Origin of the sequence: Moorena sp. SIO4G3 (assembly GCF_010692305.1) — a bacterium.
Classification (GTDB): Bacteria; Cyanobacteriota; Cyanobacteriia; order Cyanobacteriales; family Coleofasciculaceae; genus Moorena; species Moorena producens_A.
In genome coordinates, this window is sequence record NZ_JAAHIG010000041.1 from 1 (window position 1) to 46,920 (window position 46,920).

Genomic DNA, 46,920 nt, shown 5'->3' on the forward strand with positions numbered 1-46,920 from the left:
TGCCGCCGCTCAGATGATTAGATGGCGAGGATTGGAATTAGTACCCGTGGACAATTCGGGGAACGGAAACCGCTTGTCAAGTCGATCTGTCGGGGGAGAAATCCTAGATAAGTGGCGCAAAGGTGTTCAATCATCTGGGGCAGGAATACCCATTTGTGAGGATGGGAAGCCTACACTATACCGAAGGTTAGTGTAGGAGGATGTCACTGGAAATCCGAGCTATCTTACGGGAATCTTGAGAAAGAGGAATGCTGAAGAACCATGACAGAGTTAAGCAACGCCTAAAAAAGAGCCCGAAAAACTGGTCTATACCCAAAGTCCCTAAACCAGTGCGGAAAAAGGTAGAACTGTTAATTAACGTTGGAGCTTGTCAGGATTTTCTGGGTCTACCAAATTGGCGATGTAAAACTGTCAGGAAATAATTAATCTAATCTTGATTGGGCGGGAGTTTTAGTGTTTGAGAGAAAGATTTTTTATAAATCTCCTGCCCAATCATACTTAGTGGGCTCATACTTAGTGGGCAATAAGCACGGTTTTCTGCATACTAGGTTCCCTAGAGCCGTTTTTATCTACTCCATCCGAAATGCTTGAGCCGAAATCCTTCCAAAATAACTAGGATTTTTGACTTTTTAAACACGAAATTACCTTGGAATAACCATGACACTATCACAACCGGAAAAACAATATCCTCTCTCAAAAGACGAAGCTTTGATTTACGATTGGCGCATCCATAGTATTCGCCAAGCACTGAAACAAAAAGGAAAAGCCACAGGTCCTTTGGAAATTGAAGATTTGCTAGAATTGGATCACTTAGACCAATACCACTACTTTGGCACCAAAGCTTGCGATCGCGCTATCGATCGTTTGGCACTATCCCCCAACTCGCGAGTTTTGGACATTGGCAGCGGTATTGGTGGGCCTGCTCGATACATTAGTTATAAAACGGAATGTCACATCCAATGTGTGGAATTAAGAAAGAGTTTTAACGAAATTGCCCAAGAACTTACCCAACGAGTGGGACTTGACGAACGCATCCAATACCTCACAGGCAATATTCTAAGTCCCCAAGTGATTGACGCCCTGTTGCCAAGCTCATTTGACAGCATCATTTCTTTTCTGTCTTTTTTACACATTGAAAATCGGGATAAAATACTGGAAATTTGTTTTCGCTCTTTGAAGGAAAATGGCCTGATCTATATCGAAGATTACGTGGCCAATGGCACTCTGACACCAGACGTTAAAACCACTCTAGAAGAAGTGGTTCAATCCTCTTATTTACCAACCCGCGAAACCTACCGAAATCACCTCGAACGTGTAGGATTTGCTGACATTTGTTTCATTGATTTAACAACAGGATGGAAAGGTTGGGTAAAAGAACGTTATCAAAAATTCCTGCAATCAAAGGACGAATCAATCAAACTAGTCGGTGAAAACGTTTATGAACACCGTCGTCAATTTTATCAAACCATTAGCGACTTGTTTCAAAGCGGCAAGATTGGTGGCTCCTCAATTGTTGCAAAAAAACCTTGTGTTCCAAAAATTCACCAAGTACCTGATACATATTTCGCCTCTACAACCTCTGTCTATAGTGAACAATACCATTTCTTTCTCGAAGATGGTTCTCTACTTGCTCTAAGATATTTCAAAACTGGAACAATCGACCATTACTCAGCCTGGTGGAGCGACACCAAGGGCTACTCCCTGGAACTTATCAATACCTCCGAACACCAACGCTCAAATCAACACATCTCTATCAAAAACAACGATGGAACCGGAAGCATTTGTTTGCCAGAAGCTAATATAGAAATTCAATTCCAAGTTGCCGCCGAATTCACTTGGGCGGTTCCAGCTGAAAAAAATCATCGCGCCGTCATTCACCAACCAAAACTCCTGTGCACAGTGTACACAGGCGATCGCACTCAAAAAGCTATAGGTTATTGCAAAATTTATCAGGGAGATTACCCCAAGTTTTGGGGCTACCACTTTGTTCACGCCTTTTTCCCTGATTACGGAATCATTTGGAGTGCTGAAGCCACATTCGGCCAAGAAAAATACAATTATTTCAAGCTCCTCAACACCTCCGAAACAGAAAAGCAAATATTGTTAAACGGAGAAGATTCTTACCATCGCCAAACCAGTGCCCACGCCCGCATCCAAAACAAAATATATCACTTGAAATTCGACACAAAAACTTTCGCAACTTGGTCGAGCATCCTGCGAAATCAACCATTGACTATGGAAAGTAAGCTATGCTTGGAATACAGACCCGCCATTCTAGAAATAGACGACCAAGAAGTTGCCAAAGGAATTTGTTTAAAAGAATTTTGTTTCGGCACAATTACCTAAATTGATGTTAAATTATTTGAAGGCTATCCTATCGATAAAAAAAACAGCTGATGACTATAAAATTACAGATAAGCGATGGTGAAAGCTTCTGTTTTTTAGGCGTTGCTGAATTAAGGAATGAATGCGCGATCATTTGGTTTTATCAAAGCCCCCGTTGGTCCCCCAATTCTGGGGGACTTGTCTTGATGCAGTCGCTCATGGGGGAAACCACGCCAGTTGCTCATGGGGGGAACCCCCAAGACCGCACTGGCTCCCCAAGACCGCGCTGCATCGCTTGATAGTTTTGTTCCCCCCAGAATTGGGGGGCTAGGGGGGCAAAACCATACCCATAATCAGCAACGCCGTTTTTTAAGCAGGAGATTAAACCGAACGAGCCGTTTATGCTAGACATATTTATGTGTCCTGTCTATAGTAAAATGATTCTTACAGAGAGAGGTTAACAGCAGATTAACAATAGTAGTGAAGTGATGGATAAGTCTACTTTCTCTAATTGGGATACAGAGGCAGACGTGGTAGTTGTTGGTAGTGGAGTTGCTGGACTAGCGGCTGCGGTTGAAGCCAAAAATGCTGGTGCATCGGTAGTTGTTCTAGAAAAGCGTAGCGCCTGTGGCGGAAATTCCATCATGAGTGATGGAGGGATAGCGGTTGCGGGGACTGATTTTCAGAAACAATACGGTATTCTAGACTCTTGGGAACTCATGTATGAGGATATGTTGAGAGCTGGCTTGAATATGAATGATGCATCTCTGGCTAAGATAGTTGCTCAACAGTCTAATTCTGTACTAGAGTGGCTTACTGAATATTTAGCTGTCAAATTTCAACATAAGCCCATAATCTTTGGCGGCCATTCTGTTCCTCGTATCCATCTGCTACACAATTTTTCTGGAACAGCAATTGTGAAACCTCTTCTTTCAAAGGTAAAGGAGTTGGGCATTGAGATCAAAACCAATATTTGCCTCACAAAGTTCGGAAAGGATGTTCGAGAGATTGAAGTTTATGACAAAAAGCAAAACCAAGCCAGAGCAGTCTATGCAAATACTGGTGTCGTTTTAGCTACTGGTGGTTTTGGCGGAGATGTTGCTTTCCGAATGCTTCATGATGCTCGTCTAACCAGCACCGTAGGTAATACTAATCGTTTGGATACTACAGCAGAAGGAATGCTAGAGGCGATCAAGATTGGTGCTAATTCTGTGCATTTAGAATATATTCAGTTATCACCTTGGAGTTCTCCTGACGAGAAAGGTGGTAAAGTTGCTACCGAATTTTTTTATACAGTTTTTCCCTATGGGATAGTGGTTCATCCCTTAACAGGAAAGCGTTTTTTTAATGAATTAGCGGACAGAAAAATTAGAGCAGATTCAATTTTAGACGTTGGTCAACCCAGCATTGGTATTGCTGATTTGGAAGGTATAAACATTTCTGGTCACAGTATGGATCGGTACTTAAGCAGGAATATTGTGAAAAGGTTTGAAGACTTGGAGGAACTTGCTGCAGCATATTCTCTGCCTTATCAAGCTTTAAAAGAAACTCTCGATCTCTACAACAAGTATGTCGAGAATAAGAAAGATGAGAGTTGGCAAAAGCCTATTCCATTAGAGGCAAAACCTCTCCATGCTCCATATTATGCTATGCGATTGTGGCCTAAGGTACATTACACTATCGGAGGCGTTACCATCAACCCTAAAGCTCAAGTTATTGATAATAATGGCCAGCCTATTCAAGGCTTGTATGCTGCAGGAGAAGTGACAGGCGGTATTCATGGTGCCTCTCGCCTGGGGGGTTCTTCTATAACTGAATGCGTGGTGTTTGGTAGAATCGCCGGTAGAAATGCTGCTTTACAAAAATTTACATCAATTTCCTAGACTTATTCTAGTAAGTTATGGAAAACTTTAAATTGTGGTTGCTAAATAATAATTTGTAATTTGTGTTGTTGACTGACATGCTGGAATATCCCGATGTACATACAATAGGCAAATTGCAACATGGCTAGCTTTGTATACTGAAGGGTATCAACCAAATCAGTATTGATTTAGCAATAACAACTTTAGCTATTTTATCAATGGGTGTCTAGCTCCCACAACTAACAATGAACAAAATCGTTTTAGAACCTCTCAACCAACATATTATTGATGGTGAATCTATTGGTTTAGAGGAAGCTTTAGATGAAGCCTTAAAAGACTATTCCCCCCGACAGATTATTAACACTTGCCTCTTAGAGGCTATGAGGACTGTCGGCGAATTATATGGTTCAAGAGAAATTCCGTTACCGTCCGTTATCAAATCGGCGGAGACTAAAAAAGCGGCGGTAGCGTATTTAGAAACCCATATGGATAAGGAAGAAGCTGAGGATATTACTCAGGGTAAATGTCTAATTGCGACGGTAGAAGGTGACCTCCACGATCTTGGGAAAAATCTAGTTGATATTATCCTTTCTAGCAATGGTTACAAGGTAATTAATTTAGGCATTAACCAACCAATCGATAACATTCTCAAAGCCTACGAATAAAATCAACCAGACTGCATTGCCATGAGTGGCTTGTTGATCAAGACTATGGCAGTTATGAAGCATAATTTAGAAATTTTTAATGAAAAAGGCATTACCGTTCCTGTTATCTTAGGTGGCGCTGCATTAACTCCTAAGTTTGTGGAAAAGGATTGCAAAAATACCTATAAAGGTCAAGTTGTCTATGGGAAAAATGCTTTTGTTGATTGGCATTTTATGGATAAACTAATGTCAGCAAAAGCTGAAAATAATTGGGACGACCTGAAAGGATTTTTAGATGAAGAAGCTTCACCTCCCCCCCCACTAACCTTAGAAGAGATGGGGCAAATACCATTTGCGGAAGCAAATCAATATAAACTTTATATAAATGACTCATTTGTTTATACTGAAGAATCTTTGGCAAAAGAATCATCGGTAAAAAAATCTGTGGTAATTGATACTAAGCGTTCCCATGTAGTAACTTTAGATGTAGAACGCCCTACTCCTCCTTTTTGGGGAACTCAAGTATTAAAAGATGGAGACATATCAATTGAAGACATTTTCCCTTATGTAGATGTACAGCTTTTATACGTGGGGCGATGGAGGTTCCGTAAGCTAAAAGATCAATCACAACAAGATTATAATGAGTTTTTAGCCACAAAAGCTTATGGAATTTTAGAAGAATGGAAAGAAAGAGTTATTGCCGATGACCTAATACATCCGGCAGCAATTTATGGCTATTTCCCCTGTAACGCTGAAGGGAATACAGTGTATGTCTACGATCCACAAGATCACAATAAACTGCTAACAACCTTTGAATTCCCCCGTCAACGGGGAGGAAAACGTCTTTGTATTGCGGATTTCTATGCCACTAAAGAATCAGGTCAAATCGATGTCTTCCCCATGCAAATTGTAACAGCAGGTGAAATAGGAACCACCCATGCACAGAAGCTATTTGAAGCGGATAATTATCTTGACTACCACTATTATCATGGTGTGGCGATGCAGATGGCAGACGCCATAGCGGACTGGTTACACGCTAGAATCCGTAAGGAGTTAGGCTTTGGGTCAGAAGAGCCTGATAATATAACCGATATAATGCGCCAACGCTATCGAGGATCTCGTTATAGTTTCGGTTATCCTGCTTGTCCTAATATGGCAGATCAATTCAAACAAATGGATTTACTTGATACCTCTCGCATTGATGTGTACATGAATGAAAGTGAGCATCTACTTCCTGAACAGTCTACCACGGCGTTTGTTGCTCATCATCCTGTAGCAAAATACTTTAATACTTAGTTGATTAGATAAATAAGCCGATGATGGTGGGTTAATTACAACCTTTTTTTGTCTCGCCTAGAGACGGAAAGTTGGTAGATAAATTTTCGACAATAAATAATATATATATAGCGGTTTTCATTTGAATGGAATACCAATTCATGTGATAAAATTCTGGGGCACAGGGATGTCCATTTTACTCATCTTGTATTGAGTTAAAGTGAAAACCGCTATAGCATCAAAAATGATAATTTACAAAGACTTAATTTGTGTATGCAAAATTTGCTAAGCTTACCTAAACTCTTCAAATTACAAGCACAAAAAACGCCAGAATAAATTGCGATTGTAGATCAGACAAATTCAATTACCTATCAAAAATTAGATCGGTTGACAGATAACTTAGCGGGTTACCTTCACAAACAAGGGGTTACCTTAAATCAACCTGTTGGAGTTTTACTGGAAAAATCCCAAGACTTTATTATTGCTTCTCTAGCTATTATGAAAGCTGGGGGAGTATTTATGCCCCTAGAATTAAAATATCCCGATGCTTTGCTTGCCAAAATGGTAGCAGATGCTAAACCTAGTTTAATTATTACCAAGAGCCAATATTCCTCAAGAATAAATAGTGAACTTTCTATACAAATTTTACCTATAGATCGAGAAAATAACTGGAACTCACCCCCCACATTAAATTTAGAACTACCGTCAATAGCTCCTGAAAATATCGCTAATATAATCTACACATCGGGCAGTACAGGAGAACCAAAAGGCATAATATTAAGTCATCAGGCAATTATTGCTGGGGAATTGAGACGAGAGCAAGTAAGTCTCAGTAAATCAGGATATCCTATAGCCTATGTATTATTTCAGTGGGAAATATACAGACCTTGGATTAAAGGTTCAACCACATACATTATCCCTGACGAAATAATTTATGATCACCAGCTATTTTTAGATTTCATATATCAAAATAAAATCAAGGAAATTACCATATCTCCTTCCTTAATACAAAGTATATTTAATACAGTTGTAGTTGATTGTATTATCTCAAAATTATCAGGATTGGAAGTTATTTGGGTAACCGGAGAAGCACTAACAAAACAACTAAAGTCTAAATTGATAGATAGACTACCATCTACTCGCTTACTAAATTTTTATGGAATAAATGAATGCTTTACTATTGCTATTGATAATTTGCGAGAAATCGAAGATTTACCATCAGGATTCTGTGCTGTTGGGATTCCTTTTGAAGACGATGAAATAATTTTATTAGATCAGAATGGGCAGCAAGTTACTCCAGGAAACGAAGGGGAAATGTATATCCGTAGTCCCTGTATGTTTCGAGAATATTTGAATAAACCCAAGCTGACTGCTGATAGTTTTGTTGACATTAACGGCAATCGCTTTTTCAGAACAGGAGATTTAGCAGCTATTTTACCCAACGGCAAACTATAAATTAGGGGTCGTTGTAATTATATGGTCAATCTGCGGGGATATAATGTATCCTTAGCTGGGATTGAAAACACCTTATTAGAACATCCTGAAATAAAAAGCTGTGTAGTTATTATTCAAGGAAAAGAAGAAGCAGAAAAGAAACTGATAGCCTATTTCGTACCTCAGAAACAAAGCACTGAACCCCAGCAGATTAGGGAGCTAAAATTAAGGTTACGTCATCATTTACAAGACCATTTACCTGCTCACATGATTCCATCGGTATTTGTGGTAATCGATAAAATTTCCATGACACCGATGGGTAAGTTGGATCGTCGCCAACTACCAAGTATAGACCATTCTCGCCCAGAATTGGCAGTACCTTTAGTCAAATCCCAATCCGATACAGAGAAACGTATTGCTCAGATTTGGCAAGAAGTACTTCAGTTAGAGGAAGTAGGAATTAATGATAATTTCTTCGATTTAGGTGGTAATTCTTTACTGCTGATCCGGGTTCACAAAAACCTGAGCAAAATCTTGGCAATACATCTACCTGTAACAACACTGTTTGAACACCCAACTATTGCTACTCTGGCTCAATATTTGGAACAAGAACAGGTAGGAAAAACAGCCGTTAAGCGGTACGAAAAAAGAAAGAAATCCATCCAGGATGGTTGTGATATAGCCATAATTGGGATGTCTTGTCGGTTTCCTGGGGCAAACAATACCGATGCTTTCTGGAACAATTTACGAGATGGGGTAGAATCAATTTCCTTCTTTAGCGATCGCGAAATTGAGCTAGAAGCTCCAAACTGGATCGAACACCCCAATTATGTTAAAGCCAGTCCTATCTTGCCAGATATTGACCTATTTGATGCTGAGTTCTTCGGCTACAGCGATAAAGAAGCTGAACTAATGGACCCCCAACATCGGCTTTTCCTGGAATGTGCTTGGGAAGCGCTGGAAATTGCTGGTTATAATCCTGGAAATTATCCAGGTTCGGTGGGAGTTTATGGGGGTTCGAGTCCCAGTACCTATCTAATTAACAATATATCTCATAGCTTAGGCTCTTCTCGGACAAGTCCTTTGCTTACCCATTGTCTATTTAGGGGCACTAAAGATGTGCATACCGACCTAGGCAATGGGGGAGATTACTTACCCATGCGGGTCTCCTACAAATTGAACCTAAAAGGGCCTAGTGTTAATGTTCAAACTGCCTGTTCCACCTCACTAGTTGCGGTTCACTTAGCTTGTCAGAGTTTACGCAGTGGTGAATCTGACTTAGCACTAGCTGGGGGGGTTTCGATCTTCGTTCCTCACAAGACTGGTTATTTATACCAAGAAGGCATGATGTTGTCTCCCGATGGTCACTGTCGTGCTTTTGATGCTGAAGGTCAAGGAACTTTATTTGGTAGTGGAGTTGGCATAGTTGTCTTGAAGCGATTAGAGGAAGCGATCGCTGATGGAGACCATGTATATGCCACGATCAAAGGGTCAGCAATTAATAATGATGGGGCGGTTAAAGTTAGCTACACAGCTCCTAGCATAGAAGGACAGATAGCAGCTATTTCCGAAGCACTGGCTATGGCTAACATAGATCCTAGGACGGTGAGTTATGTCGAAACCCATGGAACTGGCACACCCCTGGGAGATCCAATTGAGATTGCAGCACTGACAAAAGCGTTTCGACAAAGTACAAACAGCCAGGACAATAATTTTTGCGCGATTGGATCGGTTAAAACTAATATCGGGCATCTCGATGTCACCGCAGGGATAGCAGGTCTAATTAAAACAGTGCTGGCACTGCATAACAAAGCCATTCCGCCAAGCTTGCACTTTAAAGAACCCAATCCCAACATAGATTTCCCCAATAGTCCCTTTTACGTTAATACAGCCCTCACCCCATGGGAACCAAAGGTCACCCCTCTCCGTGCTGGAGTAAGTTCCTTTGGTATGGGTGGAACCAATGCCCATGTTGTTCTAGAGGAAGCCCCGAAACAAGTTGAAAGTCGATCCCCCCTAACCCCCCTTAATAAGGGGGGCATAAGCGAAGTATCCCATGGCTTCCCCCCCCTTAATCAGGGGGGCAACAGCGAAGCCTCCTATGGCTTCCCCCTTGCTAAGGGGGGCATAAGCGAAGCCTCCTATGGCTTCCCCCTTGCTAAGGGGGGCAACAGCGAAGCATCCCATGGCTTCCCCCTTAATCAGGGGGGCAACAGCGAAGCCTCCTATGGCTTCCCCCTTGCTAAGGGGGGCAACAGCGAAGCCTCCTATGGCTTCCCCCTTAATCAGGGGGGCAACAGCGAAGCCTCCCATGGCTTCCCCCTTGCTAAGGGGGACGGGAGGGGGATCGAAAAAAGTAAGTCAAAAGGCAAAACTGAACGTTCTCTGCATATTTTGACTCTATCAGGGCAAACAGAGCAAGCTGTGGCAGAGTCGGTACAGAATTATATAACTTATCTGGAGTCTCATCGGGAAGGGGAGATTGCCGATATCTGTTTTACTGCCAATGGTGGACGTCAGCATTTTAACCATCGTTTGGCTGTTATTGCTGGCTCCACTCAAGACCTTCTGGAGCAGTTGCAAAGGTTTGGAAAGCCTGTTGATATCAACGATAGTTCCGAACCCCCAACAATTCACTCCCTCAAAGCAGACTCTACCAAGCAGATTGCCTTTGTGTTTACCGGACAAGGTTCTCAGTATATTGGTATGGGTCGTCAACTCTACGAAACTCAGCCCACTTTCCGCAAAAATTTAGACGAATGCGATCGCATCCTCCGTTCCTACTTAGATATTCCCTTGTTGGAAGTTCTCTACCCAGATTTAGATAACAATAAACCGGAAACAGAACCTGACTCACCCATTCACCAAACAAGCTATACCCAACCTGCCATCTTTGCCATTGAATATGCCCTGGCCGGGTTGTGGAAATCCTGGGGTATCGAACCGGATGTAGTAATGGGTCATAGCATTGGGGAGTATGTGGCGGCTTGTGTTGCTGGGGTTTTTAGCCTAGAAGACGGACTGAAACTAATTGCCCAACGGGGTAGGTTGATGCAATCCTTACCCCAAGACGGAGAAATGCTAGCGTTGTTAGCTTCAGTTGCAGAAGCAGCAGAAGCAATTAAACCCTATGGCCGGGATGTGTCTTTGGCTGCGATTAATGGACCCCAGAGTGTGGTAATTTCGGGAAAAAGAGCCGCGATTAACACAATTGAGCGCAATCTTGCCGCAAAGGGAGTCAAAACCAAGAAATTAACTGTTTCCCATGCTTTCCACTCTCCTTTGATGGAGCCAATGTTGGCAGAGTTTGAGCAGGTAGTGGCACAGGTGCGGTTTAATCTACCACAGTTAAAACTGATCAGCAATGTTACGGGAGAACTAGCCACAGAAGAAATAACCACTAGCAAATATTGGTGCGATCATCTCCGGCAGCCTGTGCAATTTATGGCTAGTATGTCAACCTTGGAACAGCTTGGGATAGATGTATTGGTAGAGATTGGAGCCAAACCAATTTTATTAGGAATGGGTCGTCAGTGTCTCCCCGAACATCAAGGGTTATGGTTACCTAGTCTGCGTCCTGGACAAGAAGATTGGCAACAAATATTAACCAGTTTGGCAGAACTGTATTTGCATGGTGTGCCAGTCAATTGGCTCGGTTTTGACCAAGATTTTGCTCGTCATCGCATTCCCTTACCCACTTATCCTTTTCAAAGGCAACGTTATTGGGTGAGTCCAGAGGATAGTTTAATGGGAATAACTGCCCCTTCAACATCCTCTGGAGCGATTGGCGCGGTAGCGTCAGCGCTAAAAGCGATCGCACCAAAAGATATAGGTAAAAAGCCGGATATTGCTGACTGGTTTTATATTCCATCTTGGAAACGGTCTATTCCCCCTGCTTATCAACCAGGTGAAAAGCTGCTTGAGTCTGACACTCTAGTATTTATCGATCAGTGCGGACTCGGAGAAAAACTAGCAGAAAAACTGGCAATACAGGGGAGTGACGTTGTAAGGGTGAGTCCCGGTTCGGAGTTTGCTAAGCACAGCGATCGCTTCTACACCATTAATCCGACCCAAGCTGATGACTACCATACCCTACTCCAAGAACTGAAACAACTGAATAAAAACCCCAGTAGCATTATTCATCTGTGGAGTGTCACTCCAACTAACCACACAGAATTAGGAATAGAATCTTTTGAAGCGTCCCAGGATTTGGGTTTATACAGCCTGATATTTCTTGTCCAAGCCCTTGAAAAACTGAATTTTATCAATTCACTCCAACTTACAGTTGTATCAAACAACCTGCAGGAAGTGAGCGGAGAGGAAGTCTTATCTCCAGAGAAAGCAACCCTGCTGGCAGCCTGTAAAGTTATTGGACAAGAATATCCAAATATAAACTGTCGCAGTATCGATCTTGTTCTTCCCCCATCCCAAAAGCAAAAGCAGGAAAAACTTGTAACCCAACTACTGGGGGAAATAACAGCACACTCAGAAGATTTAACCATCGCTTACCGGGGTAAACATCGCTGGGTGCAAAAGTTTGAAGCTGTGGGATTAGAAACACCTGGAGCAGAGACATTACCTCTGACAAAAGAAGGGGTTTATCTCATTATCGGTGGACTAGGGGCGATTGGTCTGTCCCTAGGGTTACACTTGGCAAAAACTGTACGGGCCAAACTGATCTTAACGGGACGTTCCTTATTTCCTGCCAGGGATGATTGGTCTCAATGGCTAGCCACCCACGATGCAGAAGATCGGATTAGTCGCAAAATTCAGAAATTGCAGGCTATGGAGGCTATGGGAGCCGAGGTTATGGTACTCAATGCTGATGTAGCCCATGGACAACAAATGGAAGCAGCGATCGCACAAGCAGAAGCTCGGTTTGGTAACATCAATGGAGTCATCCACAGTGTTATGTTTACTGGAGACAAAGCATTGTGTTCCATCAAGGAAATAACTAAAACTGATATTTGGCAGCACTTTCACGGAAAAGTACAGGGAACGATCGTCTTATCAAAGGTTTTGCAGAACAAAAACCTTGACTTTTGTATTTTAATGTCCTCTATAGCATCATTACTGGGAGGTTTGGGGGACGTTGCTTACTCGGCAGCCAATCTGTTTATGGATGTTTTCGTTCACCAGCAAAACCGAAGTAATTCGATTCCTTGGTTGAGTGTAAACTGGGAGACTTGGGAATTCCCAAAACAAGATCGAAATTATGACATTGCAGCAGGGCTGGCTGAATTTGCCATAACTCCAGAAGAGGGTATCCAAGCCTTTGAAAAGGTTTTATCCACTCCAGAACTCGATCAAATTATTGTATCTAGTGGAGATTTACAAGCTCGTATCGATCGATGGGTCAAACTTAAATCTGTAAAAGAACGGAATAACGAGCATCAACAAGCATCATCTACACCAGTTACCTTCCGCAAGCAATTGGAGACAGTTCCTGTGGGAGAGCGTCAGGGATTATTGGTTACTCACGTCCGCGCGCAGGTAGCCAAGGTACTCGGAATTGCTCCTGAGCGAATAACATTAGAGCAAAAACTCATAGACTTAGGATTAGATTCTTTGATGTCTATTGAATTGAGAAATACTCTCCAATTGAGTCTGGGTTTGTCTGTGCCTTCTACTTTACTCTTTGACTATCCCACACCAGAAGCGTTGACTAGTTATTTGGCTCAGGAAGTTCTTGCCTTTGAGGACTCAAAAACTTTAACCGATGCCGCAATTCAACAAGGTATAATTGAGCATGACTCTTACCGCTCTACTTTAGTATCGATTCAGCCAAATGGTTCAAAACCTCCTCTGTTCTTTGTTCCCGGAGTCTTGGGAAATGTTTTCGATATCTATCCCTTGGCACAACACCTAGATTCAGAGCAACCTTTATACGGCTTGCGATCGCTTGGTTTAGATGAGGGGGAAAAGCCATTAACCCGAATGGAAGAGATAGCAGCCCACCACATTAAAGCCTTACAAGCCGTTCAGCCTAAGGGTCCATATTTTCTGGGCGGTCATTCAGCAGGAGGAAAGGTGGTTTTTGAGATGGCTCAACAGTTAAAAAATCAGGGACAGGAGGTGGCTTTACTTGCCATTATGGATGGTTTAGGGACAAATCTGCAAAAATATCAAGATTTTTCTGAGTGGGATAATAGCAAACTCATCAATGATTTAAGCAGTTTCTATCAAGGTTCTTTGGGAGAAGCGGTCAAAGTTTCTCCTGAAACACTTCAATCTATTGGAGAGGAGCAACAGTTAAATTATCTTCTGGAAAGATTGAGAATAGCTGGTTTTAAATTAAGCCAAGATGAACTAAAACGTATTTTTAAAGTTTACAAAGCTAACGTTCAAGCTGATGTTGAGTATATCCCACAGGAGAGTTACCCAACTTCAATTACTTTCTTCCGAGCTATGGAAACAGAGGTCTTTGAGGCTACCCTCGGTGAAACAACAATACTGGAAGACCCAACTTGGGGGTGGGGTGAGATTTCTGCTGAACCTGTGACAATTTATGAGATTCCAGGCAACCATTTCACGATGATGGGAGAACCAAATGTTGGAGTTATAGCTCAAACCCTGAGGACTTGTCTGGAAAGCAACCCACGGGCGGTGCACCACCCGCTATGAATGGAAGAGCCCAATTTCTTTTCCTTTTCCGAAACTCCCTACTCCCTACTCCCTGTTCCCTGGTCTCCGTTCCCTGTTCCCTGTTCCCTTGTGTTTTATAAAATTACCAAAAAATAGAAAAACCATGAGAAAAATCTTAGCTTTATGGGCAACCCTTCGCTCAACCTCCACCGCCTTTGAAACTATGATGCTCCAAAGAGGTGATTTTCTTATTGTTCACGAACCTTTTGGCTTATCTTACTACAACTCCCCAGAGCGTCGCGATACTAATCGTTATCCAGATATAGAACTCAATCCTGAATATAATTACCAAACAACATGGCAAAGGCTAAAACAGCAAGCAGATTCCCAGGCAGTTTTTATCAAGGATATGGCTTATTATATGTTCCACGTAGCCGATCGAGAATTTTTGTCTATATTTGAAAATACTTTTCTGGTGCGTCATCCCGCTAAAATGCTCCCATCATTTTACGACAAGTGGCCTGATTTTACTTTAGAAGAAACCGGTTATGCTGAAATCTACAAACTATTTGAAATGGCGAAAGAATTCAGTGGAAAAATTCCAGTGGTAATTGACTCGGACGATTTGGTACAAAAGCCCGAAGCAACAGTTAAAGCTTACTGCGATGCTGTTGGTATACCGTTCATTAAAGAAGCCCTAAAATGGGAACCAAAATCCCGTCCCGAACTTACTAATTGGGACGGGGGAACTTGGATCGCTAACGCAATGTCTAGTAGTGGCTTCAAGGAGCAAAAGAAAGAGAATTATGTGGCAGTGGAAGATAATGAACACTTACAAAATGCTTATGAATTTTGTTTGCCTTATTACGAAAAGCTTTACGAACATCGAATTCGTATTGCTGAATGATTAGTGATTAAATTCATTGATACCTACTATCAAGATATGTACGGTTACAATGGAAAAACTGTAATTCTATGCTCATAAAAGTCTAAATTACGGCATTGGTGACAAATTAAGGATCATTGAAAACCCCTGTGAAGATAGATGAAATTCCCAATTAAAGCTGTACGTTTCCCAATAAATCCAATTATTAAGCAGGGAATGCCAGGATTAGAAGGCCATCTTGGTGCTAACATTAATGGTCCATCCCTCATTCGCGTTCCTGACTGGATTAAAAATCCCCTAGGACGCTATTATCTTTATTTTGCTCATCACTTGGGTAAATATATTCGTCTTGCCTATGCCGACTCTCTAGAAGGAGAATGGAAGATCTATGAGCAGGGAACCCTACACTTGGATGAAACAACTTGCTTGGATCATATTGCTTCTCCAGATGTCCATGTTGACAATGAAGCCCAAGAAATACGGATGTACTTTCATGGCGACTATGAGGGGAGGGATAAGTACGATCAGGTGACAATGCTGGCAAAATCTCAAGATGGTCTGCATTTTACTGCTTTGCCAGAGATACTTGGACCATACTATTTTCGAGTTTTCCAGCACAACGGATTCTACTATGCCATTGCCAACAACTGGTATGGTACAGTTATGAAGAATCGTCCCATAGCTGGAATTGTACTCCGGTCAAAAGACGGTGTGACGGCGTTTGAGGCAGGACAAGATTTTATACTTAACCTACGACACGGTGCTGTATTGGTAAAAGGTGACCGATTGCTCGTATTCTACTCCAGATATGGCGATGCTCCTGAACGTGTTTTAATGAGCTACGTGGATTTAACCAAGGATTGGGACAAGTGGATTCCTTCAGAACCAGTGACAGTTATTGAACCAGAAATGGATTATGAGGGAGTTGCTTTACCTATTGTCTCTTCGGAAGTTGGTGTTGCAGAAGAACCGGTGCGAGAACTGCACGACCCAGCTATCTACACCGAGGGAGAAAAGCTGTACTTACTCTATTCAGTAGCAGGGGAACAAGGTATCGCGATCGCTGAACTAAAATTTTGCTATTAAAAGGAATTTGTTTAAAAGAATCTTATTTCGGCACAATTACATAAACATATACCAAAGGGAACAGGGAACAGGGAACAGGGAACAGGGAACAAAATTATCACAATTCCTACACGGATTGCTATAGTACAGAAGATTTACTACTATACCCGCATTTATCACAAGGAGTGCAAACGCTAAATCATAATATTCTGTACTACATAATGAAGTGCTAAAAGTAGTATAATAAATACTAACTTAGTTGGTGAAATTGTGGATACCAAGAATAACCAGGATGAATACTATTAACATTCCCCCGACCTTCAAAGTTACAGAAGAACAATTCCAAATACTCGCTACTGCTAACCGAGAAAAGCGCCTAGAACGTACTGCTAATGGAGAATTAATTGTTATGCCCCCTACAGGAGGCAATACCGGAAAACGCAACGCACAATTATCTGCACAATTTGTTATTTGGAACAATCAAACCAAACTCGGAGTTGTTTTTGACTCTTCTTGTGCTTTTCGTCTTCCTAATGGTGCCGATCGCTCTCCTGATGTCAGTTGGGTAAAAATAGAACGCTGGAATCAACTCACACCAGAACAACAAGACACTTTCCCACCCCTTTGTCCTGATTTTGTCCTTGAGTTACGCTCCCGTACGGATACTATGGAAAGCTTAAGACAAAAAATGCAAGAATATTTAGACAATGGCATAAGCTTAGGCTGGTTAATCGATCCCAAAAATAAAATCGTAGAAATTTATAAACCTCAACAACAGGTGAAGGTGTTGAACTCTCCTAAGACTCTATCTGCAGAAGAAGTATTACCTGGATTTAGTTTAACTTTTGAAACCGTTTGGTAGTTAGGATGAAGTCATCGAATTGATGGCTCAAGGGAACAGGGAACAGGGAACAGTAGGAAAGAACTCGGAGGATTTTTTGGTGTTATAAATAATCCGCAATGTATGATATCTTTTTAAATGCTATACTTTAACTACTACTAATTATACCTTAGCAGGAATTGAAGCCGACTTACCCATTGACCCTCAGCCCGATAGTATTAGCGATCGCACTGTAAGATGAAGGTGGATGAGGTCTTGAAGGAGATATGCCAGCTAAAGACATTTACCACGACTGTGTCAAAAATGCTCTCATTTTGGTGAGCTGTTGTTAAAAAACAATCGAGTTCGTCTTTTGGTTTTTGATCCTGAAGCGGAGGATATTATTAGATGGACACTTTAGAGCGAGACCGGGAGATTATTCAAAAAATTATCTCTGAGTACGCACAAATTCCTTATTCTTACGGAGAAATTGAACGACATAGCATTTTTGATTGTGATCGCGATCGCTACCTATTGATGATAGTTGGTTGGGAGGGAGTGCGTCAAGTTCACGGCTGTATCATTCATGTGGAAATTATCGATGGCAAAATCTGGATTCATCGCGATGGGACAGAGGATGGCATCGCTGGGGAACTCCTAGAAGCAGGTATTCCCAAAGAGCGTATTGTTCTAGGCTTTAAATCACCCGGAGTAAGGAAGCACACAGGGTTTGCAGTTGCCTAAAGTCACCCTGAATTCCATACGGTTTTGGGACAATTCCTTAACTATCGCTTTGCCCTCAAAGCAGAAGATCCAGAGAGATTATTGTATTTAGCTATTCCTATTGAAATTCACGAGACCTTCTTTGCCCGTCGCTTCGTTCAACTTATTACCCAAGAGTATCAACTAAAATTGATTGTATTCGAGCCAACTAAGGAGGAAATTGTTCAATGGCAAAACTAGAGCAATATCGGCAATTCGTCAAAGAGATTCTAACCGAATACAGCAGCCACAAACCCGCTTATGGTGAAGTAGAAGTGGAATTAATCTTTGATACCGAAAGAGACCGCTACCAGCTTGTCCATGCCGGATGGAGTAATCGTCGCCGTATTTATGGTTCCACCATCCACATTGACCTTAAAGATAATAAGATTTGGATTCAAAATGATGGTACAGAAGTTGGGATTGCTAACGTCTTAGTTGAACGCGGTGTCCCTCACCAAGATATTGTTCTGGCCTATCATGCCCCTTACCTCAGGAAATTTACTGAATTCGCGGTAGGGTAAGAAATGATAACTTAGGTTTTTAAATTGTCGATACCAAAAATAACCAGGAGGTTTTGATGGTAACTTCTTTAACTACTCCCGATGCCACCTTAGCAGCAATTGAAGCCGCCTTACCCATTGACCCTCAGCCCTATACTATTGGCGATCGCCCCACGGGTTTGATCGTTGTGGATGTGGTCAATGGCTTTTGCACTGTTGGTTTTGGTCCTTTGGCTCCAACAGAACCAAATCAGCAAATAGCCACCATGGTATCAGAAAGCGATCGCCTAGCAAAAGCTTTCACAGCCAAAGGTTGGCCAGTCTTAGCTTTTCTAGATACCCACGAACCAGGCAAACCAGAACCTCCCTATCCTCCTCATTGTGAAAAAGGGTCTGGGGAAGAAAAGCTCGTTCCTGAACTAGAATGGCTAGAAACGCATCCCCACGCCACCTTAATTAAAAAAGACTGCATCAATGGTTTTATCGGTTCCATTGATGTAGATACTGGCAACAATACTTTAATTAGCTGGATAAACCAGCACAAGCTAGAAGCCTTAGTAGTTGTTGGCATCTGCACAGATATTTGTGTAATGGACTTCGTGGTTACTATGCTATCAGCACGCAATCATGATATGGTAACAACGTTAAAAGATATTGCCGTCTATACCGAAGGTTGTTCAACCTTCGACCTCTCGGCAGAGATGGCAGCCCAGCAGGGTTTGCCAAAGACGGCAATTCATCCCCAGGAAATCGCTCATCATGTTGGTTTATACACCATGGCAGAGCGTGGAGCGTTCATTGCTTCTACAATTTTGATGTGACCAATCCCAGGCATTGCTGAATCAAGGAATTAATATGAGTGGGGTGGGCATCCTGCCCGCCCGAAAATATATTGAAACTGGCAAGATGCCAGTTCCACACCAGATGCCCATGCCACGGCAAGATGCCTATTACACAGCAAAAGCCCATTACATAGCAAAAGCCCATTAAACCTCACTCTTAAAATCATTGTCTTGATGCAGTCGCTCATGGGGGAAACCACGGCAGTCGCTCATGGTTTGTTCGCGTTCGCCTTTGGCGTGGCCTACGGCCAAGCGTGGCCTACGGCCAAGTTACCGTAAGATAGGGTCGCCTTATTAACAAATATTTAACCCTTTTCTGCATAACCTGCTAACTATAAAGGCTCCACTATCTAAGGTTTCGTCTCAGGGGGGACCCCCAAGACCGCGCTGCCTCCCCGTAAAATTTACCTTTTTAATAAAAAAAATGAAATCTCGACTAACAATTGTCACAGGTGCAAGCGGCGCTCTGGGTAACAGTTTTATTGAACACTTTATACAGCAAGAAAATACCACTTGCGTAGCCATTTCTAGATCCCCTATGGAAACGGATGCCCTGCATTGCCAATTCGATCTTCTCGATAGCCAAGCCGCAGAGCAAGCCATCACTAATCTCGACCTTTCGGAAGTTTCTGATGTGATCCTTATCCATGGCGTAGGCAAATTTAAATATGAAATCGAGACAGAAACCACCGAGGCAGACTGGGATGACAAGGGAGTTGACGATGAAATATTCTCATCAAACTACCATACCTTTGTCAACGTAGCCCAGCCACTTGTCGAAAAACTTAACCAAGAGCATAAATGCAATCGCCAGACGACCCTTGCTCTTTGTGGTTTCGGTTCTGTTACCGATAAATATAAGATTCCTTTCTGGCGCTCTTATACTTACGCCAAAGATACCTTACGGAGCTATATCCAAGACCTAGCTCAGTCAGAAGACTGGCAAGGACTAATCAGGGGACGGTTTATCAATGTCAGTACTACAGACACAGGTAATGAAAACAAATTGCGACCAAATGCAACAGCTGAAGAGAAAAAATATTGGCTCAAGCCAGAAAAAATCGTCCAGCAATCTCTAGAATCTCTGGAGTCCTTGCAGCCTCTGTGGCAGGAAATAGATGTCTATGAACCCATGCCAGGATTCGAGCCAGACGACTATTACAGCAATTACGATAAAATTCAAGAAAAATGGCAACGACAGATGGGAGTGCCATCTTCATTAACTTAACTGCTTTTTTGCTAAACTTTTAACTGAGGAGTATTTCCTTCTACTTTTTTGGCAAGAAGATAGGAAATACTCCCATTGGGAGCTACAAAGTATAAATATTAATCTAATTGCTGCATAGGAAATTAAATTGGTTAAGAGTTATGGCAATATTACCTCCCTCAATAGTGTTAGACTCTCTACTGCATCAATGGCTCAAAGAAGATATTGGTAGAGGCGATCGCACCACCCAAGCTTTGTTCGCTCAAGAAGTTAGTTCTGGAAACGGACAATGGATCGCTAAGCAAGCAGGTACAATTGCGGGACTGCCAATTGCAGCGCGGGTGTTCTATTTATTAAATGAAAAGGTCAGCTTCATCCCCCTAGTAGCAGAGGGAGAAAGTTGTCAGCCAAGCCAAGCCATTGCTCGTTTTCACGGACCATTTGATGCTTTGTTGATGGGAGAGAGGGTAGCTTTAAATCTAACTATGAGTCTGAGTGGCATTGCTACCCTAACCCGTCAGTATGCCGAAAAAATTGCTGATTTGCCTGCCCAGTTGGTGGATACTCGCAAAACTACTCCAGGCTTAAGACTATTGGAAAAATATGCAACTCAAGTGGGAGGAGCTATTAACCATCGCATGGGCTTGGATGATGCGGTGATGATTAAGGATAATCATATTAAAGCGGCTGGGGGAATTGGGGAAGCGATCGCTCGAATTCGTAAGACTATTCCCTATCCTATGACCATTGAAGTGGAGACAACAACTCTCGCGGAAGTAGAAGAGGCTATCGCCCACAATGCTGATATTATCATGTTGGATAATATGCCAGTTGAGCAGATGGAGGTAGCAGTTAAGCTAATTCGTGTAAGCAACAACAACATTAAAATTGAGGCATCGGGTAATGTGACCTTAAAGACGATTCGTGCAGTGGCAGAAACAGGAGTAGATTACATCTCCAGCAGCGCTCCCATTACTCGCTCTAGTTGGTTGGATTTAAGTATGAGATTGGGGAGTTGAGATAAACAGTAGTATCGCCGTTTATCTCAAAGAGTATAGGAAGTATACCCTGGGATAGATTTTGAATAAAGTTCGAGCTTATTACTGTACTATTGACGAGGATGACTTGAGCGAGCAGCCATGACAGAGTTAATGAATGCTGTTATTCTTACCGGATTTGGAGGGCCAGAAAAACTGGTCTATACCCAAGTCCCTAAACCAGTCCCGAAAAAGGGAGAAGTGTTAATTAAAGTAGGAGCTTGTTCTGTTAATAATACAGATATAAATACTCGAACAGGTTGGTATGGTGCGGAGAATAATTTTCAAGCTATCCTGCAAGATACCAAGGAAAATGACCTCAATAGTTCCGCTTGCTGGACGCAACATGGGACTGAGTTTCCTCGAATTCAAGGTGCTGATATTGTTGGTCAAGTTGTGGAAATGGGTTCCGATGTAGAACCGCAACTCCTTGATCAACGGGTTATGGTTGACAGTTGGATTCGTGATGAAACTTTAGATGACTATCAATATGTTGGAAGTGAATTAGATGGGGGATTTGCAGAATACGCCCTCATTCCAGCGACCAATGTTTATCCGATTAAGTCTCCACTTTCCGATCTTGAACTCGCTACCTTTCCCTGTTCCTATTCCACAGCAGAAAATATGGTAACCAAGGGAAGAATTTCAGCAGCAGACACAGTATTGATTATGGGGGCTTCTGGTGGCGTAGGGAGTGCCTTGATTCAATTAAGCAAAATTAGAGGAGCCAAAGTTATTGCCATTGTTGGCGCGAGTAAAGAGCATTTTGCAGAGGAGTTAGGTGCTGATTATGTCTATCGACGAGATCAGCAATTAGCCTCTAATTTAGAGCAACATCTAATTACTGTTGCTCTAGATGTGGTGGGAGGAGATTATTTTAATTTGATGATTAAAGCGCTTCAACCCAGAGGAAGATATGTTTCTTGTGGTGCAATTGGAAATCCAATGGTTTCTTTAGATTTGCGGGATTTGATTTACAAAGATTTAGAGATGATTGGAGCAACGCGGCTTGAACCTGATGTGTTCCAGCAATTGGTTGGATATCTTGAAAAAGGTCTTTTAAAACCTTTGATTGCTAAAGTTTTTCAACTTTCTGCAATTAAGGAAGCTCAGCATTTTTTTCAGACTAAAACATTTTTTGGTAAAGTGGTTATAACCCCTTAGTAAATAACTCATTGTATAGTTAATCTAAAAAAGAGGTAAATTTATATCATTCAATGAATATCACTTTAAAACTTTTAGATTGCACTCGCTCCAAACACAACCTGACATTACTTTATCAATATGACGAAATAACTTTTACAACTACTCTCTGGTATTCAACAGTTGACTTTCATCAGCTTGAGTCTGAGTATAGTCAGGAATACATGGAAAAAATTTATTTCCATATTTTGTTATTTCATGGGTTAAAAATATTAAGTTTAAAACCGACTCATCTTGATTTAGGAAAATATGGCAACTATTGGACAAATAATCTACAAAAACTCTGGGAAGTAAGTGTTGAACAATGTTTAGGGCAGTGGCGGTATGAAACTGGTAATTTAGATTATCAAGGAGCCGAAATCATTCATCAAGATGTTACCACCATGAAAAGAGAAGCGGTAACTCTAGTTCCAGGAAGCACTCCCTTGCTTCTTTGTAATGGTGGTGGAAAAGATAGTCTACTGATGGCTCGTTTGTTGGACGATAATAGTGTTCCTTTTGATAGTTTTAGTATTAACCTACACACCCATGCTAATCCTGAAGAGTTATTTGAACTGCACGAACAACATCTCTATAAACTCCAAAATCCGCCACCCAAGATTCATCGTCAGTATATTATCGAGTCATTCCTCAATTCTCCAGCAGCTAAACTTCATGGGGTAGAAGGTGTAGAGGTTTCTGAAATTAGAAACTATGAAGACTTACCCCTCGCTTATGGAATGTTTGGCATTCTTCCCGTAATCCTTCAGGAGAAATATACCCAACTTTGTTTTGGAAATGAAAAAAGTGCTGACAGCGAACAGGTTAAGGTAGGAAATCAGGTTATTAATCACGCCTGGTGTAAAAGCACTGAATGTGAAATTATTTATGAAGACTATATTCAACAAGAGTTTATCAGTAATCTGGCTATTTTTAGTTTGCTAAAACCTATGTCAGATCCCTTAGTTTATCGGCTGTTATCTCAAAAAGTTAGAGAAGAAGATCTCAAATTAGTTTATTCATGTAACACCAATCCTCCTTGGTGTAAATCCTGTCCTAAATGTGCCTATGTTTATTTATCTTATATGGCTTCTATTACTCCAGAGCAGGCAAATGAGGTTCAACACCTCTTAGGCAATGAAAATCTTTTTGAACGCCCAGATTTACAGCTTTATTATCGACAGTTGATGGGGCTAGAAGCTCATAATGCTTTTGAATGTGTGGGCGAAATCGAAGAAACGAAACTTGCTTTAGAAAAATGTGTTGAACGGGGATTTACTGGAGAGGCGATTAACTGCTATTCTAAAAACGCCCGTCTAGATAGGAGTGAATATCAAAAGTTGTGGAAAAAATACCACCAATTGGATTTATCCTATCAGCGTCTTCCGCCAAAACTGATGGAAATATTGATTGAAGAATGTCAGAAATTGGAGAATAAATAAAATTTTATACTGGTTGTAAATCTTACACCCCATTGCCACAAAAAATAATCAGGAGGTCTTGATGACAAGCAATGTAATCACAAAAGAGAGCTTTTTAACAGTTGCAGGTAAAAGCTTCCACTATATCTGGTTGCGGGATAATTGCTTATGTCCCCAGTGCGTAGGGTGCGTTAGGGGCGGACTTGCCCTTATTTTTCGCCTCGTAGCCAGCGTTGGGATAGTCCGCCCCGTAACGCACCACCAAAAGGCTCGCCCTCATTTTCTCGGTAGCCAGTGTTGGGACAGTCCGTCTGAAAAGAGCAGAAACGGGCAAGATGCCCATTCCACCAAGATGCCCATGCCACCAAAATGCCCGTTCCACTAAGATGCCCATTCCACCAAACCAAGATGCCCATTCCACCAAGATGCCCGTTCCACCCACCGAATCAAACAGCTTTAATGAGATCCACCCTTAGCTTCTCTGTTGCCCCGTCAGTTTAAGTATAAATCACCATGCCTTCACCATTCCCTGGAATGAATCCCTATTTAGAAGATTCAGCCTATTGGTCAAGCGTACATCATTGGCTAATTACGGAAATTGCTCGCTTATTAAACCAACAGTTAGCCCCTAAATATGTAGTTGCAGTAGAAGTGCGAATCTACGAAACTAGTGGAGAAAAGTCCACGCTTATTGGTATTCCTGATAATGCCATTGCTAAAAGCTCTGAAAATACTATCAGATATCCCGAGTCTAATGTAGCTGTTGCAGTCCCTGCTACCGAACCTTTAACGATAGAACTTGCTCTCACAGAAACTATTAAGCAAGGATATTTAGAAGTTAGGAGAGTTGGGACAGGAAAAGTTGTTACGGCTATTGAAATTATTTATCCTATCAATAAAAATGTAGGAGAAGGTCGGAAAAAATATGAAAACCAACGTCAACTTATTTTAAATAGTAAAACAAATTTTGTAGAAATAGATTTACTACGTCAAGGTAATTCACTGATTAATTTAAATCAGAATATCGAGCGTGACTATCACATTTTAGTTAGTCCTAGTAATCAACGCCCTCAAGCCTATCTATATGCTTTTAACCTTCAAGATGTGATTCCTGTTTTTCCTTTACCTTTATCTCCAGAAGATCCAGAAATGCTTCTAGATTTACAAATGATTTTACATCAAGTTTATGACCAAGGACGCTATGATTTAATGATTGACTACAAACAAAAAATTATTCCTGCTTTATCAAAAACTGATGGAAGTTGGGTAGAAAATATTTTAAAAAACAAGAATGAAGAAAAAAAACCTTAAATTAAATGATTTATTAGATAACTTGAGATAATAACTCGTTAAACTCAAGTGGGAGGAGCCATTAACCATCCCATGGGCTTGGATGATGGGGTGATGATTAAGGATAATCATATTCAAGCGGCTGGGGGAATTGGGGAAGCGATCGCTCGAATTCGTAAGACTATTCCCTTTTACCGAATCCTTACAAATCCGATCTGACATATAGTATCTAGTTTAAATGTAAACATAGAATTGATGGCAACAGGCAGCAGGCAACAGGCAACAGAATTCTTGGGAATTTGTAGCAAATAGTTATAGCAAATAGTTAACTATTTCAGATAATACCAATTTTAAAAAATATTGCTACATATTAATAATCTCCCCATTTCCCCATCTCCCCATCTCCCCATCATCATCGCTACCAGGCATAAATAAAATTGGTATAAGGGTTAAGGAATTGGCACAAATTCATACTCCAAGCTAGGACTATTACTTGGTTCAATTGTCACCAAATTGACCGGTTGATAGCGATCGCCTGATGGAAAAAAACGAATCGGAGCAGCAGCACCTGTAGCAAAAAAGTTCGGTGCTGAAAGTTCCTGTTGAACTCCGGTGCGAGTAGGATTACGTCTAATCGCCGCACTTAGGGCTTGCACAGCATCATAAGCCATGGCTGTGCGCCAGTTAACATCGATACCCCAAAGCTGATCAGCGGTTTTGGGAAATTCTGATCGAGGGTTGGCTAGGGGATGCCAGGGTAATGCTATTACCATCCCTTCAGCATCTTTACCTGCTACTGTCAATGTCTTAGTACTGTAAACTTGATTTCCCGCCAAAATCACTAATTGTTGACCCAAACTATTGCGGTGTTTGCTATTGAGTTGAACCACATTTAGTACCTGATCAAGGCTGCTAGAATCAGCACCTAACATCAGAACTTGAGCACCACGATTAATCGCTTGTTTAAAGCTTTTAGCAGCACTAAAATTTTTCTCAGACACGTCAAACTCACTAACTACTCGTCCTCCTTCCAAGAAGACAGCGGTTACAAACTCTGACTTAAGAGACTGACTAGACTCACTTTGAGAATTGTATAAAACAGCAACATTATACTGCTTGAGGTCTTGCAGCATGTGTTTAGCTAATGCTCTAGCTGCCAGGAGATCATTCGGTACACTACGAAAAACAAAGTCGCTAATTCCTGATAGGTTTACTGAAGTGCTAATGGGAGAAATTGTTACTAATTTACCGGATTCATAGCTATCTGCTGTAGCTTGGGTCACCTTGCTGTTGAAATTACCAACAACTGCCAAAATCTCTGGCTTACTCACCAACTTTAATGCTAATTTTTTGGCCACCTCTGGATTATTATCATCATTAGCGATCAGTACTTTGAGAGGAATACCTTTAATTCCACCAGCTTGATTGATTTCCTGTTGGGCTTGAGCCACACCCCGAAGTATATCTTTGGCAGTATTTACGTCATCACTAATGGACACAACAGCAGCAATGGTGTAAGAGGGTTTGTCCCCAATACGAGCGTTATTAACGTAGATGAGAGCTTCTGGATCATCACGGTGGAGGTCTAAGGATTCCGTGAATTTAACAACTGCCTGGTCGTAGTTACCAGCAGTAACCGCTTCTACTCCTAGCTGTTTTTCCAGTGTTGTTGAATCAGAAAATAAAATATGGTCTCCTTCACTAAGGTAATTTGGTATGGTTGTTTGATCTGAAGACGTATTGTTCGATACCAGGATAGATAAGGGAGATGTGGTCACTTTAAACCACCACAGACACCCTGATACCAAAGCTAAGGAGATCATCAATGATAGCCCAAGAAGCTTAGTTTCGTTGTTCTGATACATACGCTAGTGCTAATTTTTATACAGCCAAACCCTGTTGATTACCCGTAATAATATTTAATACTAATTTGATACTAATTTGTTTTGTAATCTTTCAAGGTAATTTATGAGTGGAATGGTTGACGGTTAACGGTTGACGGTTGAGGGTCAACGAAAAACCATCAACGGCGCTTGAAATAGTGACCCTGTAGAATAACTGAATACAACTAAATACAACTAGTTAACAAAAGCCCTTGTTGGATACTCCTGGTTAAATAAATAACTTATGGAAATAACTTATGGAAATAACTTATGGTACAAGATTTTACCACTGATTAGGTGACAAAATGGCAAAAATATTGATCAGTCCTGAGTTCTTAGTCCTGATTCCTTAATCCTTAGTTGTTAGTCAACTCGACTGTTGGCATTGCTGAATAGGGTTTGGGTACTCAAATCGAGTTAGGTCAGTTACCGATTACCGATTACCGATTACCGATTACCGATTACTGATTACCGATTACCCTCAATCATTCCAGAATTGGGCAACGCTCTTATTTCTATGTTGCCCCGTTTCTACTTGCTAGGAATCGGCACAAAGTCATAACCAAAGCTGGAACGATTACCTGGTTCAATCTTGACAAGCTGGACAGCCTGGTTGCGATCGCCTGATGGTAAAAACCGAATTTTGCTGGATACTCCTTGGGGCTGAAAACCTGATCCGGATAGGGCGTTTTGCACACCGGAACGGCTTGGCTGCTGTTTGAGGGCTGCAATTAAAGCTTGAGTAGCATCGTAAGTTAAGGCAGTGCGCCAGTTCACATCTGCACCCCATAATTTAGTGGCGGCTTGGGGAAAGGGGGAATTTGGAGCGCCCAAAATATGCCAGGGGACTGCCAACACCATACGACGCGCATCCTTACCACCGATTTGCAAGGTCTTGGGTTTGTAAAGACTATCCCCCGCTAGCATCGGTAGACGTCCATCATTGACCTGTACTACTAGTAACGCTTGGTTAAGGGTGGCGGAATTGGGGGCTAAGATCAACACTTCTGCACCTTTCTCGATCGCCTGTTTGACATCAACACCAGCATTAAAGTTAGGTTTAGCAAAGTCAAACTCTGCCACTACCTCGCCACCATCAGCAAACAGGGCAGTGGTAAATGCATCAGCAAGAGATTGGCTGTAGTTGCTCTGGGAATTAAAAAAGACAGCTGCTTTGCGTACATTTAATTGATTGAGCATGTAGCGAGACAGGGCGCTACCAAAAAAGCGATCGCTAGGAATAGTCCGAAAGACATAATTACCCAGTCTTGAAATAGTTACTGAGGTACTAGTTGGAGAAATCACCACCAACTGATTCTCTTGATAAACCTCTGCGGCTGCTAGGGTGACCTCACTGCTAAAATGACCAATAACCCCCAAAACATCTGGATTATCCACAAAAGCCTTAGCTATTTTTTTAGCAACCTTGGTATCATTGTCATCATTAGCAATCAGCACCTTTAAGGGTACATTATTAATACCACCGGTAGCATTGATTTCCTGTTGGGCTTGGGCAACACCCCGTAACATTTCTTTGGCTGCATTTACCTCTACACCAATAGGTATTGAGATGGCAATTGTATAAGACTTAGATGTACCGATCCGAGCATTATTGAGGTAAATCAAAGCTTCTGGATCATTTTTCTTAGCTTTAAGGGATGCCTCCAGTAAAGAAGCCGCTTTACCATAATTCCCAGAAGCAAATGCTTTGACTGCTGCCTTTTTTGCTGGTGTTACCTCTGTTGATATTAAGGTCCTATCTCCGGCACTAAGGTGCTCTGCTATGATTATCTGAGGCTTAATGTTTGTAGTTTTTGGAGTTACCTTAGCCCTAGGTTCATCTAGCTCAGTAAATGGTAGTGTGATTATCTGACTTTTCTGAAGCCACCATAACCCTCCCAACACCATAGCTACCGTAATCACCATGGATAGCAAAAGAACACTCGTTTCGTTTTTCATCGGACATAAGTTCCGTTGTCAGTTACCCGCCATCATTCCATTAATCAGCAACGCCCTGCCCTATAGTCTTCGAGATAACAGTTGATATACCAGCCGGAAAAGTGCCGTCACAGCGATCGCTGCTGCTGCAGCTAGAACTGATATTATGATAACTAACTGGATTGACTGCTGGACTCGCAACACCGGGAAAAGTATCAACAGTCCCAAGCTGATGCCTCCAATAATCACTAGGTCAATTTTTTCAATAAACCTGCGATATTGAGCATAAATTAGCCCTCCCAAACTCATTCCCCATAGAAGCATACCGAGTGGGTTGGAAGAGACCAGCTTAGCAAAAGCTGTTGCAGCAATGAATAATAAAGCTCCCTCAAATCCAGTAAAAGCAGCCGCCCCTAGTACCTCAAGTAGAGAAAAGTTTGCTCTGACCGGTGTGGATAGGGGTGAGTAGGATTGTGGTCGCCTGGTTTGGGGCTCGGAGGGTGGGGATACTGGTAAAACTGATCCATGACGGGGTTGAGGGGTTGTCTGAGCAATGTTTAAACTATTTATGGCATCAAGAACCTCCTGAGCAGACTGAAAGCGTTGATGGGGCATTGGCATAAGTAGTCGATTGAAAATACTCTCAAGTTCATTGCTGATTTGGATATAACTTCTCCAGTTCCATTCATGGGTAACAGGTTCATAGAGTTCATTGGGTTCTCTGCCAGTCATCAAAACCATCACAGTCACTGCCAGAGCATACAAATCCGTTGAAGGGTAAATTTGAGAACCGGTCATTTGCTCCGGTGGTGCAAATCCGATGGAATAAATACCAGTAGACCTCGCCGCTGTTGATCCTGGGTTGACCTGTTGCTTCACTGCACCAAAGTCTAATAGATACAGAAGCCCATTGCGATCGCGCATAATGTTGGAAGGCTTGATATCGCGATGAATGGAGCCATTATCATGGACAAATTGGAGGACTTTGAGAATTTCTGTTAACACTTCTATGGCTTTTGCTTCAGAGAATGCTCCTAAGCTGTTGAGTTCTTCCTCCAAGTTTTGTCCATCAATATATTCCTGTACCAGATAGAAAAACTGGTCTTGTTTACCCGGTTTCAGACTCGGCACCGTCAACGGAAAGTAGGCATACAAATCGGGGATTTGGGGGTGACGCCTGCCCAATTTCTCTAAAACCGTTGCCTCCCGCTCAAACAATCTGTGGGCAGTTTGTAGTTCCCTCTGGCTAATTCTCCCAGACGGTTGGAACTGCTTAACGACACATTGACGCAAGGTAGGGGTATAGCGATCGCGTGCTAGAAATGCCGCTCCAAATCCTCCTTTGCGCAGCAGCTGGGAGGGAATGTAGCGACTTGCTACAATCAGGGGCATACCACAGCTATTACAATACCTTTGCTCTGTGGTGGTTAGAGTGGTTCTGTTATCTAGATCATCAAAGTAATTATGGGGATTTGGGCAGCCAGGACGGGTGCAAAAAATTTCCATGTTTTAGAGGATCACTACGAAAGACAAGGCGCTACCAGGCATCTAATTGATACTCTACTAGAGTCTATTTATCTCCCTCAATCAAGGGTTAGGCATTTGTACATTAGTTCTAGATAAACCTATATCTATATCCAAATGCTAATGTTCATTCCTTGCTACCGCTTCGCGCTTCGCTCAGGTATCAGAGGTTGGACGTCAGCTGACAAGCTCTAGCAAGTCACTGGTTGTTGTGTTTATTTTAGTCGTTAGATATTATTAAACTCACGCCATTTTGAATAAGCCCCTGGAATTTTCTGCATTACTGATCAGATCTTCGTCGTGGGCAGCGGAATAAATCTCGTCACTTGTTTTCAACCCTGTCTTGATGCAGTCGCTCATGGGGGTTTCCCCCAAGACCGTAATGGTGCTTTTTCCGTAGGCGAATTAAATTCGCCACGGGTCGCACCTCTGCATCGCTTTCAACCCCCAGCTTATCTAGTGGGGGCTATCCACTTCACGATTTTTGGGATTAGTTACCATCCCTGATAGTGCCAAGGATTGCCCGTGCCATGCTACTGAGCCAAACAAGGGCAAAATCTGCCTACAGAAGGCTTCTGTTGCTTTGGAAAGGTAACGATTGGGGTTAATCACCAAAGACAATACCCGTTTAACCACTACTCCCTCTATTTTTGCCCTGTGTAGCACGCCCATTTGTAATTCTTTTTCAATAGCTGTAATCGATACAAAGGCAGCTCCTAGTCCTGACTGTACTGCATTCTTAATCGCTTCAATGGAGTTAAGTTCCATCTCCACCTTAAACCGTTTAGCATCAATGCCACTGCGACCTAATACCTGGTCAATTACCTTACGGATGGTGGATTGGGAGTCCAAGGCAATGAACTGTAACTTATACAGGTCTTCTTTTTGGATCTTCTCCAAATTAGCCATGGGATGAAATGCAGGCAAGATTAGTACTAGCTCATCTTCAGCATAAGGACTAATGGTCAAGGTTTCCTGAAGTTCTGGGGGAACTTCACCACCAATAATGGCCAAATCCACTAGTCCATTGGCTACACCCCAGGAAGTGCGGCGAGTGGAGTGAACCTGTAATTGTACTGTCACCTCAGGATAGCGTTGTCGGAACATGCCCAGCATCCGAGGTAGTAGATAGGTGCCGGTAGTTTGAGATGCACCAATAATTAAGGTCCCACCTTGGAGACTTTGTAAGTCGTCAATGGCTCGGCAGGTTTCCTGGCATAGAGCCAGAATTTTTTCCCCATAGTCCAACAGCAGGTGTCCAGCTTCGGTCAGTTGGGCACGGCGTCCACCCCTGTCAAATAACGGCACCTCTAACTGTCGCTCTAAATTTTGCACTTGCAGGCTGATAGCAGGTTGGCTTACGTATAGACTATCAGCAGCACGCTTGAAACTCCCCTCAGTAGCGATCGCTTTGAGTATACGGAGTTGATCGAGAGAAAAAGGTAGGTCAGACATAGGGCTAAACCATTAACAGAAAGGAGCGAGCTGAAATCGACACTAACATAACCAGGACTCAAGTTCCTGCTCCGTCTTGATGCAGTCGCTCATGGGGGGGACCCCCAAGACCGCGCTGCATCGCTTTTTTGCTATAATAGAGCGTTATTTCTCATCTATCACCCTTGCCTATGGTATTTCCAAATTGGCTGAGTGTCAGCCACTTTGTCATGTTTGGGTTGCTATTGACTTTTGCGATCGCTCATAGTGGTTTAGCCGCCCTGCGTTCTAAGGGTGAACAAATAATTGGTCCAAGGCTTTATCGTATTGTCTTTGCTTTAGTGAGTCTTCCGCTAGCAGTTGTATTAATTATTTACTTTTTGAACCATCGCTATGATGGTCTACAGTTGTGGCTTCTTCAGGACATGCCAGGGATGAAGCCATTAGTATGGGGGCTTTCAGGGATTTCGTTCTTGTTTCTTTATCCAGCTACGTTTAATTTATTGGAAATTGCTGCGATTCAAAAGCCCCAAGTCCATCTATATGAGTCTGGTATTATGCGGGTTACCAGGCATCCCCAAATGGTAGGACAAGTAATATGGTGTATTGCCCATACCCTCTGGATTGGTAGCACCTTTACCCTATTGACCTCCGTGGGATTAATTCTCCACCATCTTTTCGCTGTCTGGCATGGAGACCGCCGGTTGTTGGCACGGCATGGAGAAGGCTTTTGTGCACTCAAAGCTCGCACATCCGTAATCCCTTTTTTAGCAATTATCCAGGGACGTCAATTCCTGAGATGGCAGGAGTTTGTTCGTCCGGCATACTTAGGAGTCATCGGTTTTACTGGGCTGTTGTGGTGGGTACATCCCCTCATGATTACAGCTGTAGCCCAAGTAAATTGGTAATTAGGACATTTCTGTTGCTCAGATGATCCCGATTCGATGTAGCATGATCCCAAACAAATGTAAAAACCCTTATATTTCAAAAAATCATGGTATTGTCTGTTGATGAACGGACGTTTTCAAAAACAGTTTTAGACTCTTCTGAGCCAGTTATCGTTGATTTCTGGGCTCCCTGGTGTGGAGTGTGCCGGTTTGTTCACCCCATACTTGAGGAATTCCAAACTCACCGAAGCAATTATGTCAAGGTTGTCAGAGTAAACGCCGATAACAATCTCAAGCTTGCCAATACCTATCGACTCAAGACCCTACCGACCTTGCTGTTCTTTGAGCAAGGTCAGTTGGTCTCACGAATAGAAGGTTTCCAAGGTCGGGATGAGCTGCTCAGGGAAATTGCCAGGCTGCTCAAATCACACTGCCAATACCCAGATTTGACCAAGGAGTTGGATAAAAGGCAGCGCCAAGGTTTGAAAGCTTTTTCGGCCAATATCTCCTCAAGAGAAGTTCTAGGTATTAGGTATTAGGTATTAGGTCTTAGCTACAAGATGGTAATGGTACATAACGAAAGCTGTTGACACCCGACCTGCGATTTGCAGGCGCTAGCCAACGCTCGTCAGAACACCCTTAGCCATTCAACCTAAAAGCCTAAAACCTTCACTTAAACTAATTAGCTAATTAGCGACTCTTAACCTAATTAGCCATTGAATTGGTCATCGGTAACCAGGTTGTGGGTTTACCATTTCCCATGACCAATTTCCCTTTCCCATGACCAATTACCAATTACTAATTGGTTTCTGACTCTTGTGCCTGAACTGTCCCTGTGAATTGATAAAAGTTATATTATACCACTTTCATGGCTAGGAATTGGCAAAGTATCCGTGCCAAAAAGATAAATTTTTGTTAATTAAATTTTCTTATTATTTTCATCAAATATTGGGATTATCTGATGATTACTCGTTTTGATGAGATATTTTGTAATGAAGATTACTAAAAAGGTTAAGATTTGTATCAGATATGAGACCTTAGTGGCCTATTCACCGGATGGCGGCTGTTGGTAGTAGTCACCGCAAACCAATGCCAACCGTGAGTCCATGGTCTAGGCTGCTATAGTGCAGTTGAGATTAAAGGGTCTGGCCTTCTACAGACAAACAAAAAGAAAAACTTTAGACATCAGCGGTTAACAGTTTGCCAAAATAGTAACGAAATCTGAAGTAGGCTGTCTTCAATGGAACCGCTTTATCAATATGCCTGGCTAATCCCAGTGTTTCCCTTGGCAGGGGCAATGCTGGTTGGTCTGGGACTAATTTCCTTCAATAGAGCAACGAACCGTCTGCGGCAGCTGTTAGCTGTATTTATTGTCTCCTGGTTGGGGGCGTCGATGGTGTTCTCCTTTGCTATACTCTGGAGTCAATTTCATGGTCATGAACCCTATCAACGCACCCTGGAGTGGGCTGCTGCTGGCAATTTTCACCTAATGATGGGCTATACCATCGATCACTTAACCGCACTGATGCTGGTAGTGGTGACCACCGTAGCTTTTCTGGTCATGATTTATACCGATGGCTACATGGCTCATGACCCCGGTTATGTGCGCTTCTATGCTTATTTAAGCTTGTTTAGTTCCTCTATGCTCGGTTTGGTGGTTTCTGCCAACCTGTTGCAAGTTTATATTTTCTGGGAACTGGTGGGAATGTGTTCCTACCTGCTAATTGGATTCTGGTATGACCGTAAGGCAGCAGCAGATGCTTGTCAAAAAGCTTTCGTGACTAACCGTGTCGGAGACTTTGGTCTGCTGTTAGGCATGTTGGGACTCTACTGGGCAACTGGCACCTTCGACTTTGATGTCATGGGAGCCAATCTGGAAACCTTTGTGGAATCCGGTTACCTGGGTGCAGGCATGGCAGCTGTGTTCGCTGTCTTAGTGTTTCTCGGTCCGGTGGCTAAATCCGCCCAATTTCCCCTCCACGTTTGGCTTCCCGATGCTATGGAAGGCCCAACCCCGATCTCTGCCCTAATTCACGCCGCAACCATGGTAGCTGCTGGGGTATTTTTGATTGCCAGGATGTACCCCGTGTTTGAAGGGATTCCAGTCGCCATGACTGTGATTGCCTGGACGGGAGCATTTACCGCTTTCTTAGGGGCAACCATTGCTATTACTCAAAATGATATTAAGAAAGGGTTAGCCTATTCAACTATGTCTCAATTGGGTTATATGGTAATGGCAATGGGCATTGGAGCCTATGGTGCTGGCCTATTTCACCTGATGACCCACGCTTATTTCAAAGCCATGCTGTTCCTCTGCTCTGGGTCAGTAATTCACGGTATGGAAGCTGTGGTTGGCCATGACCCGATTTTGGCTCAGGATATGCGGTTAATGGGAGGCTTGCGTAAGTTTATGCCCATTACCTCCCTGACATTCCTAATTGGAACCTTGGCAATTTGTGGAATTCCACCCTTCGCAGGGTTCTGGTCAAAAGATGAAATCTTAGGCAGTACTTTTGAGGTAAGTCCAATACTTTGGGGAATTGGCTGGCTGACCGCTGGAATGACTGCTTTCTATATGTTCCGGATGTATTTCTCCACCTTTGAAGGGGAATTTCGGGGCAATGAGATGGAAATTCGTCATCAACTCAAAGAAGCTGCTGGTGTAGCTGTACCTGCTTTTGGTCCTGGTGCTATGGATGTACGGGAACTTGAGGCTCAGGCTGACGATGATCACCACGACCACCACCACAGTGAGTTTCCCCATGAGTCACCCTTAACGATGACTCTACCGTTGTTAGTGTTAGCCGTGCCATCGGTACTGATTGGTTTGGTGGGAACTCCTTTTAACAACTACTTTGAGGAATTTATCCACCCAGCCAGTGAAACCATAGCCGAAGTCGTGGCAGAAGCAGAAGCCTTTGACTGGTCAGAATTTCTGATTATGGGCGGCAGTTCCGTGGGAATCGGTCTGATTGGGATTTCCGTTGCGGTACTGATGTACTTACAGGGCAAGATTGACCCCAATGCGATCGCAAAAAAAATCCAGCCCCTATATCAGCTGTCTCTCAATAAGTGGTACTTCGATGAAATTTATGACCGGCTGTTTGTTCAGGGAAGCCGTCGATTAGCACGGCAAGTTATGGAGGTTGACTACCGTATCGTTGATGGTGTAGTCAACCTGACTGGCTTTTTTACCCTGCTCAGTGGTGAAGCACTGAAATACGTAGAAAACGGTCGTGCCCAATTCTATGCTCTAATTGTCTTCCTCGCAGTACTGGGTTTAGTAATTGTCTCAGGTGTGAGCTGACCGGTTTTGTTAATTGTTAATTGTCCATTAACAATTAACAATTAACAATTTGCAATTTTATTTTGACCAATGGTGACTGACTAGTTGACTATGACAGATTTCCCCTGGCTAACAATAATTATTCTGTTTCCGATTGCAGCATCGCTTCTCCTTCCGTTTCTGCCAGAAAAAAATGGGACTTGGGAACGTTGGTACTCTTTAATTATCGGGCTAATTGATTTTGCCCTAATTGTCTATGCTTTTGTGACCCAGTACGACCTGAGCAACCCAGAACTGCAACTGGTCGAAAAATACAGCTGGGTGCCTCAAATGGACTTGAATTGGTCAGTAGGTGTAGATGGCTTATCCATGCCTCTCGTTTTACTGACTGGCTTTATTACTACCCTAGCGATGCTGGCAGCTTGGCCGGTAACCTTCAAGCCTAAGCTATTTTACTTCCTGATGTTGGCAATGTACGGTGGTCAGATTGCTGTATTTGCTGTTCAGGATATGCTGTTGTTCTTCTTAGTATGGGAACTGGAGTTAATTCCGGTTTACATGCTACTCTCAATCTGGGGGGGCAAAAAGCGTCTCTATGCAGCTACCAAGTTTATCCTCTACACCGCAGGGGGTTCCCTGTTTATCTTGCTAGCTGCCTTAGGCATGGCATTCTATGGAGATACCGTAACCTTTGATATGCGATCGCTAGCCCTCAAAGATTACGCCCTCAATTTCCAGCTACTGCTTTACGGAGGCTTCCTGATTGCTTACGGGGTCAAGCTACCCATCTTCCCTCTACATACCTGGTTGCCAGATGCCCACGGGGAAGCTACAGCCCCGGTACACATGCTCTTGGCTGGCATTCTGCTGAAAATGGGGGGATATGCCCTAATCCGTATGAATGCTGGGATGCTACCCGATGCCCATGCTGTGTTTGCTCCCGTATTGATAATTTTAGGGATTGTCAATATTGTCTACGCTGCCCTTACCTCCTTTGCCCAGCGTAATCTCAAGCGTAAGATTGCTTACTCATCCATTTCCCATATGGGATTTGTGTTAATTGGTATTGCTTCCTTTACCGACTTAGGCATGAGTGGGGCAGTGATGCAAATGATTTCCCACGGTTTAATCGGTGCCAGCCTATTCTTCTTAGTAGGAGCTACCTATGACCGTACCCATACCTTGATGCTCGATGAGATGGGGGGTGTTGGTAAGAGAATGGGCAAAATGTTTGCCATGTGGACAACCTGTTCCATGGCATCCTTAGCATTACCCGGAATGAGTGGGTTTGTGGCAGAAGTGATGGTGTTTGTTGGTTTTGCCACCAGTGATGCTTACGGTTCCTTTTTCAAGGTATTAGTGATCGTCCTGGCAGCTGTCGGGGTTATCTTAACACCAGTTTACCTGCTCTCCATGCTGCGGGAGATTTTATATGGTCCGGAAAACAAGGAATTAGTCGCCCACGAAGCCTTGATTGATGCGGAACCGAGGGAAGTGTTTATTATTGCCTGTCTGTTAGTACCAATTATCGGCATTGGTTTGTATCCGAAAATTGTGACTCAGATCTATGACGCTACCACCGTCCAGCTAATCGGACGACTCCGCAACTCTGTACCAAGCTTGGTTAACGAAGCACCAGTGGCACTAGAAAATGCTCCAATAGTGTCTGTTGCTCCATCCATTGGTCCTCGTTAGGGATTGATCTGGTTTACCGTTGACTAGTGCTTAGTAGGGTGGGCAAAAACAGTTCTATTGTTTTGAGTATTCGAGACTAGATAAGTTTGCCCACCCTACTAGCGATCCAGCGCGGTCTTGGGGGTTTCCCCCATGAGCGACTGCATCAAGAAGTGATTAACAAATTAGCAGCGTTTAATGTAGGGGTAGTATGAACCAACCCCTACATTTTTTTGTTGCCAAAGCCCCCAAAAAGCTACCTTACAGAAGCTATTGCTAGCGATCGCTTATCCAAAACTGACCTTAGTTAGTGTTGCACTCTTTGATTAACCTCGTCTACTGATATACTCAAAGCTTCAGCTATCTGTTCCACACTCACCCCTAATCCTAATAAATGGGAAATAGCTTTCTGTAGTGCTTGTTCAGTTTTCTGTAGTGCTTGTTCAGCTTCCTGATAAGCCATGTCCAGTTCTTGAAAATTTAATAGCTTTTTACCTAACTTTGGATCGAAAAACTCTAATTTTCCCTGATTCACTTGAAGTTCTAGACCTAAGACTTCACTGTAAATCGAGAAATCTTCATCTCCTAAAGGTTTGCTAGCTATAGGCTCATAGTTTCCCTCCACCAGACGTAATCCTTTCAGGGGTGGTTGGAGATAATCTTCCACAGGGTCATACTGCATGTATTCTAATACTCCCATATCTTGGTATGTTTGGCGATTAAACCTTTGATCAGTTCCCTTAGTACTTATTGAAGTTACTTCTAAGATCCAACTGGGATAATTTCCGCCTTCTTCCCAAACTTTGTAGTGTTTTCGTAGTTTATTTTCTACTCCGAAAATTACAAATACATCAGGCTCAATTACCGCATCATATATGCCTTCTAGGTAGTAAATCGATAAGTTACCGGAAACATAAACATCGTCTCGATTTTTGAAATAGTTTTTCAAGGCTTCTACGCCATAAATGATATAATCTCGGTTAGGGTCACTTTCTGCCATTGGTGTACCATTAGTATTGCGGTAGAAAAATTTAGGTTTTAATTGCTCATTAGTCATTGGTCATTCAGCAAGGGAGTAGGGAGCAGGGAATAGCCAGTAGGGTGTGTTAGGGACGCGGGAGCCATTATGGTATTGGTAGCCAGTGTGAGGACAATCCGTCCCGTAACGCACCATGTGGTCAAAGGGCAAAAATGAGATCCACCCAGGGCATAGGGAATAGGGAACAGGGAATAGGTAAGGGGGAATAACCAATTTAAATGTGACGCTTAACCTCTGCCACTGATAAATTTAGTGCTTCAGCTATCTGTTCAACAGTCAAGCCTAAGCTTAATAACTGGGAAATAGCATTCTGTAGCCCTTCTTCCGCTCGTTGTCGGGCTTGAGCTTCGGCAGCTCGCTCTAACTCGGCTTGTTGTCGGGCTTGAGCTTCGGCAGCTCGCTCTAACTCGGCTTGTTGTCGGGCTTGAGCTTCGGCAGTTTGCTCTAACTTTGCTCGTTGATAAGCTATCTCCAGTTCTTTAAAATTTAATAGCTTTTTCCCCAGCTTCGGATCAAAAAATTCTAGTTTTACCTGATGCACTTGCAGCTCTAGACCTAACACTTCACTATCAATAGAAAAATCTCCATCCCCTAAAGACTTGCTGGGGATAGGTTGATACTTTCCCTTCACCAAACGTAATCCCTTAAGTGGCGGGTTAAGATAATCCCCGGTAGGATCATACTGAAAGTATTCTAATACTCCCATTGTTTGGTATAGTTGGCGTTTTGTGGTTTGATCACTATTCCGGCTGCTTTTTGAGGTTATTTCTAATACCCAACTGGGCAATTTTCCTCCTTCTTCCCAAGCCTTGTAGCTTCTTCGCTGTTTGTTTTCCACGCCAAAAACCACAAATACATCGGGAGAGACTAACTGATCGGGTTCTCCTTTCTGGTAGTAAATAAATAAGTTACCGGAAACATAAACATCTTTCCGATTTTTGAAATAACTTTTTAAGGCTTCTACCCCATAAATTAGATAATCCCGAGTAGGATCACTTTCTGTCATAGGCTTACCATCACTATCGGGGTAGAAAATTTCGGTTTTGAGTTCGTCAGTTATTTTAGTAATAGGTACTTTAGTCATAAGTCAAAATGCAAAAGTCAAAAGGCAATAGGCAAAAGGCAATAGGCAATAGGCAATAGGCAAGCTAGCTATCGATGACTTTACAACCCAGATACAAACGCTATATATTAGTTAGCATTTTCTTTATGGGTAAGAAGGGTAATGGTGAAAACACTTTCCCCATTACCCAAAGGTGTAATTGCAATCACACCGCATTACAGAATCTCTAATTACCTTAATTTGACCATCAGTAGAAAAAACAGATCACCTGTCACTGGACATTTGAGCCACTCTATGATATTGCTGCTAGCATTAACCATCGAAAAGTGTGTTAAGTGTCGGAAGGGTCGGAAGTGTTGGAAGCATGGCAGCATTCCTACTCCCTACTCCCTGCTCCCTACTCTCTACCGAATTTAGAACTGCTATAGAATAGATACACGCTATGTTGAATCGTCGAAGGTTACTAAAGTTAAGTGTTCTTTCAGCTGCTAGTGCCTTGGGTTGGTCAGCAGTTTGCTCAAGGGTGAGAACTGAGGTTAGTAGTAGTAAAATGCCGGACTATAGCAGCACTGCAGTGAGGTTATTACAAGAGACAACACCCCTTGAGGATGGCTTTTTCTTTCCAGCGGAATGGCAGCCCCATGAATTCACGATCATGGTGTTTCCTCCAGCTCAGAATTGGAAAGGGTATGGTCTGAAGAAGGCAAGGCGGGAATGGGCAGCAGTGGCGAATGCTGTCAATGAGTTTGAACCCGTTTCGATGGTTGTTCATCCTCAAGACAAAGGTGTGGCTAAAGGCTTGTTGAGTTCAGATATCGAACTAATTGAGTTTCCGGTAAACGATGGCTGGGCAAGGGATTCCGGTCCAATGTTTTTGGTGAACAGCAAGGGTTCACGTCGGGTAGCTGGGTTTACGTTCAACGGTTGGGGTGGTAAGTTTCCCCCCTATCACGACGATGCTTTACTTAAGGCGCGATTGTCTGACTATCTTGATACTACCATGTACTCATCCTCTCTAGTTTTGGAGGGTGGTGGTGTGACATTAGATGGTGAAGGTACTATTATCACCACTGAGGAATGTTTACTTAACCCCAATCGCAACCCCACCATGAGTAAGTCTCAAGTTGAGAGATTGTTGAAGCACTATCTCGGGGCTGAAACCGTGGTTTGGCTAGGTCGTGGTATCGTACCTGATCCCGTCACAGATGGACATGTGGATGGGATTTGCGCATTTGCAGCACCTGGATTGGTCTTACTCCATAGCACTGATGATGCTAATGATCCAAATTACAAGATTTGTGGGGATGCTAAGCATCGATTACAACAAAGTACTGATGCTCGCGGACGTAAGTTTGAAATTGTTGAGATTCCTCTTGGCTTAGATATTGCTCACATGAATTTTTACATTGCTAATAATGCTGTGATCGTTCCAGTTGCTGGTGACTCCAGCCAAGATGATGCTCCCCTTGCTATTCTGCGTGAGGTTTTCCCTGGGCGGAGGGTTGTTGGCGTCGATAGTTTAATACTAGCTGAAGGTGGAGGAGGAGTTCATTGTATTACCCAACAGGTACCTGTTGCTAATGGGGTAAGCCGTCAGTCATCAGCAGTCAGCAATCAGTAAATTTGGCGGGAGGAAACAGGCAAGATGCCTGTTCCACCAAGATGCCCGTTTTACACAAATAAATATTTAAGCAAAATTTAACAAATAGTCTGTGATTTTATGACAGTATTATCTTCATAAATTGTAGATAATTTTCTTGATAATCTGCGCAAACTACAGGTTATTAACCTCAACGTATTGAGTTTTATAACCTTGACAAACAAGGAGGTTTAACCCATGATACTATCAATTTCTCTTGTGGTAGAATAAACTTGCTAAAAACACCTAGATAAAAAACATAGAGCAAAACTATGACAAGTGGAAAAAGTCTCCAGCCGACCCCATATGGTAAGAAGAGATATAACGTCACTAAACCAATTGATTTTGAGGTGGCACTCAATTACAGCCGTGTATTAATGGCGATTGCTGGAGCGGATGGCGAACTGGCAGAAGGAGAATTACAGTGGTATATTGACGAACAGGACATTTTCATAGAATCTGAAGAAAAAAAAGAATACATTGAAACGATCCGCAAATTGGATTGGAAAAATGCTAACCTTGAGGAGCTATTGAGTAAGCTCAAGTATGACTTTCCGCTGAATTTTTACCGAACCCTGTTGTACCAAGCGATCAAAATGTGTCGAGGGGATGGTAATTACCATGAAAAAGAAAAAGCAACTGTGGCTAAAGCGGCGGAAATTTTAGGAATTGAACGCAGCATCGTTGTTAGCCTGGAGTCCCTGGCAGAATTGGAAGATTCAGCTGAACGATTGCGCCTTGCCTTATTTGAAACGGACGTTTAATTCGGCTGTCAGCTGTCAGCTGTCAGCTGACAACTTACCAGATTGCCGCCAAAAACATCTAAAATCAAAAACATCTAAAATAATGAGTAGCCACAGGGACGAAGAAACGATCATTGAAAATTATGACTGGAATCAGCTTTCCCTGGAACAGTTGAAGCTGCTCCAGTCTAAAATAAGCCAAGCGATAAATCTTAAGATACGCGACTTAAAGTTGACCCAATCTACTGCCAATCTGAGCAAAGTTCATCGGTACAAGGCAAGTTTATCCAAGGTCTATCCCGCTCGCTTACGTAGCTCCCTGTCTGATTATCAAAAGTGTGTTTTCATCACTAGTCTGGGAAGCAAAAACTTTGTCGATAGTAAGCGACTCGAAGCCTCCATCAAATGGATTAGCGAACACTTCAAAGCTTGCGTAGTAGTAGTTGGCGATAGTTATTATCGACTGACAATCGGGGTTAGACAGGGACTTAAAGGGGATGAAGCTTGGCTGGAGGCAATTCGCACTGGAGAGACCTTTATTAATGAAAACCGTTTCTTGTTCCAGCAATACTCTGGAAGTTGTCAATTCCAGTTCCAGATGGCTTCGCAAATAGAGAAGCAATCAGAATTTGAGATGTATTACAAAGACCTTCAGTGTCTTTATCAAAAGGATGAATCTTTTCAAAGGATGGTCAATTCCTTTGCCCAGACCTATCTCAATCGGGGAGAACAGGCAGAAGAAGAGCAAGTAGAAGAGCTTCTCCAAAGGCAAAAGCACCTGGCGATCACTTACCTGCTGGAAGAGTCAGCTGTGTTTACCTGCCTTGGTAAAGAAGGATGGCCAGTTTTTGTTTATCCTGGGTCAATCAAAACTTTTGAAGAAATTGCAGAAGGGTTACACCCAGAGGTTCCTTTACCTCTCAAGCAAATGATCTGGGTCAGCCTGCGTCTTGACAAGAAGGCTACTGCTGGATAAAACATCTAAGGGTTTTGAGGTCAGGGGTGGTTGTAGATCAGGGAATCGGGAATCGGGAATCGGGAATCGGGAATCGGGAATCGGGAATCGGGAATCGGGAACAGGTAAAAAATCCTGTGTACCTCATAGGTATGGAAAACGCTATAAGACAACAGCAGGTATTTGAAATTATGTAATCTGGATTTAACCCAATCGTGTTCACAACGGTTTTCCGAATTTTCGCCATGCACTGCGTTTAAGGAATTATCGTCAGTATCAGTAGCACTGAAAAAGATTGCCAATTTATCAGTATTGTCCCCAATTATCCGAACATAATCTCACCCACCACCAGCGGGTCAAACAGCTTAAATGACATACACCCACCAACTCAGACAGGGGTTAAATTTCATCGGGATTAATACCCATCTGTCGTAACCGTTCTGCTAATTGTTCAGCTCGTTGTTGAGCCAGTTCAGCTCGTTGGTGTTCAAGTTCAGCTCGTTGTTGAGCCAGTTCCTTCTGTTGGTGTTCCTGTTCAGCTCGTTGTTGAGCCAGTTCCTTCTGTTGACGTTCCTGTTCGGTTCGTTGTTGAGCCAGTTCCTTCTGTTGACGTTCCTGTTCAGCTCGAAGACGTTCAAGTTCAGCGTCAGTGGGAATCCAATTCCCCTGTTGATCATACCAACGTAGCCACAACCGATTCAATCCCCGATATTCCCCAAGCCATAGTCCTAAACCCAATTGCAACTCAGGGATCCAAAATTGGGAATTGTCTATGGTTTGGGGTTGATAGCTGCCGCCATCTAACTTAAAAAGTTGTAATTCGTTACTGACTCGGTCAAAGGTAACATAGTAGGGAATCGCTAAAATTTGCTCGTACACTTCCCATTTCGTTGGTGGTTCTCCTGTTCGTTCACTGTAACCAAGGTCTTGATCTCTGGTGCTGGCAGAGAGCAACTCTATGGCCACAATTGGTCTGACCTCTTCTTGCCAGATCACATAACTCATTCTGAGCTCTCGTCCCTGGTAGAATCGGGAAATCCCTACTACAGCAAACCAATCCGGTCGTTTGTACCAAGGGGTATGGTTTGGGTCATAATATAAATTTAAGTCACTGGCGACAAACACCCTTTCGCTTTCATAATTGGGAGGGCGAAATGTCTCAGTACACAGTTGTGGCTGCCAAAGATGAAATTCGTCAGGCAAACCCGGCTCCTCGGGGTCTTCACTGGGTAAATCATACATGGTTGGCAGGGTTTCTTTGGCCGGATGAGGGAGAATAACCTGCTCAAATAAGGGTTTGGCAACAGACATGAGATTACCTCAATTTTTGTCCGACTCAGTTAGAGTCGATGCGGGCGATTAAGCCCGGCACCTCTCCTTCAAAACCGGACGTGAGACTTTCACCTCATCCGGCTCCTAGATATCCTCTCCTTTCGGAGTGCTCCAGTGTAATTGCTGGTGGCAGCTCTGGTGAACTGCTAGTAAGTTCTTTTTAGACCAGTTGTCGTGGTTTCCATCGACGTGGTGGAGGTGTACATACTCATCTTCCATGAACTTCAGCCCGCAATGACCGCAGGAATGGTTTTGTCGTTTCAATGCATCAGATGTAGCACCGGAGTAAAGGCGAGAATTCCTTTTGCTCCAGTACACTAAGTCTCCGTCATACGGGGACTTAGTCCCTTTTACGTTTACGTGTTGATTTTGCTTGTATCCTACTTTTGGAAATGCCTTCCTACAGAGTTCATTTGCCTGGTACCGGTTCACTTTCTTTTCCTTGCGGAATTTGCGGTTAGCGGTTTTGGCCATGAACCAGAGGCTGTCCCTGCTGCTACTCATATCACAGCTTGCATGATAGTTGCGCCATCCGCGAACTATGGGTGCTAACTTTTGTGCTTTTACTTTGGCACCATAATTCGAGTTGTTGACTATGGCTTTAATCTTCTGACGAATTGTTCTATGGTTTTCCTCTGAGGGAATGCATGAGAATTTTCCATCTTTTCTAACCCGGAATTTCCAGCCTAGGAAGTTAAATCCATTTGTCGCTTTAGTTAGTTTGGTTTTTTCTTCACTGATTTCCATTCCTCGTTCTGCCAAGAAGACCTTGACTTTATTGAGGATAACGTTTGCGTCATCCTGGGGCTTGAGAATAAATACCATGTCGTCTGCATATCGCAGACTTGTGTGAATATCCTCTATGCCATTTAAGGCCACGTTTGCTAATAGGGGACTTACCACACCCCCTTGAGGGGTACCTTGGTCGGGAAACTCTATTGAGGTTCCTGCTTTTAGACATCTGAACACTCCTTGCCTAATGGCGTGTGGTGCTATGAGTCTTTCCATGATACTGGTATGGTTGATGCGGTCGAAGCATTTCTTGATGTCTAGTTCTATGATTCTTTTGTTCATGTGATTCTTGTTCTTACCCCATCTTCCGGAGCTATCCTTTAGATGTACGAACAGTCTCTTCTGAACGTCCTGGGCGCATCGTCCCGTTCTGAATCCGTAGCTGTCTGCACTGAACGTTGCCTCATGAGCTGGTTCGAGTGCAAATTTTACTAGACATTGCCATGCTCTGTCGGCGATGGTTGGTATCTTTAGCATCCTAGTCTTACCATTCTTTTTCAAGATGGGGACTTCACGCAGTCCATTATGGTGCCAGTCGCAGCCATATTGGTTCAATGCTTCTACCAGTTCCATGCGTTCTCTGTAGTTGAGGGATGACTTCCCATCTACTCCAGCCGTCTTTTTACCCTTGTTTAGTTGTGTGACTTGGCGTACCGCCAGTATCTGTGCTGCACGTGACTTCAGAATCAGTTTCTGTATTGACCTGGCTTTCTTAAGGTCTCCAACTCGAACCGCTTTGAACACTCGCTTTTGCAGGCGGAAGAGATTCCGTCGGAGTTTTTTCCAATTTTCCTTCTTCCAAGATTCACTATGGCTTGCCATGTGTCTAATCGTGCTCTCCTAGAGTTTGTGTTTTCTGAATACCCGTGGGCAGTTGTAAACCCACATCCTACCCGACAGTGGGGATTAGGTTTGACATAACTTACCGTAGGTTCGACCGGCCTACAGACCCATGCTGTCGTTTTTACTTGTTCCATCCATCAGATTGTTGTGATGATTTAGGGCAGTCCACTTTGCCTATTCCCTCCTCGGAGGTTACAGCTATCAAATCAAAAACGCTGTGAGGATAATCGGGAATCGATTCTCGCATGTGCTGGTCAGATTGCGGATCAATTCTTAGACACTTTTTCAGGACTTTCGCTTCTGTTACCCATGTCATCTCCCCGTTAGCGCCAGTGTCCCACATCTGATTTAGGTCTGATTGCGCCCTGGTGCCAGCTTCACTCTGCTAGGATGTCGCCTTGCTCGGTGTGGCCAAGGTAGGGAGTCACCTGTCTCCGCAGGGGGTCGGGTTTGCACCGCCATCCAGATGAATAGTTGTAACTTCGGGGCTATTCCCGCGAGTTACCTGAGTTATACCCCTCTCTCAATGAGAGGCTCCTACTCAGAACAAGCCGCACTGATTTTGATTTTAGCAACTGTCGGACTTATCGGGAGTGTGGGGAGATGGGGAGATGGGGAGATGGGGAGATGGGGAGATGGGGAGATTTTGGAGATCTTGACTACTGTTCCCGATTCCCGATTCCCGACTCCCGATTCCCGACTCCCGACTCCCTACTCCCTACTCCCTACTCCCTACTCCCTACTCCCT

Annotated in this window: 37 protein-coding genes and 5 pseudogenes; 30 read left to right on the forward strand and 12 right to left on the reverse strand. The window is 43.0% G+C overall.

Translation table 11 applies throughout. The features are described from left to right. From F6J99_RS10480 to F6J99_RS10520, 9 genes and pseudogenes are all read left to right on the forward strand, one after another. Positions 1 to 196 (forward strand): annotated as a pseudogene (locus F6J99_RS10480) (RNA-guided endonuclease TnpB family protein); the annotation flags it as partial. A gap of 461 nt (positions 197 to 657) precedes the next feature. Continuing rightward, positions 658 to 2,346: a methyltransferase domain-containing protein gene (locus tag F6J99_RS10485; RefSeq protein WP_293112879.1), complete on the forward strand. Its 1,689-nt coding sequence runs from the start codon at positions 658 to 660 to the stop codon at positions 2,344 to 2,346. Positions 2,347 to 2,396: 50 nt separating this feature from the next. Next, a complete protein-coding gene (locus F6J99_RS10490) occupies positions 2,397 to 2,624 on the forward strand; it encodes a hypothetical protein (RefSeq protein WP_293112880.1) in 228 nt (75 codons plus the stop codon). 189 nt (positions 2,625 to 2,813) lie between these two features. Beyond that, complete coding sequence (locus tag F6J99_RS10495; RefSeq protein WP_293112881.1) at positions 2,814 to 4,208, forward strand: flavocytochrome c; 1,395 nt, start codon at positions 2,814 to 2,816, stop codon at positions 4,206 to 4,208. 236 nt (positions 4,209 to 4,444) lie between these two features. Beyond that, a pseudogene (locus F6J99_RS10500) lies at positions 4,445 to 6,127 on the forward strand (vitamin B12 dependent-methionine synthase activation domain-containing protein); the annotation flags it as partial. 321 nt (positions 6,128 to 6,448) lie between these two features. Beyond that, a complete protein-coding gene (locus F6J99_RS10505; RefSeq protein ID WP_293112911.1) occupies positions 6,449 to 7,561 on the forward strand; it encodes an AMP-binding protein in 1,113 nt (370 codons plus the stop codon). Positions 7,562 to 7,582: 21 nt separating this feature from the next. Continuing rightward, complete coding sequence (locus F6J99_RS10510; protein ID WP_293112882.1) at positions 7,583 to 14,164, forward strand: type I polyketide synthase; 6,582 nt, start codon at positions 7,583 to 7,585, stop codon at positions 14,162 to 14,164. A 124-nt stretch (positions 14,165 to 14,288) separates the two neighbouring features. Continuing rightward, on the forward strand, positions 14,289 to 15,032 hold the full coding sequence (locus F6J99_RS10515; protein ID WP_293112883.1) for a sulfotransferase family protein: 744 nt from the start codon (positions 14,289 to 14,291) through the stop codon (positions 15,030 to 15,032). A gap of 138 nt (positions 15,033 to 15,170) precedes the next feature. Next, complete coding sequence (locus F6J99_RS10520; protein WP_293112884.1) at positions 15,171 to 16,097, forward strand: hypothetical protein; 927 nt, start codon at positions 15,171 to 15,173, stop codon at positions 16,095 to 16,097. 36 nt (positions 16,098 to 16,133) lie between these two features. Here the strand turns inward: F6J99_RS10520 and F6J99_RS10525 are convergent, their stop codons facing one another. Then, the gene (locus F6J99_RS10525; RefSeq protein WP_293112885.1) at positions 16,134 to 16,256 is read right to left on the reverse strand and encodes a hypothetical protein; all 123 of its coding nucleotides are present in this window, start codon (positions 16,254 to 16,256) and stop codon (positions 16,134 to 16,136) included. A 112-nt stretch (positions 16,257 to 16,368) separates the two neighbouring features. Here F6J99_RS10525 and F6J99_RS10530 point away from each other — a divergent pair, with 112 nt between their 5' ends. The 10 genes and pseudogenes from F6J99_RS10530 to F6J99_RS10575 all read left to right on the forward strand — a co-directional run bounded on the left by F6J99_RS10530 (position 16,369) and on the right by F6J99_RS10575 (position 23,871). Continuing rightward, entirely contained in the window at positions 16,369 to 16,938 is a 570-nt protein-coding gene (locus tag F6J99_RS10530) for a Uma2 family endonuclease (protein WP_293112886.1), read from the forward strand. A 366-nt stretch (positions 16,939 to 17,304) separates the two neighbouring features. Then, on the forward strand, positions 17,305 to 17,640 hold the full coding sequence (locus F6J99_RS10535; RefSeq protein WP_293112887.1) for a XisI protein: 336 nt from the start codon (positions 17,305 to 17,307) through the stop codon (positions 17,638 to 17,640). A 21-nt stretch (positions 17,641 to 17,661) separates the two neighbouring features. Beyond that, a pseudogene (locus F6J99_RS10540) lies at positions 17,662 to 17,859 on the forward strand (element excision factor XisH family protein); the annotation flags it as partial. Then, complete coding sequence (locus F6J99_RS10545; RefSeq protein WP_075903795.1) at positions 17,847 to 18,182, forward strand: XisI protein; 336 nt, start codon at positions 17,847 to 17,849, stop codon at positions 18,180 to 18,182. The pseudogene F6J99_RS10540 and the gene F6J99_RS10545, both read left to right, overlap by 13 nt. 56 nt (positions 18,183 to 18,238) lie before the next feature. Beyond that, a complete protein-coding gene (locus F6J99_RS10550) occupies positions 18,239 to 18,982 on the forward strand; it encodes an isochorismatase family protein (protein WP_293112888.1) in 744 nt (247 codons plus the stop codon). Positions 18,983 to 19,016: 34 nt separating this feature from the next. After that, positions 19,017 to 19,151: a hypothetical protein gene (locus F6J99_RS10555; RefSeq protein WP_293112889.1), complete on the forward strand. Its 135-nt coding sequence runs from the start codon at positions 19,017 to 19,019 to the stop codon at positions 19,149 to 19,151. A gap of 276 nt (positions 19,152 to 19,427) precedes the next feature. Continuing rightward, positions 19,428 to 20,231: an SDR family NAD(P)-dependent oxidoreductase gene (locus tag F6J99_RS10560; RefSeq protein ID WP_293112890.1), complete on the forward strand. Its 804-nt coding sequence runs from the start codon at positions 19,428 to 19,430 to the stop codon at positions 20,229 to 20,231. Positions 20,232 to 20,371: 140 nt separating this feature from the next. Then, the gene (gene nadC, locus F6J99_RS10565; protein ID WP_293112891.1) at positions 20,372 to 21,229 is read left to right on the forward strand and encodes a carboxylating nicotinate-nucleotide diphosphorylase; all 858 of its coding nucleotides are present in this window, start codon (positions 20,372 to 20,374) and stop codon (positions 21,227 to 21,229) included. Positions 21,230 to 21,349: 120 nt separating this feature from the next. After that, the gene (locus F6J99_RS10570; RefSeq protein WP_293112892.1) at positions 21,350 to 22,411 is read left to right on the forward strand and encodes an alcohol dehydrogenase family protein; all 1,062 of its coding nucleotides are present in this window, start codon (positions 21,350 to 21,352) and stop codon (positions 22,409 to 22,411) included. Positions 22,412 to 22,464: 53 nt separating this feature from the next. Then, a complete protein-coding gene (locus F6J99_RS10575) occupies positions 22,465 to 23,871 on the forward strand; it encodes a hypothetical protein (RefSeq protein WP_293112893.1) in 1,407 nt (468 codons plus the stop codon). A gap of 145 nt (positions 23,872 to 24,016) precedes the next feature. Here F6J99_RS10575 and F6J99_RS10580 read toward each other — a convergent pair whose 3' ends face one another. Beyond that, positions 24,017 to 24,292 carry a hypothetical protein gene (locus F6J99_RS10580; RefSeq protein ID WP_293112894.1) on the reverse strand — a complete coding sequence of 92 codons (276 nt, stop codon included), beginning with the start codon at positions 24,290 to 24,292 and terminating at the stop codon, positions 24,017 to 24,019. A gap of 71 nt (positions 24,293 to 24,363) precedes the next feature. Between F6J99_RS10580 and F6J99_RS10585 the strand changes: the two genes are divergently transcribed. Then, complete coding sequence (locus F6J99_RS10585; protein WP_293112895.1) at positions 24,364 to 25,161, forward strand: DUF4058 family protein; 798 nt, start codon at positions 24,364 to 24,366, stop codon at positions 25,159 to 25,161. A gap of 42 nt (positions 25,162 to 25,203) precedes the next feature. Next, positions 25,204 to 25,332: pseudogene (locus F6J99_RS10590) on the forward strand (nicotinate-nucleotide diphosphorylase (carboxylating)); the annotation flags it as partial. Positions 25,333 to 25,589: 257 nt separating this feature from the next. Here the strand turns inward: F6J99_RS10590 and F6J99_RS10595 are convergent. From F6J99_RS10595 to F6J99_RS10610, 4 genes are all read right to left on the reverse strand, one after another. Further along, positions 25,590 to 26,918, reverse strand: coding sequence for an ABC transporter substrate-binding protein (locus F6J99_RS10595; RefSeq protein ID WP_365973057.1), 1,329 nt, complete (start codon positions 26,916 to 26,918; stop codon positions 25,590 to 25,592). A gap of 636 nt (positions 26,919 to 27,554) precedes the next feature. Further along, the gene (locus tag F6J99_RS10600; RefSeq protein ID WP_293112897.1) at positions 27,555 to 28,982 is read right to left on the reverse strand and encodes an ABC transporter substrate-binding protein; all 1,428 of its coding nucleotides are present in this window, start codon (positions 28,980 to 28,982) and stop codon (positions 27,555 to 27,557) included. Between the two features lie 60 nt (positions 28,983 to 29,042). After that, positions 29,043 to 30,467, reverse strand: a complete 1,425-nt coding sequence (locus F6J99_RS10605; RefSeq protein WP_293112898.1) for a serine/threonine-protein kinase — start codon at positions 30,465 to 30,467, stop codon at positions 29,043 to 29,045. A gap of 474 nt (positions 30,468 to 30,941) precedes the next feature. After that, the gene (locus tag F6J99_RS10610; RefSeq protein ID WP_070395423.1) at positions 30,942 to 31,940 is read right to left on the reverse strand and encodes a LysR family transcriptional regulator; all 999 of its coding nucleotides are present in this window, start codon (positions 31,938 to 31,940) and stop codon (positions 30,942 to 30,944) included. A gap of 91 nt (positions 31,941 to 32,031) precedes the next feature. On the opposite strand from F6J99_RS10610, the gene F6J99_RS10615 reads away from it, so the two are divergent. From F6J99_RS10615 to F6J99_RS10635, 5 genes are all read left to right on the forward strand, one after another. Further along, positions 32,032 to 32,187 carry a hypothetical protein gene (locus tag F6J99_RS10615; protein WP_293112899.1) on the forward strand — a complete coding sequence of 52 codons (156 nt, stop codon included), beginning with the start codon at positions 32,032 to 32,034 and terminating at the stop codon, positions 32,185 to 32,187. Beyond that, complete coding sequence (locus tag F6J99_RS10620) at positions 32,150 to 32,827, forward strand: NnrU family protein (protein WP_293112900.1); 678 nt, start codon at positions 32,150 to 32,152, stop codon at positions 32,825 to 32,827. The genes F6J99_RS10615 and F6J99_RS10620 overlap by 38 nt, the downstream gene beginning before the upstream one ends. Before the next feature lie 86 nt (positions 32,828 to 32,913). Next, on the forward strand, positions 32,914 to 33,345 hold the full coding sequence (gene trxA, locus F6J99_RS10625) for a thioredoxin (RefSeq protein WP_070395425.1): 432 nt from the start codon (positions 32,914 to 32,916) through the stop codon (positions 33,343 to 33,345). Positions 33,346 to 34,046: 701 nt separating this feature from the next. Beyond that, on the forward strand, positions 34,047 to 36,113 hold the full coding sequence (locus F6J99_RS10630) for an NAD(P)H-quinone oxidoreductase subunit 5 (RefSeq protein WP_293112901.1): 2,067 nt from the start codon (positions 34,047 to 34,049) through the stop codon (positions 36,111 to 36,113). Between the two features lie 90 nt (positions 36,114 to 36,203). Continuing rightward, positions 36,204 to 37,787, forward strand: a complete 1,584-nt coding sequence (locus F6J99_RS10635; RefSeq protein ID WP_070395427.1) for an NAD(P)H-quinone oxidoreductase subunit 4 — start codon at positions 36,204 to 36,206, stop codon at positions 37,785 to 37,787. Positions 37,788 to 38,073: 286 nt separating this feature from the next. Here the strand turns inward: F6J99_RS10635 and F6J99_RS10640 are convergent, their stop codons facing one another. The 3 genes from F6J99_RS10640 to F6J99_RS10650 are packed head-to-tail and all read right to left on the reverse strand — an operon-like array spanning position 38,074 to position 39,889. Next, positions 38,074 to 38,823: a Uma2 family endonuclease gene (locus F6J99_RS10640; protein WP_293112902.1), complete on the reverse strand. Its 750-nt coding sequence runs from the start codon at positions 38,821 to 38,823 to the stop codon at positions 38,074 to 38,076. A 3-nt stretch (positions 38,824 to 38,826) separates the two neighbouring features. Further along, on the reverse strand, positions 38,827 to 39,018 hold the full coding sequence (locus tag F6J99_RS10645; RefSeq protein ID WP_293112903.1) for a hypothetical protein: 192 nt from the start codon (positions 39,016 to 39,018) through the stop codon (positions 38,827 to 38,829). Position 39,019: 1 nt separating this feature from the next. Beyond that, a complete protein-coding gene (locus tag F6J99_RS10650) occupies positions 39,020 to 39,889 on the reverse strand; it encodes a Uma2 family endonuclease (RefSeq protein WP_293112904.1) in 870 nt (289 codons plus the stop codon). A 421-nt stretch (positions 39,890 to 40,310) separates the two neighbouring features. On the opposite strand from F6J99_RS10650, the gene F6J99_RS10655 reads away from it, so the two are divergent. From F6J99_RS10655 to F6J99_RS10665, 3 genes are all read left to right on the forward strand, one after another. Continuing rightward, positions 40,311 to 41,489, forward strand: coding sequence for an agmatine deiminase family protein (locus F6J99_RS10655; protein WP_293112905.1), 1,179 nt, complete (start codon positions 40,311 to 40,313; stop codon positions 41,487 to 41,489). Positions 41,490 to 41,779: 290 nt separating this feature from the next. Then, positions 41,780 to 42,271 carry a TerB family tellurite resistance protein gene (locus F6J99_RS10660; RefSeq protein WP_293112906.1) on the forward strand — a complete coding sequence of 164 codons (492 nt, stop codon included), beginning with the start codon at positions 41,780 to 41,782 and terminating at the stop codon, positions 42,269 to 42,271. Between the two features lie 82 nt (positions 42,272 to 42,353). Next, entirely contained in the window at positions 42,354 to 43,226 is an 873-nt protein-coding gene (locus F6J99_RS10665) for a tRNA-dependent cyclodipeptide synthase (RefSeq protein ID WP_293112907.1), read from the forward strand. Between the two features lie 378 nt (positions 43,227 to 43,604). Here the strand turns inward: F6J99_RS10665 and F6J99_RS10670 are convergent, their stop codons facing one another. The 3 genes from F6J99_RS10670 to F6J99_RS10680 all read right to left on the reverse strand — a co-directional run bounded on the left by F6J99_RS10670 (position 43,605) and on the right by F6J99_RS10680 (position 46,515). Next, on the reverse strand, positions 43,605 to 44,516 hold the full coding sequence (locus tag F6J99_RS10670; protein ID WP_293112908.1) for a Uma2 family endonuclease: 912 nt from the start codon (positions 44,514 to 44,516) through the stop codon (positions 43,605 to 43,607). A 105-nt stretch (positions 44,517 to 44,621) separates the two neighbouring features. Then, positions 44,622 to 46,151 (reverse strand): reverse transcriptase domain-containing protein, encoded by a 1,530-nt coding sequence (locus F6J99_RS10675; RefSeq protein WP_293112909.1) that lies wholly within the window; start codon positions 46,149 to 46,151, stop codon positions 44,622 to 44,624. 142 nt (positions 46,152 to 46,293) lie between these two features. Continuing rightward, complete coding sequence (locus tag F6J99_RS10680; RefSeq protein ID WP_293112910.1) at positions 46,294 to 46,515, reverse strand: hypothetical protein; 222 nt, start codon at positions 46,513 to 46,515, stop codon at positions 46,294 to 46,296. A 183-nt stretch (positions 46,516 to 46,698) separates the two neighbouring features. Here F6J99_RS10680 and F6J99_RS10685 point away from each other — a divergent pair. Beyond that, positions 46,699 to 46,920 (forward strand): annotated as a pseudogene (locus F6J99_RS10685) (hypothetical protein); the annotation flags it as partial.

Coding starts and splice junctions, on each gene's coding strand:
- F6J99_RS10485 (WP_293112879.1), top strand. CDS start 658: ATGACACTATCACAACCGGAAAAACAATATCCTCTCTCAAAAGACGAA.
- F6J99_RS10490 (WP_293112880.1), top strand. CDS start 2,397: ATGACTATAAAATTACAGATAAGCGATGGTGAAAGCTTCTGTTTTTTA.
- F6J99_RS10495 (WP_293112881.1), top strand. CDS start 2,814: ATGGATAAGTCTACTTTCTCTAATTGGGATACAGAGGCAGACGTGGTA.
- F6J99_RS10510 (WP_293112882.1), top strand. CDS start 7,583: ATGGTCAATCTGCGGGGATATAATGTATCCTTAGCTGGGATTGAAAAC.
- F6J99_RS10515 (WP_293112883.1), top strand. CDS start 14,289: ATGAGAAAAATCTTAGCTTTATGGGCAACCCTTCGCTCAACCTCCACC.
- F6J99_RS10520 (WP_293112884.1), top strand. CDS start 15,171: ATGAAATTCCCAATTAAAGCTGTACGTTTCCCAATAAATCCAATTATT.
- F6J99_RS10530 (WP_293112886.1), top strand. CDS start 16,369: ATGAATACTATTAACATTCCCCCGACCTTCAAAGTTACAGAAGAACAA.
- F6J99_RS10535 (WP_293112887.1), top strand. CDS start 17,305: ATGGACACTTTAGAGCGAGACCGGGAGATTATTCAAAAAATTATCTCT.
- F6J99_RS10545 (WP_075903795.1), top strand. CDS start 17,847: ATGGCAAAACTAGAGCAATATCGGCAATTCGTCAAAGAGATTCTAACC.
- F6J99_RS10550 (WP_293112888.1), top strand. CDS start 18,239: ATGGTAACTTCTTTAACTACTCCCGATGCCACCTTAGCAGCAATTGAA.
- F6J99_RS10555 (WP_293112889.1), top strand. CDS start 19,017: ATGAGTGGGGTGGGCATCCTGCCCGCCCGAAAATATATTGAAACTGGC.
- F6J99_RS10560 (WP_293112890.1), top strand. CDS start 19,428: ATGAAATCTCGACTAACAATTGTCACAGGTGCAAGCGGCGCTCTGGGT.
- nadC (WP_293112891.1), top strand. CDS start 20,372: ATGGCAATATTACCTCCCTCAATAGTGTTAGACTCTCTACTGCATCAA.
- F6J99_RS10570 (WP_293112892.1), top strand. CDS start 21,350: ATGACAGAGTTAATGAATGCTGTTATTCTTACCGGATTTGGAGGGCCA.
- F6J99_RS10575 (WP_293112893.1), top strand. CDS start 22,465: ATGAATATCACTTTAAAACTTTTAGATTGCACTCGCTCCAAACACAAC.
- F6J99_RS10585 (WP_293112895.1), top strand. CDS start 24,364: ATGCCTTCACCATTCCCTGGAATGAATCCCTATTTAGAAGATTCAGCC.
- F6J99_RS10600 (WP_293112897.1), bottom strand. CDS start 28,982: ATGAAAAACGAAACGAGTGTTCTTTTGCTATCCATGGTGATTACGGTA.
- F6J99_RS10605 (WP_293112898.1), bottom strand. CDS start 30,467: ATGGAAATTTTTTGCACCCGTCCTGGCTGCCCAAATCCCCATAATTAC.
- F6J99_RS10610 (WP_070395423.1), bottom strand. CDS start 31,940: ATGTCTGACCTACCTTTTTCTCTCGATCAACTCCGTATACTCAAAGCG.
- F6J99_RS10615 (WP_293112899.1), top strand. CDS start 32,032: ATGGGGGGGACCCCCAAGACCGCGCTGCATCGCTTTTTTGCTATAATA.
- F6J99_RS10620 (WP_293112900.1), top strand. CDS start 32,150: ATGTTTGGGTTGCTATTGACTTTTGCGATCGCTCATAGTGGTTTAGCC.
- trxA (WP_070395425.1), top strand. CDS start 32,914: ATGGTATTGTCTGTTGATGAACGGACGTTTTCAAAAACAGTTTTAGAC.
- F6J99_RS10630 (WP_293112901.1), top strand. CDS start 34,047: ATGGAACCGCTTTATCAATATGCCTGGCTAATCCCAGTGTTTCCCTTG.
- F6J99_RS10635 (WP_070395427.1), top strand. CDS start 36,204: ATGACAGATTTCCCCTGGCTAACAATAATTATTCTGTTTCCGATTGCA.
- F6J99_RS10640 (WP_293112902.1), bottom strand. CDS start 38,823: ATGACTAATGAGCAATTAAAACCTAAATTTTTCTACCGCAATACTAAT.
- F6J99_RS10650 (WP_293112904.1), bottom strand. CDS start 39,889: ATGACTAAAGTACCTATTACTAAAATAACTGACGAACTCAAAACCGAA.
- F6J99_RS10655 (WP_293112905.1), top strand. CDS start 40,311: ATGTTGAATCGTCGAAGGTTACTAAAGTTAAGTGTTCTTTCAGCTGCT.
- F6J99_RS10660 (WP_293112906.1), top strand. CDS start 41,780: ATGACAAGTGGAAAAAGTCTCCAGCCGACCCCATATGGTAAGAAGAGA.
- F6J99_RS10665 (WP_293112907.1), top strand. CDS start 42,354: ATGAGTAGCCACAGGGACGAAGAAACGATCATTGAAAATTATGACTGG.
- F6J99_RS10670 (WP_293112908.1), bottom strand. CDS start 44,516: ATGTCTGTTGCCAAACCCTTATTTGAGCAGGTTATTCTCCCTCATCCG.
- F6J99_RS10675 (WP_293112909.1), bottom strand. CDS start 46,151: ATGGCAAGCCATAGTGAATCTTGGAAGAAGGAAAATTGGAAAAAACTC.
- F6J99_RS10680 (WP_293112910.1), bottom strand. CDS start 46,515: ATGTGGGACACTGGCGCTAACGGGGAGATGACATGGGTAACAGAAGCG.